This window comes from Nostoc sp. ChiQUE02, assembly GCF_034531305.2.
Classification (GTDB): Bacteria; Cyanobacteriota; Cyanobacteriia; order Cyanobacteriales; family Nostocaceae; genus Nostoc.
Genome location: NZ_JAVRBN020000045.1, coordinates 1 through 49,862, shown reverse-complemented (window position 1 = coordinate 49,862; position 49,862 = coordinate 1). Strand labels below are relative to the sequence as shown.

General features: G+C 43.6%; 38 protein-coding genes. 24 read left to right on the top strand and 14 right to left on the bottom strand.

Features of this window, described 5'->3' with window-relative positions:
• Positions 1-285: hypothetical protein (locus RM347_RS29600; RefSeq protein ID WP_428850632.1), on the bottom strand; the 285-nt coding region annotated here is incomplete at its 3' end.
• Positions 286-534: 249 nt separating this feature from the next.
• On the opposite strand from RM347_RS29600, the gene RM347_RS29595 reads away from it, so the two are divergent.
• The 7 genes from RM347_RS29595 (at position 535) to RM347_RS29565 (ending at position 10,798) form a co-directional block, all read left to right on the top strand.
• Positions 535-2,082 (top strand): FAD-binding oxidoreductase, encoded by a 1,548-nt coding sequence (locus RM347_RS29595; protein ID WP_322717002.1) that lies wholly within the window; start codon positions 535-537, stop codon positions 2,080-2,082.
• A gap of 23 nt (positions 2,083-2,105) precedes the next feature.
• On the top strand, positions 2,106-2,810 hold the full coding sequence (locus tag RM347_RS29590; protein WP_322717003.1) for an actin-binding WH2 domain-containing protein: 705 nt from the start codon (positions 2,106-2,108) through the stop codon (positions 2,808-2,810).
• A 42-nt stretch (positions 2,811-2,852) separates the two neighbouring features.
• Positions 2,853-3,560, top strand: a complete 708-nt coding sequence (locus RM347_RS29585; RefSeq protein ID WP_322717004.1) for an actin-binding WH2 domain-containing protein — start codon at positions 2,853-2,855, stop codon at positions 3,558-3,560.
• A 787-nt stretch (positions 3,561-4,347) separates the two neighbouring features.
• On the top strand, positions 4,348-4,788 hold the full coding sequence (locus RM347_RS29580) for a response regulator (protein ID WP_322717005.1): 441 nt from the start codon (positions 4,348-4,350) through the stop codon (positions 4,786-4,788).
• Between the two features lie 545 nt (positions 4,789-5,333).
• Positions 5,334-9,569 carry a chemotaxis protein CheB gene (locus RM347_RS29575; protein ID WP_322717006.1) on the top strand — a complete coding sequence of 1,412 codons (4,236 nt, stop codon included), beginning with the start codon at positions 5,334-5,336 and terminating at the stop codon, positions 9,567-9,569.
• 693 nt (positions 9,570-10,262) lie between these two features.
• Positions 10,263-10,532 carry a hypothetical protein gene (locus RM347_RS29570; RefSeq protein ID WP_322717007.1) on the top strand — a complete coding sequence of 90 codons (270 nt, stop codon included), beginning with the start codon at positions 10,263-10,265 and terminating at the stop codon, positions 10,530-10,532.
• A gap of 80 nt (positions 10,533-10,612) precedes the next feature.
• On the top strand, positions 10,613-10,798 hold the full coding sequence (locus RM347_RS29565; protein WP_322717008.1) for a hypothetical protein: 186 nt from the start codon (positions 10,613-10,615) through the stop codon (positions 10,796-10,798).
• A gap of 160 nt (positions 10,799-10,958) precedes the next feature.
• Here RM347_RS29565 and RM347_RS29560 read toward each other — a convergent pair whose 3' ends face one another.
• The 4 genes from RM347_RS29560 to RM347_RS29545 form a co-directional block, all read right to left on the bottom strand.
• Positions 10,959-11,999: a chemotaxis protein CheB gene (locus RM347_RS29560; protein WP_322717009.1), complete on the bottom strand. Its 1,041-nt coding sequence runs from the start codon at positions 11,997-11,999 to the stop codon at positions 10,959-10,961.
• 155 nt (positions 12,000-12,154) lie between these two features.
• Entirely contained in the window at positions 12,155-14,440 is a 2,286-nt protein-coding gene (locus tag RM347_RS29555) for an NACHT domain-containing protein (protein ID WP_322717010.1), read from the bottom strand.
• A 492-nt stretch (positions 14,441-14,932) separates the two neighbouring features.
• The gene (locus tag RM347_RS29550; protein WP_322717011.1) at positions 14,933-15,319 is read right to left on the bottom strand and encodes a response regulator; all 387 of its coding nucleotides are present in this window, start codon (positions 15,317-15,319) and stop codon (positions 14,933-14,935) included.
• Positions 15,291-18,380 (bottom strand): response regulator, encoded by a 3,090-nt coding sequence (locus RM347_RS29545; RefSeq protein WP_322717012.1) that lies wholly within the window; start codon positions 18,378-18,380, stop codon positions 15,291-15,293. The genes RM347_RS29550 and RM347_RS29545 overlap by 29 nt, the downstream gene beginning before the upstream one ends.
• Before the next feature lie 448 nt (positions 18,381-18,828).
• Here RM347_RS29545 and RM347_RS29540 point away from each other — a divergent pair, with 448 nt between their 5' ends.
• Positions 18,829-19,233, top strand: a complete 405-nt coding sequence (locus RM347_RS29540; RefSeq protein ID WP_322717013.1) for an NIL domain-containing protein — start codon at positions 18,829-18,831, stop codon at positions 19,231-19,233.
• A 23-nt stretch (positions 19,234-19,256) separates the two neighbouring features.
• Here RM347_RS29540 and RM347_RS29535 read toward each other — a convergent pair whose 3' ends face one another.
• A complete protein-coding gene (locus tag RM347_RS29535; RefSeq protein WP_322717014.1) occupies positions 19,257-20,324 on the bottom strand; it encodes a DUF3616 domain-containing protein in 1,068 nt (355 codons plus the stop codon).
• Positions 20,325-20,610: 286 nt separating this feature from the next.
• Here RM347_RS29535 and RM347_RS29530 point away from each other — a divergent pair, with 286 nt between their 5' ends.
• Complete coding sequence (locus tag RM347_RS29530) at positions 20,611-21,594, top strand: CHAD domain-containing protein (RefSeq protein WP_322717015.1); 984 nt, start codon at positions 20,611-20,613, stop codon at positions 21,592-21,594.
• Positions 21,595-21,623: 29 nt separating this feature from the next.
• Here the strand turns inward: RM347_RS29530 and RM347_RS29525 are convergent, their stop codons facing one another.
• Positions 21,624-22,268 (bottom strand): hypothetical protein, encoded by a 645-nt coding sequence (locus tag RM347_RS29525; RefSeq protein ID WP_322717016.1) that lies wholly within the window; start codon positions 22,266-22,268, stop codon positions 21,624-21,626.
• A 663-nt stretch (positions 22,269-22,931) separates the two neighbouring features.
• Between RM347_RS29525 and RM347_RS29520 the strand changes: the two genes are divergently transcribed.
• From RM347_RS29520 to RM347_RS29475, 10 genes are all read left to right on the top strand, one after another.
• The gene (locus RM347_RS29520) at positions 22,932-24,533 is read left to right on the top strand and encodes a B12-binding domain-containing radical SAM protein (RefSeq protein WP_322717017.1); all 1,602 of its coding nucleotides are present in this window, start codon (positions 22,932-22,934) and stop codon (positions 24,531-24,533) included.
• A 315-nt stretch (positions 24,534-24,848) separates the two neighbouring features.
• Positions 24,849-25,490, top strand: a complete 642-nt coding sequence (locus tag RM347_RS29515) for an FMN-binding negative transcriptional regulator (RefSeq protein WP_322717018.1) — start codon at positions 24,849-24,851, stop codon at positions 25,488-25,490.
• A 397-nt stretch (positions 25,491-25,887) separates the two neighbouring features.
• Positions 25,888-27,252 carry an LLM class flavin-dependent oxidoreductase gene (locus RM347_RS29510; RefSeq protein WP_322717019.1) on the top strand — a complete coding sequence of 455 codons (1,365 nt, stop codon included), beginning with the start codon at positions 25,888-25,890 and terminating at the stop codon, positions 27,250-27,252.
• Positions 27,253-27,354: 102 nt separating this feature from the next.
• Positions 27,355-28,722 (top strand): LLM class flavin-dependent oxidoreductase, encoded by a 1,368-nt coding sequence (locus tag RM347_RS29505; protein WP_322717020.1) that lies wholly within the window; start codon positions 27,355-27,357, stop codon positions 28,720-28,722.
• Positions 28,723-28,921: 199 nt separating this feature from the next.
• Positions 28,922-30,460: an amidohydrolase family protein gene (locus RM347_RS29500; protein WP_322717021.1), complete on the top strand. Its 1,539-nt coding sequence runs from the start codon at positions 28,922-28,924 to the stop codon at positions 30,458-30,460.
• 148 nt (positions 30,461-30,608) lie between these two features.
• Positions 30,609-31,277: a dienelactone hydrolase family protein gene (locus RM347_RS29495; RefSeq protein ID WP_322717022.1), complete on the top strand. Its 669-nt coding sequence runs from the start codon at positions 30,609-30,611 to the stop codon at positions 31,275-31,277.
• 179 nt (positions 31,278-31,456) lie between these two features.
• Entirely contained in the window at positions 31,457-32,077 is a 621-nt protein-coding gene (locus RM347_RS29490; RefSeq protein ID WP_322717023.1) for a GDSL-type esterase/lipase family protein, read from the top strand.
• 179 nt (positions 32,078-32,256) lie between these two features.
• Positions 32,257-33,255: an aldo/keto reductase gene (locus tag RM347_RS29485; protein WP_322717024.1), complete on the top strand. Its 999-nt coding sequence runs from the start codon at positions 32,257-32,259 to the stop codon at positions 33,253-33,255.
• An 81-nt stretch (positions 33,256-33,336) separates the two neighbouring features.
• On the top strand, positions 33,337-34,392 hold the full coding sequence (locus tag RM347_RS29480) for an aliphatic sulfonate ABC transporter substrate-binding protein (protein ID WP_416211875.1): 1,056 nt from the start codon (positions 33,337-33,339) through the stop codon (positions 34,390-34,392).
• A gap of 100 nt (positions 34,393-34,492) precedes the next feature.
• Complete coding sequence (locus RM347_RS29475) at positions 34,493-36,373, top strand: ABC transporter ATP-binding protein (RefSeq protein ID WP_322717026.1); 1,881 nt, start codon at positions 34,493-34,495, stop codon at positions 36,371-36,373.
• Between the two features lie 92 nt (positions 36,374-36,465).
• Here the strand turns inward: RM347_RS29475 and RM347_RS29470 are convergent, their stop codons facing one another.
• Positions 36,466-36,840 carry a hypothetical protein gene (locus tag RM347_RS29470; RefSeq protein WP_322717027.1) on the bottom strand — a complete coding sequence of 125 codons (375 nt, stop codon included), beginning with the start codon at positions 36,838-36,840 and terminating at the stop codon, positions 36,466-36,468.
• A 714-nt stretch (positions 36,841-37,554) separates the two neighbouring features.
• On the opposite strand from RM347_RS29470, the gene RM347_RS29465 reads away from it, so the two are divergent.
• Positions 37,555-39,039 carry a GMC family oxidoreductase gene (locus RM347_RS29465; protein ID WP_322717028.1) on the top strand — a complete coding sequence of 495 codons (1,485 nt, stop codon included), beginning with the start codon at positions 37,555-37,557 and terminating at the stop codon, positions 39,037-39,039.
• Positions 39,040-39,111: 72 nt separating this feature from the next.
• On the opposite strand, the gene RM347_RS29460 is transcribed toward RM347_RS29465, so the two are convergent.
• Together RM347_RS29460 and RM347_RS29455 are read right to left on the bottom strand one after the other, a co-directional pair.
• On the bottom strand, positions 39,112-41,412 hold the full coding sequence (locus tag RM347_RS29460) for a pentapeptide repeat-containing protein (protein ID WP_322717029.1): 2,301 nt from the start codon (positions 41,410-41,412) through the stop codon (positions 39,112-39,114).
• Between the two features lie 9 nt (positions 41,413-41,421).
• The gene (locus RM347_RS29455) at positions 41,422-42,429 is read right to left on the bottom strand and encodes a zinc-dependent alcohol dehydrogenase family protein (protein ID WP_322717030.1); all 1,008 of its coding nucleotides are present in this window, start codon (positions 42,427-42,429) and stop codon (positions 41,422-41,424) included.
• Between the two features lie 409 nt (positions 42,430-42,838).
• On the opposite strand from RM347_RS29455, the gene RM347_RS29450 reads away from it, so the two are divergent.
• Positions 42,839-43,078 carry a hypothetical protein gene (locus RM347_RS29450; protein ID WP_322717031.1) on the top strand — a complete coding sequence of 80 codons (240 nt, stop codon included), beginning with the start codon at positions 42,839-42,841 and terminating at the stop codon, positions 43,076-43,078.
• Between the two features lie 134 nt (positions 43,079-43,212).
• Entirely contained in the window at positions 43,213-43,425 is a 213-nt protein-coding gene (locus RM347_RS29445) for an NblA/ycf18 family protein (protein ID WP_322717032.1), read from the top strand.
• Positions 43,426-43,825: 400 nt separating this feature from the next.
• Here RM347_RS29445 and RM347_RS29440 read toward each other — a convergent pair whose 3' ends face one another.
• Together RM347_RS29440 and RM347_RS29435 are read right to left on the bottom strand one after the other, a co-directional pair.
• A complete protein-coding gene (locus RM347_RS29440; protein ID WP_322717033.1) occupies positions 43,826-45,874 on the bottom strand; it encodes a potassium channel family protein in 2,049 nt (682 codons plus the stop codon).
• Between the two features lie 115 nt (positions 45,875-45,989).
• Positions 45,990-46,763 carry a glucosamine-6-phosphate deaminase gene (locus RM347_RS29435; RefSeq protein WP_322717034.1) on the bottom strand — a complete coding sequence of 258 codons (774 nt, stop codon included), beginning with the start codon at positions 46,761-46,763 and terminating at the stop codon, positions 45,990-45,992.
• A gap of 215 nt (positions 46,764-46,978) precedes the next feature.
• Here RM347_RS29435 and RM347_RS29430 point away from each other — a divergent pair, with 215 nt between their 5' ends.
• Positions 46,979-47,665 (top strand): HAD family hydrolase, encoded by a 687-nt coding sequence (locus RM347_RS29430; RefSeq protein WP_322717035.1) that lies wholly within the window; start codon positions 46,979-46,981, stop codon positions 47,663-47,665.
• 119 nt (positions 47,666-47,784) lie between these two features.
• Here RM347_RS29430 and RM347_RS29425 read toward each other — a convergent pair whose 3' ends face one another.
• Together RM347_RS29425 and RM347_RS29420 are read right to left on the bottom strand one after the other, a co-directional pair.
• Entirely contained in the window at positions 47,785-48,423 is a 639-nt protein-coding gene (locus RM347_RS29425) for an AraC family transcriptional regulator (RefSeq protein ID WP_322717036.1), read from the bottom strand.
• Complete coding sequence (locus RM347_RS29420) at positions 48,416-48,691, bottom strand: AraC family transcriptional regulator (protein WP_322717037.1); 276 nt, start codon at positions 48,689-48,691, stop codon at positions 48,416-48,418. Before RM347_RS29420 ends, RM347_RS29425 begins: the two co-directional genes overlap by 8 nt.
• Before the next feature lie 379 nt (positions 48,692-49,070).
• On the opposite strand from RM347_RS29420, the gene RM347_RS29415 reads away from it, so the two are divergent.
• A complete protein-coding gene (locus tag RM347_RS29415) occupies positions 49,071-49,769 on the top strand; it encodes an SDR family oxidoreductase (RefSeq protein WP_322717038.1) in 699 nt (232 codons plus the stop codon).
• Positions 49,770-49,862 lie beyond the last annotated feature (93 nt).

Sequence of the window (49,862 nt, the reverse complement as noted above, 5' to 3'; positions counted from 1 at the left end):
GGGCAATTCTTGAATTTCTTTGAGAAGAAATCTGACAGATTCAGTTTTGCTACGTTCTGTATAGATGAGCTTGAGAATGTTTTCAATTCCAAATCCCGCTATATATTCCCCTAAAACGGCTACCAGCCCAAGTAAGCCTAAACCTCCTAAGAGACCTAAAGGCCCGCCCAGCGATGAAAGCATAGCGACAACGGCGGCGACATTACCCCCTGATGCACCCGTTGCGATCACGAAAAGTATGCCAGGAAGGACTAAACCAGAAATTTTTTTGACGAGTTCATCCATTGTACTTACCTACAATCCTTATAAAGTGAAAACATGACTAATACCAAATTTATGTGAAGCTGCATAGAATAATTTCCTTGTCCGGCATGGAGTTTCAAGTGTTTTATTCTGTGCATCTTCATAGAGAATTGGTATTAGGGGGATCTATCTTGCGTAAGTCCTGTTCCAATTGGGATTTACCTGGTCACGATCGCATCTACTTTCTTCATTCTCAGGTAGTTTTGGAATATAGAGTTTAGTTTTTCCAAAATGTCTTTAACTGAAGAAATTCTTTCCCAATTACCCGGCGATGTTTTAGGAGGGTTGCGCCAAGGCGATCGCATCCTCACATCTCTGCGAGAAAACTCCGCACCTATCCCAACGCTAGTTAAAGAAAGTCAACAGCCTTTAGGCGTCGTAGACTTCGATGTGCTTATCTGCGGTGGCACCTTGGGCATTTTAATTGGTTGCGCCTTGGTGGTGAAGGGACTGCGGGTGGCGTTGCTGGAACGGGGAATTTTGCGGGGGAGGGAACAAGAGTGGAATATTTCTCGCAAAGAATTAGATGTGTTTGTGGAATTGAACTTGCTGACTGAGGAAGAATTAGAAACTGCGATCGCTACTCAATATAACCCGGCACGAGTTAGTTTTGCTGGCGGTACAGAAGTTTGGGTAGAGGATGTTTTGAATATCGGCGTAGATCCCGTTTATCTACTGGCTACCTTGAAAACCCGATTTCTCGCTGCTGGTGGAAAGTTGTTAGAAAACACACCCTTTACTGAAGCAGTGGTTCATCCAGATGGGGTGATGGTAAATAACCAATTCAAAACTCGGTTATTAATCGACGCGATGGGACATCTTTCACCTATTACCCAACAAGCACGTCAAGGAAAAAAACCAGATGCCCTCTGCTTAGTTGTGGGAAGTTGTGCCCAAGGTTTTCCGGAAAATAACTCAGGCGACTTGTTATTATCATTTACATCTTTGCAGAATCAATGTCAGTACTTCTGGGAAGCATTTCCAGCCAGGGATGGCAGAACCACTTACTTGTTTACCTACATGGATGCACATCCCCAACGTTTGAGTTTAGAAGCTCTATTTGAAGAATATCTGCGTCTCTTACCAGAATATCAGGGAGTGGAATTGAGCAAGCTAAAATTTCAACGAGCGCTATTTGGTTTCTTTCCCACCTATCGCCAAAGTCCGCTAAAAACCCCTTGGAATCGCATTCTACCAGCCGGAGATAGCAGTGGTAGTCAATCTCCCTTGAGTTTTGGCGGTTTTGGGGCAATGGTGCGTCACCTAAAGCGTTTAACTTATGGTATTTACGAAGCGCTGGAAACAGAACAATTATCTGCAAAAGCGTTAACACTGCTGCAACCCTATCAGCCAAGTTTGACTGTTACCTGGTTGTTTCAAAGGGCGATGAGTGTTGGTGTAAATCAAAAAATTGCTCCAGATCAAATTAACCAACTACTCTCGGCAGTATTTCAAGAAATGCAACAGTTAGGTACGCCAGTATTAAAACCATTTTTACAGGATATAGTGCAGTTTTCAGCACTAACGCAAACACTGTTAAAAACTGGTTTATATCATCCGGGAATAGTTGCCAAGATAATTCCACAAGTAGGTTTGGCAAGTTTGTTGGATTGGATGTTACATTACAGTAATTTAGGTGTATATACTGCCTTGCTTTCGCTAAGTCCAATGCTAGAAACATGGATTAACAATCAACCAAAAGAACAACAATATTATTGGCATCGTTTGATTGATGCCTGGAAGTATGGTTCTGGCGGTGATTACTCAGATGAAACTTAGAATTTTACTTGTGTGAGGATAACATGATTGAACGGAAATCTTTAGGGATAAAATACTTTGCAGTGCTGATTGGATTTCTGCGCGATCGCCAAGGTTTTCTAGAGGAAGTTCGCCAAGGTACGAGATTACCAAATAAGATTATTTCGCTGCTGGTTTGCAGTTCCTTATTTATCGCCGCTTATGGCGGAATCATTGGTGCATACCATAGCTGGATGCAAGCTTTGTCTTCCGCCATTAAACTCCCAGCCCTTTATTTAATCACACTTTTAATTTGTATCCCGACGTTGTTCTTTGCTAACATTATTTTTGGTTCAAAGCGGACTTTTGCCCAGCATTTGGCATTAGTTTTAACTGCGGTTTCAGTCACGAGCGTACTTTTATTTAGCTTTGCCCCAATCACACTGTTTTTCTTGATTACCACCAATAATTACCAATTTTTAATTCTGTTAAATGTCTTTATCTTTGCCATAACTGGATTTATTGGGGTTTCGTCTTTATATCAAGCCACAAGTTTAGTTTTAGAACAAGATAATGAAGGTAGCAAGACACGCCAGAAAATTTTACAGTTTTGGCTATTTCTTTACGCCTTCGTAGGCAGTCAGTTAGGATGGACTCTCAGACCGTTTTTTGGCACACCTGGTTCTGTCTTTGAACTATTCCGCGAAAGAGAAGGTAATTTTTATCTGAGTGTGATTCAAGCTATTAGCTATCTCTTGGGAATCCGTTAATTAGTCGTTAGTAATTCAATAAAATATACAACATATAAAATTATGCTGGATAAGAAAAATCGCGGGATTCAACAATTTGGGGTCTTGGTTAATTTATTGCGCGATCGCCAGGCTTTCTTAGAAGAAATTCGTCATGGAGTCAGATTACAAAATAAAATTAGTTCTCTGTTTGTAAGTAGTTCTATTTTCTTTGCCATCTATGGTGCAATTATTGGTGCATCTCACAGTTGGGGACAAGCATTATCCGGTGCTATTAAACTTCCGGCATTTTATTTATTAACACTGATTATTTGTTTCCCGACTTTGTTCTTTTTTAATGTTTTGTTTGGTTCCCGAAGCAGTGTTCAACAGCATTTTGTGGTGTTGCTCACATCTGTATCAGTGATTAGCGTACTTTTATTCAGCTTGGCACCAGTGACGCTATTTTTTCTGATCACTACACCCGACTCTTATCAATTTTTCAAACTGTTGAATGTGTTAATTTTTGGCATTACAGGCGTATTTGGTGTTAAATTCCTGTATGAAGGAATGCAATTACTTTCTCAACAAGATGAAGTTGGCAAAAAAACCCGTACGACTATTTTAAGATCCTGGTTATTACTTTATGCCTTTGTTGGTATGCAGTTAGGATGGTTTCTCAGACCGTTTTTTGGTGCCCCTGACTCTAAATTTGAGTTATTTCGGGCTGTGAAAGGCAACTTTTATTTGGATATTGTAGCGGCTATTTCGGAAATTTTAGGTTTGCGTTAATCTAAGATTTTTGCGTGTTTTGTAGTATAGCAGGAGGCAGGAGGTAAAAGTATTACTATTCCTAGCATTCACGCTTGTCATTATGTCCTAACCTATGTGACTACGGCTATATATCCAGATATAGCGGTTATCAATTGCATGGAATACAGACCTAACCCCCAGCCCCTTCCCTTGTAGGGAAGGGGGGTAAGATTCGAAGCCTCTCTCCTAAAAGGAGAGAAGTTTGGAGAGAGGTCAAAGTGTATTGCACCCAAACGAGAAGGGCTATAATTACTCACCGTTCGCGTAATCATTATTGAAGAAGGCAGGAATGATACTGCCTTTTTTAATTTTAACTACTACTTAATGATAGAAAATTTATCCTTCTTTAGACATAATATTCATAGCAGTAGTTAATAATCATTGTAATAATTTAAATATTTTTATATAAGACAATTTATTACTAAAATTTATACATATCATACAAATGATACGCTATTAAAACATTTATTTAAACACGAACTCTAACAACAGGATGTTATAGTAAACATTACTAAGTAATATTTATATTTAGTATGTAAAAAAATAGTTTATATTTGCGATGCTGCTATGAAAGCTAGTACCTTTAGTTTACTAGTTGCTGCAATCAAAGCTGCTAAGGGAGTAGATACTTTCAAAAGTAATATCCCGTTCATTCACCGTTTTTATGCCTACTGATGAAACGTTTACTGAACTTCAACTAAAGACACATAAATGCACTTTTTAAGGGTTTTCCAAAGCTAAAAAAAATCTCAATTTTGGAACTGGAATGCATATAAATAATACATTTCCTACTAATCCTTCATGTCTACAAGGGCTACGAGTACTCCTTGTAGATAATGATGTCAATTTCTGCAATTCGTTGACACCAATGTTGCAATCCTATGGTGTGAAGGTGCAAGCGGCATTTTTAGGAGAGCAAGCTTTGGAAATATTTGTGCAATGGCAACCTGATGTCCTCTTGAGTGATATTTCCTCGCCAAATGAGGATGGCTATGCTCTGATTCATCAGGTGAGAACACTTACGGGAGAACGAGGCAAAGTAGTACCAGCGATCGCTTTGACAGGCACTGTAACTGAAGATATGTATCAACACGCTCTTTTAGCTGGGTTTAGTCTATGTTTTGCTAAACCCATAGTTATTGATGATTTTGTTGCTGTACTTGGCATTTTAGCAATTGCTAATAATCCTCATCCTCATGCTAACTAGCTTTAATTAATGTCTTAAATATAGTACTTTAAATTTTGAGAAGTAATGATATGGGTCATTTCTTGGTGGGGATAATTATTTTTCAAATGCTACTAATGAACTTGATAAACGATAGGATTAATCTCACGAGTTATCAAATGTATATTTTAACTCAATTAGTTTTGCTTTTGAGTAGCGGAATTATTGGTATTGGATTTATTCTAGCTTCTTACTTCTTGGCAGTGACTTGGATTTAGAAAACTTAAATGGTTTATAGTTTATATTTTGGGAATATAGGACTCCTGTTTGATTGTGTGAAAAAAAAATCGGTATAACTCGAAAAGGCTGATTCCCTAGACGCGATTAATCGCGTCTAGGGAATCAGCCTTTCGCGCTTGCGCTGCGCTTCTCTTCGAGAGGCTCCGCCAACGCGAACGCGCACCACCCAAAGAAGCCTTATTTTATTTCATTTATACTCAAACTATTATTAAATACAGGGCAAGTAAGTAAACTGACTAAAATATAAACCTTAGCTGCCAAACCATTGCAGTGCTAAACTTCATCCTATGACATCCGATCAACCCTCTGAGCAACCTGTATCTAAATCTACCCCTAATGAAGCGTTCGACGTAGAACAGCAAGACAATACAGATGCTTTATTTCCCATCGTTGGCATTGCCGCCTCTGCGGGTGGATTAGAGGCATTTACACAGTTACTCAGCCATTTGCTTACCGATACAGGGATGGCATTTGTACTGATTCAACACTTAGACCCTAACCACAAGAGTCTGTTGAGCGAGATTCTGGCAAGAACAACTAAAATGCCTGTCACTGAAGTGCAAGATGGCGTGACTGTGGAACCTAACAAGGTTTACATCATTCCGCCTAACACTAAGATGATCTTATCTAATGGAGTGTTGCAACTCACGCCGCGAGAGAAAATTCAGGGTAAATATATGCCTGGTGATGCGTTCTTTAGTTCATTAGCAGCAGATCGAGGGCACAAAGCGATCGCAGTAGTTCTATCTGGAGCGAATGGAGACGGTTCACTAGGACTAAAGGCAATCAAGGCAGCTGGAGGCGTGACTTTTGCTCAGTGTGAAGACACAGCAAGATTCGATAGTATGCCCAATACTGCTGTTGCCAGTGGGAATGTTGATTTTATTCTGCCGCCTCAAAAAATCGCCGAGGAACTGGCAAACCTCAGTCGCAATCCTTTTATTTCTGAATCATTGCCAGTGATCGCGGTTGAGAAGTTGCTGCCTGAACAGGGTGATGCCCTTGCGACTATTTTTGTATTGTTGCGATCGCAAAGTGGCGTTGACTTCAGCCACTACAAGTCCAATACCCTCGATCGCCGAATCCAGCGCCGAATGCTGTTGTATAAACTAGAGCAGTTGGAAGATTATGCCCAGTATTTGCAACAAAATCCGGCTGAAGTCAAGGCACTCTATGAAGAAATTCTGATCCACGTCACCTATTTTTTCCGCGAGCCTGAAGCATTTGAACTGTTGAAAGAGCAAGTCTTTCCCAGTATTATGCAAAACAAGTCGGTAGGGTTGCCGATTCGGATTTGGGTGGCGGGGTGTTCAACAGGCGAGGAGGTCTATTCAATTGCCATCTCCTTACTGGAGTTTTTGTCGGATACAGTCACCTCGCCGCCGATCCAGATTTTTGCCACAGATATCAGCGAGATCGCGATTGAGAAAGCCAGAACAGGCATTTATCCAGAGAATCAAATGGTGGAGGTTTCACCAGAGCGTCGCCGCAGATTTTTTAATGCCATTGAAGGCGGTGGCTATCAAATTAGCAAAGCTGTCCGCGAACTGTGTGTGTTTGCTCGACAAGACTTGGGCAGTGACCCCCCTTTTTCCAACTTAGATTTAGTTAGCTGTCGGAATGTACTGATTTACTTGGACGAAACGTTGCAAAAACGGATACTGCCCATCTTTCATTACAGTCTTAACCCGACTGGCTTTTTACTGCTAGGAACTTCAGAAAGCACAGGTAAATATTCAGAGTTGTTTACTCTGATTGACAGAAAGAATAAAATTTATGCTAAAAAGCTAACTGCAAATCGTCCAATTCTATCGTTCGTTACCAGCAATTATCCGGTAACAAAAGTAGAGGAACCCAAGCTGACCAATGAGAATCCATCAAATGAGTTTGATTTAGACAGAAAAATTGATCAACTGATCTTGAATCGCTATGCCCCTGTGGGTGTAGTAATCAACAACAAGATGGACGTGCTGCAACTTCGGGGAGAAATCGATCTCTACCTAAAACTTTCACCTGGAAAACCGAGTCTCAATTTATTTACAATGGTGCGCCAAGGCCTGCTCGTGGAGCTACGCGCCGCAATTTATCAGGCACAACGGCAAAAAATTCTAGTTAGAAAGCAAGGGTTACGCATTGAAGAGGGCAATCTTTCAAAAATCATCAATATTGAAGTGATTCCATTCAAGCCTGCGGCTGACGAAGAATTCTACTTTCTGGTTTTATTTGAAAAAGCCCCACCCACGGTTAACAACCTCGACACGGTAAATCCTGAGAGCCAGGAGCAGCCAGAATTAGAGCGGGAGATTATTCGGCTCAGACAGGAACTCGCAAACGCCAACCAAGAGCGGGCTGCGACTCAAGAATATCTGCAAGCGGTGATCCAAGAGCAAGAGCACATCAATCAAGACCTGAAAGTTGCTAATGAAGAAATCCTCTCCAGCAATGAAGAGTTGCAAAGCACCAATGAGGAGCTAGAAACTGCCAAAGAAGAGATTCAGGCAACCAACGAAGAACTTAACACAACTAATGAAGAACTTCGCTCTCGAAATCAGGAATTACACCAAGTTAACAACGATCTGACAAATTTGCTTGCCAGTATCAATATTCCCATTTTGATATTGACTTTGGACTTACGGGTTCGACGTTTTACGCCAATGGCGCAACGGCTTTTCAATTTAATTCCCGCCGATGCTGGACGACCTTTGAGCGATATCAGAGCGAATCTGAATATTCCTGACTTAGAATCTCTAATTTTGGAGGTACTTGACACACTCAGCATCAAAGAATTAGAAGTCCAAACTATGGGGGGACATTGGTACAACCTCCGCATCCGTCCTTATCGCACCACAGAAAACCAGATTGACGGTGTAGTGTTGGTGTTAATAGATATTGATGTTCTCAAACGCAGTGCCACAACCTTAGAACAAGCCCGGAATTACGCTGAAGCGATTGTGGAGACGGTACAAGTGCCGTTAATCGTACTTGATGCTGATTTCCGGGTGAACAAAGCCAATCGCTCGTTTTATGAAACATTTCAGGTTTCACCATCCGAGACAGCGCAATCTCTGATTTTTGAACTAGGGAATGGTCAGTGGAACCTACCTGGACTACAACAGATCCTAGAAGACATTCTTGCCAACGATACCACTATTCAAAACTTAGAGGTAGAGCATCGTTTTGAGCAGATTGGGCACAAAACCATGCTGCTCAATGGTTGGAAAATTATTCAACAGGGAGAGAGCCAAAAGATTTTGCTGGCGATTGAAGATATTAGCGATCGCAAGCAGTTTGAGTTAGAGCGATCCGAGCTACTAGCACAGGAGCAGTCAGCCCGTCAAGAGGCGGAAAATGCCAACCAAGCTAAAAATGAATTCCTGTCGAACCTCTCCCATGAACTTCGTAACCCGCTCAATACTATACTCGGCTGGGCGCAACTCGTCCGCACCCGCAATTTAGATTCTTTAGCAGTCGCTCGTGGCTGGGAAGTGGTGGAGCGGAGTGCTAATGTGCAGGCTCAGTTAATCGATGATATGCTGGATCTCTCACGAATTACGAGTGGAAAGCTTCATTTAAACACTCGTCTCATCGATCTAGTTTCAGTAGTGGATGCTGCGATTGAGTCTATCGAATTTTCCGCAGAGGCAAAAGGCATTCAAATTGTTTCACAGTTGAACTCAGCGACAGTTGTCGGAGATTTTGACCGTTTACAGCAAGTTATGTGGAATTTACTTTCTAACGCGATTAAGTTCACTCCAGCCGATGGGCGAGTGGGAGTTATACTCGAAGCTGTATATAGTCACGCCGAGATTCGAGTCAGCGACACAGGAATTGGCATCCCGGCAGAATTGCTACCGTATGTGTTTGAGCGCTTCCGCCAAGGAAATTCCAGCACCAACAAAACGAGTCAGGGGCTTGGATTGGGCTTGTCAATCGTCCGTCATATTGTAGAACTTCACGGTGGAACAGTTCAAGCGCAAAGTCCAGGCGAGAGACAAGGAACCACAATCATCATCAGGCTGCCTCTGCGCTCAATGCCGCCGGAGATTACACCGCCAACTTATTTAGAGCCGAGCCTTTTATCAGAGACTCCAGATACATTAGATGGTAAAAATCCATCCCTTACCCTTGAAGGGTTATGCATCTTGGCTGTAGACGATCAAGCGGATAGCCGCGACTTACTACAGTGGATGTTAGAAGACTTCGGGGCGGAAGTAGTGGTTGTTACATCGGCAAGGGAAGCGATCGCGGCTCTAACTGAATCTCCTGGCAAATATGATGTGCTTCTAGCAGATATTGGGATGCCAGAGGAAGATGGTTTTTCCCTGATTCGTCAGATTAGAGAGCTTGAGGCTGAATCTGGGGGACAAATTCCAGCAGCGGCAATCAGTGCCTATGTCACCGAACAAGAGCGGCAAATGGCAATTGATGCTGGTTTTCAAATGCATCTAGCTAAACCGATTGAACTGACTCAATTGATATTGATGATTGCAAATTTGAGTGGACGAATCACAGATAATTATTAATTCGTAATTCGTAATACTCGCCAAAGGCAAGAAGCAAGCTACGTAACTCGTAATTGAGGATACAAAGAAACTAATTTTAATTATGAAAAACTAAAAAATGCGCTGTGTCTAGCTCCCCGACTTCTCAAAGAAATACTACGGTGTACACACATCTCTGTACAAGATACAAAACGAAATTAAATCCCCCTTAAAAAGGGGGACTTTGAGAAGTTTTTGTCTACTGAAAAAGAGAGACTTTGAGAAGTTTTTGCCACCCTTTTTAAGGGGGGTTGGGGGGATCAAAAGTCTGTGGTGCAACTCTAGAACACTCGTGTGTACACCGTAGACTTTTTAAGGAGGATTAGGTGGGATCTAAAACTGCCTAAAGTCACAGCGAAACTCTTTTCAAATAACCTCTTATTACCATTTCACTAAAAGCTTGATACAAATTATTTTTTCTCTTCCCCTATCTCAAGAGCTTCCCCTGCAACACCAGCCTGCCTATGTGCATTAACCTTAAAGTAAAACAGTATTAGGATTGCCATCTTATATATTTGAATAAACGTTTGAATTGTGTATAAGTTGTCTAATTTGTATCTAAAACATTCAAAAGTTATAGATGATATTTGACATTTTTACTTAAAAAGATACAAAACATATTTGATTTATTCTATTAAAACAGAAAGTATCAACATGAATTGAGGAATTTTACACATGACTGCAACCTTCATGAAGCTGCCTAAGTTTCACAATAGTCAATGGGTGAGCTTTATTGGTGGAGAAGGGATTGTACGCAGCTACACACCTGAATCTGGCACATGGACGTATCTGATTGAGATGGTATTAGGCTTAGAGCCTGACTTTGGCAGAGTTGGTGCAGAAACGATGATATTCCTCACCGAGGCAGATTTACATCTTACACGCATTGCTAGTCAAGGGGACGTTACTGTTACAAGGTTCGAGGCACTTTACAACCTCAAATGACTTAGTTCTGAATTATGCCATTCAAGCACTTGATGAAGTAAAATTAGGTATTTTTTAGATCGTCAATATGGAAGTTGAAAATGTTTAAAGCTACCGATTTAATTCGGGGTAAAATCTACTCTTACCGAGGGGAACAAATCAAATTTAGCCATCAATCTCGTAATCAGAGATTCTTCTTTGTAAAGAGTAATGGTAAGCGCTTGATGTTTACATCCTATTTCATTCGGCGAGAACTTTACGAAATTAGAGTGCTAGCAGAACAGTAGGGGAAGTTTCATGCAGCAAGATAACTCTCTCTGCTCTAGTCAAACAAATCGAAGACTTTATAAACTGATAACTCCTCCTTAGATGAAGTTCTCCAAAAACCCAATTTTGACGAACAATTAGAGCAATAGCGATAGTGATTAAAGAAAGTTAAGCCTCCAGCTACTCCGGCTGATCTTCCTCTATTGCGGCAATAGTTCGTTTCGTGGCAAAGCCGTTGAGAATGATATCTCGAATTAAGGACACCTCTTTATCCAAATTCATTGCATGATCCTCATATTTTGTTACGGCACTAGTTAAATTGTAGTTTTTCATCTGTTCTGCCATTTGACGGGAGAATGTAACCTTTTCCTCCATTGTCCGCACAGCCGACCACAGCGCTTTTTCGAGATTCTGAGTTTGCTCTGCTAGGAACACACTAGCTGTAAAGGAATGCCCCGTGTGACAGCGAAACCGTAGCGGCTCTCCTTTGCCAATTTGCCAGATGCTGCCGTTGCATTCAGGGCAGGTGTAAGTCGTTCGAGTCCCGATCGCTTCTACACTCTTTAAAAACTCTTGGGTATTCATCTGCTGTTCAGCAATTCTGGATTCAATTTCGATTTCTTCGGTCACGGGGTATGCCTCCTCCTGGGCGGTGGGTTCTTTTGACAACCGCACTAGCAGGTCTGGGATTTCTGCAAGCGGCAGGCAGTAATCGACTTTCACATACCGCAAGGCGCTCTTTGCCATGCTGGGGTATTGTGCTTCCTTCGGGTCTTGAACAATCGCCACTCCACCCCGTTTTTTGATTGCCTGCAACCCCACCGTGCCATCATCAAGATAGCCGGTGAGTACCACACCTACCACCCTTGTACCATAAGCGCGGGCGGCTGAACGAAATAACGTATCGATCGCGGGGCGAAAGCGGTTTTCTTGAGGCCCGCGCACGACACGCATCAAGCCTTGATTGACCAACAGGTGATAATCGGGCGGTGCGACATAGATTCGCCCGGTTTGAATTGACTCTCCATCTGCCGGGTGAGATGCTGGGAGAGAGCCTACATCTGTAAGAATTTGGGGGAGAATGCTGGGCTTATCCGCTGCGAGGTGCTGAACAATGAAGATGACAGCATCAATCTCAGCAGGCAGAGCGCCCAAGATTGCGCCCAGTGCTTTGAGTCCGCCTGCGGAAGTGCCAATAACAATAATATCGTGTCCAAGCATAGATTCCTTTTCTTAGTAAATAAAAGCGTTTTAGTAGGCAGGGTAAATAAAAGCGTGTAGGCAGGGTAAATAAAAGCGTTTTAGTAGGCAGGGAAAGTGGGGGAAGTTGAGAAAGAGGTACTATTTGCGATCGCAATTTGGTATCATAATCTCTGCTATTCTCGCTCCTGAAGTTCTTTTATCGGCAACAACAAACTGGCTTCAATCTCCTGCCGCACAACGTCTGTGATCTCACAGTTGCCATTGAGGCAATCGATAAGCAACTGATTGGCATCGTAATATTGTTGTAATACTTGCTGTTGCTGTGGGCTGAAATACCATTGATGCTGGATGTTTTGATGCTTAGCGATAATCGCCTTTAACCGTTCCATCCAAGCAGGATAACTTATTTGCCCCCATGTCTGAAACCTTTCTCTACTTTGTTGGGGATCGGGCAGTAGGTCTTTAAGTTTTTGTAAAGCTTGATGTAAGCTAGCATCTTGAACGATCGCCAAAGCATAACTCAGAGCATCGTCGCAGGCATGGGCATCGGCAAAATTAGATTTGCATTCCATTACTAGGTTATCTAATGCCGCATCCAAAAAAATATCTTGATCGAGAATGCAGACAAGGGCAAAGTACGGGGTAAGGTGAGGAGTCCTAGCCAGGGCAAGATAAAACGCCCGAATTGCAGCAGACTCAGGAGCAGCAAGAGACTTTTGACTTGCCCAAGTTAAAAATTTTTGCAAATATGGATCTTGAGCTACTAGCGCATCAATTTCTTGCTTCATCAACAGTACCAAAAAATCTGCATTCCGTAGCATGGCAACCGTTAACAAAAAGATTTCACGCCACCTGGGTTCAGTAAGATGAGTCACCAGACGTTCTAACGGTTTTTTTAATGCTTGTAAATTATAACTGGCAACGATTTTTCGAGCAGTCAGGTATTCTTGAAACGTCAAATAAGAGAAAGAGAAAATCCCCCGCACTCTTTCTGCTAGTAATCCATGTTGCAACTCTATCGCCTGAAGTACCCCTTCACTATCTAATTCCAATTTCTCTGGTTCCGTCGAAGCATTCGGCAAATCACCGATATAATTGCTAATGTATTGCTCAACAATGCGTTGTTCAAAAAAGTAATTACCCTGCTCAAATGTCGCGCTAGCAACCTGACTCAGCAACTTCAGCTTTTGTGGTAATAAAAAACCTTCGTACACTTCATCCCGCTCAATTCCTTTAGTTTCGTCCCATTTGCCCAGGAGGAGGTCTAAACACTGCTTATAAAACACAGCTTTTTGGGTTGGGAATTTGTTCTGGTGATGAAAAACCCAGCAGGCGAGATGCAAAAACAAGGGCGTGACGGCAAGTCTCCGAAATTGTAAGTTTTCGGGTAAATCTAGTTTCTCAATAAATTCAACCGCCTGTTCCTGCCTCTGGTAGACATTCGTTTTCGTAACTGCTGTAAACCACTTCTGAGCAAAAGCAACAATTTGCTCAGAGGTAAATGAGGCAATTTCAACATCTGTAAACCGTCTGAGGTTGAAAGCTTTAGCCGCCGTGCGGCAGGTGACGACAAATATATTCTTTTGATACTTTTCAGAGAGTCTGCGAATCTCATTGACGACACCAATGCTCTGTTGATGAAGTACTTCATCTAATCCATCCAGCAACAGCAACACTCTGCCCTCCAACAACAAAGTTTCCAGCACAGATGGATCTGAAATTCCACAGGTGAGGAATTCTTTGCAAATATAGTTGAGTAAATGGAACTCTCCTGCAACTCTCGTTTCGTCGGCAAAATCTCTTAAGGTGACAAAAATGGGAACCCGATTTGCTGCAAATTTCCCTCGGTTGCATTGAATCGCCAGATGTTGTAAAAAAGTGGTTTTACCTGCTCCCGGTTTACCCAATACCCGCAGCTTTGAGTAAATTTCAACCGCCGTGATCCCCGCGATTTTTGTCTGGGATACTTCACTTAAACCAAAGCGATCAAATTCTTTTGATGTAAACTTTTGCAAGTCAGCAAACTCTAACCACTGAAAGCTGGCAATTTCCTCCAAAATATTGACATCGATGTAAATGTCGTCGATTCTAACGGGGCGACTAACATCTAATAACTGCAAAGTGCCGTACTGATCTTGAATTTTGTCAAAGCGTTGCGATCGCACTTGTTGTACTAGAGCATCAATATCTAAAAATTCAGCAGCACCAAGTTCTTTTAATTCAGGAAATTCTTCTGGAGGATTAGCCGCAATCTCCCGCCAATTCAACGACAACACAGAACAAATTTCTATAAAGACATGACGCTCTACTGGACGCCCACTAAAAAACCGCCAAATTGGTTGACGAGTCTTTAAGTTGACTTCATAAGCCAAATTGTCTTGTGTCCACCCCTTATAAGCGAACGCTTTTTTGGCTTGTTCAATCCCAGCGAGTGATGCTTGGAGCGATCGCTTGACCATAGGAGCTTACACACATCAAATAAGAATTCTTCCAGTTGACATTATTGCAACATATAGTTTCGGAACTACTTAGAAATCAAGTTAACTATTTTTAAATGCTAATGATTTATTTCCAGTATCTTCAGCTAATATTTTTAATTGCATTCTTCTCAGCCAAATCTGATTTATTTAAGTGTCATTTTTAACTTTTCCTCTTGTGTATTAGCATTTGCTATTTTCTATATTTAGTAACTTGGCCTCTGTGGAAAGTTTAAACTTTATGTACGTTTGAGTACTCACTATTATTGTACCACTTCTGTAGGCTTGTGTATAAAGTTAGCCTAATCTTCCTAGTTTCTAGCAAGAGAAACTAAACCAAAGCTGACAAGCTAATTAAGTAGAAATGAAATGATTAATTATTAATTGAACGCTGGTAAATGAGATGCATATAGATTTATCAATGAAGGCAGAAGGTAAATGGGATTGGAGGTGTGACGCCACAGATGTGCGCCCCTACTTTTCCAGACTCCAGCCCAGTGCTACGGCTATTTCAGTAGCTAATTCTAGAGGATTGAATGGTTTAGCGATCGCACTGATCATTCCCATCTGGGCATAGCGACGGCGATCGGAAGCCTGGATTTTGGCAGTTAACAAAATTACCGGAATCGCTTTGGTTAATGGATTGGCTTGTAACTTTTCAAAGGTAGTGATGCCATCCATATCTGGCATCATCACATCCAGTAAAATCGCATCTGGTTGGTAAGTCTCAGCTTTAATTATGCCCTCTTGACCAGAACTGGCTGTCTCCACTTTCCAGCCTGCCACTGTTTCCAAACAAATCTTGGCAACTTCTTGAATATACTGCTCGTTATCAACCACTAGAATTTGCTTCGTTGTCATCACTGCACTCCTCTTGTTGATTCAAGGTAATTCGCTGAAGTAATTCCATCACCCGTTGTTCAAATTCCTGGGTGGTAACACGCCCTTTGCTCAAAAATTCTGGATTTGGACTTAGTTTGCTATGTTGACTTGGCTCGTAACCACTATGAATCATGGGAACGTTGGAAGAGCCTTCTAAATCAGCATTTTGAAAAGTCCCAAATAACGGCAGAGTCACGTAAAAAGTGCTACCTTCGCCTAATGTACTTTCAGCCCAGATGCGTCCGCCGTGCTGTTGCATAATGCTCTTACAAATTGCCAAACCTAAGCCAGTACCATCATGGTTGCGTGAATCTGAGGAGTCAACTTGTTGAAAGCGCTCAAAAATACTCTCAAGTTTGTCATTTGGGATACCGCGTCCAGTATCTTTGACTGTCAACAAAACTTCATCCTTTTCTTGTTGCGCCCCCAAGCAAACCTTAGAACCAGCAGACGAAAATTTAATGGCGTTACTCAGTAGGTTAGTTAAGGTTTGGACAATGCGATCGGAATCTGCCAATACTTGACCGGATACGGCAGAAATAGATACTTTTACTCCTGCTTTATCAGCCAGAGGCTGCATGACATTTACTGCTTGAGTGATCAGGTCAACGATATTGCAAATTTCTGGTTCCATCTTCGCCTTACCCGACTCGATCCGCTCAATGTCTAGGATGTCGTTGATTAAACGTACTAGGCGTTCGCTGCTATCAGTAGCAATTTGCAGCAGGCGTTTTCCCTGCTCTGAGTCTGTTGGTAGCAAACCACTGGCTAGCATTCCTAGAGAGCCGTGAATCGAAGTTAAAGGTGTGCGGAGTTCATGACTAACAACAGAGACAAATTCATCTTTCATCCGTTCAATTTGCTTCCGCTCTGTGATATCTCGCAAGATAACCGTATAAAATATTTCCTCACCCAGGTCTATTTTGGAGATGGAAGCCTCCGCTGGAAATTCAGTACCATCCTTGCGGCGACCATAGATTTCACGCCGTTCTCCCATCCGACGGGCAACATTAGGAGATTGGCCAAAGTCAACCACATGTTGACGATGCGCTTGGAAAAAACGCTGCGGTAAGAGTAAATCAAGACCTTTTCCAATCACTTCTTGGGCAGAGTAGCCAAAAATCTTCTCTGCTCCTTGATTAAACAAGGTGATGCATTGGAACCCGTTGATGGAAATAATTGCATCATCAGCAATATCTAAAATCCGGGCAAATCGGGCTTGAGAGAACCGTAATTCTTCCTGTGTTCGCTGACGTTCATCAAGTTGTGACTGCAACTGTCGATTCAGGGTAATTAATTCAGCAGTGCGCTCTGCCACTCTCAATTCCAGTTCGTTGATGGCTCGTAAATTGGGAGACACAGAGAATGAGGAAGATGAGGTAGTATTTTCTCCCCCTGCTCCCCCTGCTCCCCCTGCCCCTCTGCTCCTCTGCCCCTCTGCCTCCCTGCCCTCCTGCGTCACGCGCTGCCGCAATTTTATTCGTTCTAAGCGATTGACGATCCGAGTTACAAGTTCCGGCCCCACAATGGGCTTGCTTATAAAGTCATCAGCACCAACGCTAAACACCTGATTTACCATCTCGGCATCGTTATGCACAGTCAGGAATAAGATGGGTAACTCACTCCAGCGAGGATCGTTGCGTACCAATTGGCAAAGTTCTATACCATTTGTATAGGGTAATTCCACATCGAGAATCAGCAGATGTGGGACAACTGCTTCCAAGCTTTCCCATAACTGACGCGGATCTTCAAGAGCGATCGCCTTGAGTCCCCAAGGACTAAGTAAGGTTTGCAACAATGCCTGAATTTGCGGATCGTCATCCACAACCAATATTTTAGTTTCTGCATGGGAGTCATGTTGCAGCGATTGCGTCACTGTTTCTAATACCTGTGGGGTTGGTGTTCCAGATATTGCCCCTGCGTCGTTTCCCTCAATTTCCCGACGCAATAACCTTACCCAACTTTCAAGGTTGCTAATCTCAGATTTACTCCAGCTTTGGCCAGAACTCAGCAGCAGTTCAATATTGCGTGCCAATTTTGAGCCAAGAGGTAAGCCAAAAGTACCTAAAGATCCTGCCAAGGTATGCGCCTCTTTGGCTGCATGGGAGAGCAATTCGGGATTTAAAGTATTTTGATTTAAAGTTGCGATCGCTTCCTCCAGTACCCTCACCTGCTCGTCCACCCGCCCTTGAAATCGTTGCCAAATTTCCGCAACTGCCATTAATGTTTGCTGCTGTGATTTGAGATTTGGAACTGTGTATTTTGCCTGCCCCTCTGCCCCCCTGCGCCTCTGCCCCTCTGCGCCTCTGCCCCTCTGCCCCTCTGCCCCCCTGCCTCTCTGCTCCTCTGCCCCTCTGCCCTCCTCTTCCAGTGGTTTCAGACGATAACCGATACCATAAACTGTTTCAACCAAATCACTGGCTGCTCCTACAGCTTTGAGTTTCTGCCGTAACCCTTTAATATGAGTGCGAACAGCTTCTTCTTGTGGAGTATCTTCATAAGACCAAAGATGTTCTAAAATCATGCCGCAGCTAAACACCCGGCGAGTATTTCGCAAGAATAGTTCTAACAGAGCAAACTCTTTTGGGGTAAGTGGCAACAGATTGCCAGCATAAATCACTTCACAACTACTAGGGTCTAGCTGCAACTTCCCATACTCCAGCACAGGTTGTGAGGTTACGCCTTTGCGACGCAACAACGCCCGAATACGAGCAATTAACTCCTCTTGATCAAAGGGTTTAACTACATAGTCATCTGCGCCTGCATCTAATCCGATCGCTTTTTCATGACTACTATCGCGCCCTGTCAATAACAATATTGGCATTTGCAGACCGCTAGACCGGATTTGACGACAAAGACTAATGCCATCCAGCTTGGGCAACACTATATCCAAAAGGATTAAATCATAATCGTAAGTTTGAATAAAATCCCAAGCAGCATCACCATCAGTTGCAACTTCAACCGCATAGTTTTGATTAGTCAAAACAGCGGTGAGTGCAGATGCATTTAACTCGTCATCCTCGACAACTAAAATTTTCATGTTAAAAGCTTTCCAAATTAAAATGGATACAACAGATAACAAGCAATAAACTTAAATTGCAAAATCAATTAGTATCAATGGTGAATTTTAAGGCATCTTCCTATAGATATATATTTTCGGTTCATACTCATTAATAAATATCAATATTGATAAATTTTTAACTGAATTTTTATAGCTGCCTGTTTAGGAGCAGATGCTATGGTGGAAAGAAATATTTTGCAGACACTAATTGCAGACACTAAATTTATACTACCTTACTTACAGGTTCTCCTAGTATAGGGAAAGGGGAAAAGGGAAAGGGAAAATTCTATCCCTTTCCCCCTACACCTTATCCCCACTTTGTGGGGCCCCACCTTCCCCTTTTCTCCACTTCTGCAAGAAGTCTAATGATCTTTGGAGTTATAAAACTCTCAATACGCTACAACAGAAAAAACCCTCTGCTAAACCTGTGAAAAAACGAGTAACACTCACCTTCCCGAAACGCGCCGTGCAAATGCCAGTCACTTACGTACTGGCCAAAGAGTTCAACGTCGCCGCCAATATAATCCGCGCCCAAGTTGCCCCCAATCAAATTGGTAACCTGGTAGTGGAACTATCGGGAGACATCGATCAATTAGATGCGGCGATCGAGTGGATGCGATCGCGCCATGTTAACGTTTCTTATACATTAGGCGAAATTGCGATCGATCCAGATGTGTGTGTCCACTGTGGTTTGTGTACTGGGGTTTGTCCTACCGAAGCTCTCACCCTCCACCCAGAGACGTACAAGTTGACATTCACGCGATCGCGCTGTATTGTTTGCGAACAGTGTATCCCTAGCTGTCCCGTACAGGCAATCTCTACTAACCTTTAACAATCTAAAATTCAAAATTGTTACTAGCCCAACTTAAACACATCCGCTATTACAGCACTATCACCCACCAGCCTAGTTTTTGCTGGAGAGTCATAAACTACCAATAGCGAAGGGATGCCAGCGACATCCTGAAACAGCGTCATTCCCTCAGCGTGTTCTTCCCGATTTCCATAGGGAATATCTTGCACATAATCTGGATTGCTGAAGACATTTTCTCGCGAATTCACACCATTTACCCAGCGATAAACTTGCACAGGTCCATCTAAATCCATCGTTGGCCCAGCTAAAATCAACAAATCTTTTCCATCTACATACAAATCCCGAATTCCCAAACCATTCAACCAGATAAAATGCTTTTTATATAACTCCTTCACTTCTCCAATTTGCTTTAGTCTCAAAAGTCCAGGGCTAGAATCTTCTAACTCTATTTCCAGCACCACAGCCCAACCCCGCAATACAGGGCCGCGCAAACCCAAAAAAATGCGGTTTTGATAAATGCCTATTCCTTCAATATCAAATCCATTATCCTTTCCGGGAATTGCTGCCTTAATGAACGAGCCTAAATGGGGATCATTTATTAAAGCTGTCATTAGCAAATTACCCTCGTTCGTCACCTCTAATTTAGCGGCATTCAATTGCACATCTGGCTTTTGTGGAAGTGGGCAAGATGAGAATAACTTACCGTCTATCATCGGAATCCGTCCTAAGAGGTAACGGTTGGGTTCTGATTCAATCTTTGCTAGCCTTTTAAAGTTTTTCGCATCTGTATTTTCGGGTTTGAATTTTTTGCGTTTGTAACTGTGAGAACCAACAAACCATAAGTAATAATCACTGTAAGCAAGTCCTTCTATATCAATTTCTTCGTCTTCTGGTGCAGGTAAATTGATAAATTCTGCTACTCGAAATTGTTCATGGTCTGAAAATTTATCAGTATCAACCAAAGAGAGACGTTCAATAGTTGAAGTTTCATCTGACCCCAACCATAAATACTTCTGATGTGTAAGCAATACTGCTGATAAGTCTTCTCTATGTTCTTTGAAATTATCTATAAAAGTCAAGGAAACTTGATTTATTAATTGTAAGTTTGGCATCTTAAATCATCTTTATAGTTAAAAAAACTTAACCATGTTATTATAATATAAAATTTAATTGCCTTAAAATTTTTATCTATAAACTATAGCTCAGATCAAATCGCCAGGTGGATCTGGTATTTAGACCTTTGATAGATATTCCATATTTATAAAAGAGTATGCAACTATCAATAGTCATAAGAAAAGTTTACAATTCTCATTGCCTAAAAAAAGATCACAAGTAGATGCAAATATTTAACTAATGTTATTATGCAATAACCTCATGAGGTAGTCATTAAGAGCAGTTATGAAATTAGCCACACAACCTACGGTAAAAACTCTAGGGGACTACGCCTACCAAGCGATTGAAAAACACTTTAAAAAGACCTTGAAGTGGGAAAAATCAGTGAAGAAAGATGAAGATCCAGAAGCACTGCACCAAATGCGAGTGGGAATGCGCCGCTTAAGGACAGCTGTAACTCGGTTTGGGCTAGCGGTGGATGTGTCGAAACCAATCAGCGATAAAAATATTGGTAAAATAGCCCGTCGTCTTGGTAGTCTCCGAGATTTAGACGTACTCAAAGAAAGTTTGGAAAACAATTACAAACCAAACTTACCCCGCAAAGAGCAAGAATCTTTGCAAACAGCTTTCACAGCTTTGGCTAAACAACGTGAAGATGTCCTATCGAGTGTACAGAAAACGTTAAAGGATGAATCTTATAAGTCTCTAAAAGATGCATTGGATAAGTGGTTAGAGAAACCCAGTTATCAACCTTTGGCATCTGTTACCATTCAGCAAGTACTACCAGACTTACTTTTACCAGAAGTGAGTAATTTCTTACTGCATCCGGGTTGGCTAATTGGCACGCAATTTGTGGACTCAGAACTGAAAATAGAGAAAAACTGGAAACCAGAAAAGATAGAAAAACAATTGACAACAGAAGGTGAAATTCTTCATAGTTTACGAAAAGAAGCTAAACGTATACGCTACCAGATGGAGTTATTTACTGACTTATATGGTGAGTCCTACGGAGCTTATATTACAGAAGTGAAAAATGTCCAAGAAATTTTGGGTACGATGCAAGATAGTGCAGTCTTAACTGACTGGCTTGCAGATGTATTCAAGTCAGAAATTCAGACTCAATTGCCCACCCTTGCTAACTTATTAACCGAAAATCGTTACCAATCGTGGCAGCAGTGGCAACCTTTGCAAGAACGGTATTTAAAAGCTGAAACTAGACATAGCTTTCATTTAACAATATTGCACCCACTTTCAGGAGTAATAAATTAAAAGCTACTCTTTGTAAGGCAGAGATTGGATTAACGAGCAGACAATTGGATAGGAGCCTCTAGCGACAAAACATAAACACTGCTTTGGGGAATTTGTACAATACGGATATTTTCGGCAGAACGTAAACCTGAAATTAGTCCAACAGCGCTTCCTAGCATGGCTCCCCGGTCAAACTGTTCGGGATCGCCTTGGCTAAAAAAGCCCAAGGTGCTTCCACCAATCCTGCCCCAAACAGAGCCATTCTCAACGGCCTTGTCATTAGCTCGCATCTGGGTAATGGTAGTGCCGGGAATCATCTGACTTGATGCTTTAATTGAAACAATTCGACCGTTGACCACCAATGACTGTGCCACAATTTTAGCGCCCCCATCAGTGGGTTTGAGGGTAATAGTTACAGGAGTATTTTCCGGCGCTACAATATTACCTTGATTATCTTTAATCGCGCTAGCTAAAGGAAGTGTCAGGGGGTAATCCTTTTTTTGCCCAACATCTACGGTAACAGACGCTGGAAATGAGACAATAATTGCTGTATCTTGAGGAATGTTAATCTCTTGATTGACTGCTTGAGTCGGCTGAGGTGCTTGAATCATTACTGGTTGGGCGTTAGCTGGCAGAATGATAGAACTCAATACAGACATAGAACAGGCGAGGCTCAACAATATTTGCGTTTTCATGACCGCGTTTCCCTTTGATTAGAGTAGTGTTTTTTTAGGATTGAATCCCCTTCACTCAATCAATAGGTTTGCAGTGGTTGATTTATGCAGCCTTCTATCAGAAAAATATTTAATTTATTGGCTCATTTGTCTGTACCTCTTTGCCAGTCAACTACAGAGAGGGCTGCCGCCTCCCAAATTCGTGGTAGAGACGCAATAGAGCATTTCCTTCTTAGACCTGGAAACGAGAAATAAAGGGGACTGGCGATAAATAAAGACGGGTTGCAGCCCGTCTAAATAGCTTGAAAGTGCAAATACACCTTGTATAGTATTGAAAATAACACAATTAATTTTCTCAAAGTTGCCAATTTGCCAACCCATAAAAAGAACAAATGTTAGAACCATCCTACAAGTCCTGCTATTTCCGACTAAATCATTTACCCATGCATGTTTGAGGATTGCCGGAAATTGCGATCGCACTCCTCACACTCATTGAGATATTTTGAGCTACTCTCTGGTCTGAAAACAGTAATAATTGCCCTGACAAGATATTGCTTTGTCTAAATCAGTCATAGTAGAGGTTACAGCTACTGGTTACAGAAGCTCTTTTAATCTGTTGTCAGACTGGTTTAGTTTTACATGAACTCAACCAGCAGCAAACATCAAGGGTTATAAGCATCGAATATGAACGTTTTACTTGTATATCCCCGTTTTCCAAAAAGTTTTTGGTCTTTTGAAAAAACACTGGCTTTATTAGACCGTAAAGCGATGCTACCACCTTTAGGCTTAGTGACTGTAGCGGCGATTTTACCCCAAGAATGGAATTTCAAGTTAGTAGATCGAAATGTTCGCGTCTGTACAGAGGCAGAATGGGCTTGGGCCGATTTGGTTATTATGTCGGCGATGATTGTCCAAAAAGAGGATTTGCTCTCTCAGATATTGGAAGCAAAGCAAAGAGGTAAACTGGTCGCGGTGGGTGGACCCTTCCCGACAGCGCTCCCGAATGAAATGACATCCGCCGGAGCAGACTACTTGATATTGGACGAAGGGGAAATTACTCTACCCTTATTTGTAGCAGCGATCGCACGGGGCGATCGCACAGGTATTTTTCGCTCTGGTGGTGAAAAACCAGATGTCACCAACACACCAACTCCTCGCTTTGACTTGCTAGAGTTTGAAGCCTATGCGGAGATGTCAGTACAATTTTCCCGTGGATGTCCCTTTCAATGTGAATTCTGTGACATTATTGTGCTATACGGTCGTAAACCCCGCACCAAAAACCCAGAACAACTATTAGCAGAACTTGATTACCTCTACAAACTGGGTTGGCGGCGCAGTATTTTTATGGTGGATGACAACTTCATCGGCAATAAGCGGAATGTCAAATTATTTTTGAAATCTCTTTTGCCCTGGATGGTAGAACATAACTATCCCTTTTCTTTTGCCACAGAGGCTTCAGTTGATTTAGCCCAAGATCAAGAACTGATGGACTTGATGGTAGCGTGTAATTTTGGAGCTGTTTTTCTGGGCATTGAAACCCCCGATGAAGAAAGTCTTACTTTCACTCAGAAATACCAGAATACGCGAGACTCACTCAGTGAGGCGGTGAATAGGATTACCCGCTCAGGGCTGCGAGTCATGGCAGGCTTTATCATTGGGTTTGATGGCGAGAAAGTAGGAGCCGGCGCACGAATTGTCAAGTTTGTCGAGCAAACAGCAATTCCTACAGCCTTATTTAGTATGCTGCAAGCGCTTCCAGATACAGCCCTTTGGCATAGATTAGAAAAGGAAGGACGACTCCGCAATAAATCTGCCAACATCAACCAAACCACGTTGATGAATTTTGTCCCAACTCGACCGTTAGAAGACATCGCTCGTGAATATGTGCAGGCCTTCTGTGATTTGTATGAGCCAGAGCGGTTTTTGGAGCGTACATACAAGCACTTCCGTCTTTTGGGCGAAGCAACCTATCCCAAAAAGGGCAAAGCTGCCAAGAAACCATTGAACTGGAAAGTACTCCGAGCGTTTCTGATTATTTGTTGGCGTCAGGGTATACGTCGTCAGACGCGCTGGCAATTCTGGCGCAACTTGTGGAATATGTATCAGCATAATCCGGGTGGGGTGAGTAGCTACTTAGCTGTTTGCGCCCAAATTGAGCATTTCTTGGAATATCGCCAAATTGTCCGCGATGAAATTGAGGCTCAAGTGGCTGAATTTCTAGAAGGAGAAGCTAGGGTAAAACCGGAAGCAGAAGTGATGGAAGTGTTAGGAAGCGTCAAAAAATAACTCGGATCGCAATGGGCTTGGGTTAGGTGATTGTATTTTATCAACAGATGCGATCGCCTTCTTAATCACACTTAGAGACAATGATTGGGGACTTCCAGAAAATAAATTATCCAAATTTACTCAGATAAGATTTTTTCTTTCTCCCCCTGCTCCCTGCTCCCTGCCCCCTGCCTCCACAGCGATAGGATATTTTTTTAGTTGGAAGTCCCTTGTCTCTAAGTATGATTGAATGAGCAAAAGTTATACCTGTACCTCAAAAAACTACGACACCTCTCGTTATCATGTCCAGAGGAATGAGAGTGAGGTTAAAGGATCATGTACATCCCCAATGCTTTTCGAGAAGATGACATTGAGAAACTTGTCGCCTTCATGCGTGCGAATAGTTTTGCCACATTGGTGTCTATTCTGAATGATGTCCCTGTTGCCTCACATATTCCGCTGGTTGTCACAATGCAAAATAATGTGGTTAAACTATCGGGTCATCTTGCCAAACCAAATCCTCAATGGCAGGTATTTGGGGTAGGCGAGGCACTTGCTGTATTTACTGGCCCCCATGCTTATATCTCGCCATCTTTATATGAGAAGCAAGAGAGTGTACCGACGTGGAACTACATTGCTGTACACGCCTATGGTGTGCCCCAAGTTATTACCCTTGGTGATTCACCAGAATTGATGGATCAGATGATTGAAGACATGATTGACACCTATGGCTCTGAGTATAAATCTCAATGGCATAGCTTATCCGATAACTTTCGCGAAGGAATGATGAACGGCATTATTGGTTTTGAGATGACCATCACACGCTTGGAAGGGAAATACAAACTTAGCCAAAATCGCAGTCATTCTGACCAGAATAATGTTGCACATACCTTGCTACAAAGTACAGAGCCAACTGTTCATGCCATAGGTGCTGCAATGAAACAGAATCTTGAAACCAGTGAACAATTGCCAGAGTGAAAACCCTCAGTTTCTAGTTGTGGGCAGAGGTCAAGCGAACATAGAGTATTGTCTAACAACCTTTGGGCATCATACATAACTATATACTTAGTGAATAATTAGTTCGTAATACTTAATGTTTGTAAAACTAATTATTAGTTTTTCATAATATTGTGATTTCCAGCACATCTTTTTTTCTATTGATCGTGTAGGCTCATATCTGCTGGGTAAAATTACTAGATAAATTTATGGTAATTCGAGTACCAAGCAGCAGCATCCCTAATTCTGCTGTGCTATTAAACTTGCTTACAATTCGGTTCGTAGCAGCAGTCAAATCATAACTGACATAGCTATATACAAATCAGCCATACCAACCGTAGAGCTACTGCTAACGCAATATTTAAGAAAAGAAAAAAGCATGAGTACAATACGCAAGTTTCGTTTAGGTGCATTCATTCAAGCCACCGGTCATCATGTCTCCTCTTGGCGACACCCCGATGCACAAGCAGATGCTGGATTGAATTTCGAGCATTACAAGGAAATTACCCAGACTGCCGAACGCGGCTTATTCGATGCAGTTTTTCTGGCGGACAGTCCTGGAGTTTGGGGCGGCGCTCCAGAAACTCAGTATCGCAACGGTAAAATCGCCCATTTCGAGCCGGTCACTCTCTTCTCGGCCTTGTCCTCCGTTACCAAAAATATCGGCTTCATTTCCACCGCCTCGACTACTTATGAAGAACCCTATACCTTGGCCCGGAAGTTTGCCTCGCTGGACTACTTGAGTAAGGGCCGGGCGGGGTGGAATGTAGTCACCACGGGGAATGAGAATGCTGCGCGTAATTTCGGACTTGAGCATCACCCGGAACACAGCCAGCGTTATGAGCGAGCTGAAGAGTTTGTGGAAGTGGTGAAAGGACTATGGGATAGCTGGGAAGATGATGCTTTCATCCGTGACAAAGAATCTGGTGTCTATTTCGACCCAGATAAACTACATACACTTAATCACAAAGGCAAATATTTTTCTGTAAAAGGCCCTTTAAACGTCGGTCGTCCGCCCCAAGGCTACCCGGTAATTGTTCAAGCTGGAGCCTCCGAATCGGGAAGGGACTTGGCTGCACGCACTGCTGAGGTGATTTTTACTGCCAATCAAACTCTAGCTGATGCCCAAGAATTTTATGCTGACATCAAAGGCAGGCTAGCACAATATGGGCGATCGCCAGACGATCTAAAAATTATGCCTGGCGCTTTCCCAATCATTGGCCGTACCGAAGAAGAAGCTCAAGAAAAGTACGAATTCCTGCAATCGTTAATCCATCCCGATGTAGCCTGGGGAATTTTAAAGAACTATTACAAAGGTGTGGATTTGTCGAAATATTCTTTAGATGATGTAGCTCCCGAACTACCCAGCGACACCAACACTAACAAAAGTCGTCTCAAACTCGTCAGAGATTTGGCTACTCGTGGCACTCTTACACTGCGCCAGTTGTACCTCTCTCTTGCTACCGCGCGAGGTCATCGCACCATACTTGGTACTCCCGAAACTATTGCCGACCAGTTAGAAGAATGGTTCAACAACGGTGCGGCAGATGGCTTTAATATCATGCCGCCAATCCTCCCCACAGGATTGGATGACTTCGTTAACCTAGTCGTTCCCGTCCTCCAGAAACGCGGACTGTTCCGTACCGAATACGAAGGCAGTACCTTGCGTGAAAACCTTGACCTACGTCGTCCGGGCAATCGTTTTGCCGCCAAAAAAGTGGATGAAAGATTAGTGTTGGCGTAAATGACTTTTTATATCTGCACTGTGCTTAAGCAGACATAAAAAGCGATTAGCTGTATGCAAATCAGCGAGACCAACCGCTAACGCACTATAGAAAAAAAGTATATGAGTACAACACGCAAGTTTCGTTTAGGTGCATTCATTCAAGCCACCGGTCACCATATCGCTGCTTGGCGACACCCCGATTCACAAGCAGATGCTGGGCTAAATTTCGAGCATTACAAGGAAATTACCCAAACAGCTGAACGCGGCTTGTTCGATGCAGTTTTCCTTGCTGATAGCCCCAGCCTACAAGATAACGGTGAACTGGAGGTGCTGAAGCGTAACGGCAAATTAGCTAAGTTCGAGCCAGTGACACTATTTTCTGCACTGGCCCCACTGACTAAACACATTGGGTTTGTTGCTACTGCTTCGACCACTTATGAAGAACCCTATACCCTTGCACGTAAGTTTGCCTCGCTAGACTACCTGAGCAACGGTCGAGCAGCCTGGAATGTAGTCACCACAGGGAATGAGAATGCCGCTGCTAATTTCGGTCGTGACCAGCACCTAGAGCATAGCCAACGCTATGAACGCGCCGAAGAGTTTGTGGAAGTGGTGAAAGGCCTGTGGGATAGCTGGGAAGATGATGCCTTCATCCGGGACAAAGAATCTGGTGTCTATTTCGACCCAGATAAACTGCATACACTCAACTACAAAGGCAAACATTTTTCTGTAAAAGGCCCTTTGAACGTCGGTCGTCCGCCTCAAGGTTATCCAGTGATTGTGCAGGCTGGTGCTTCGGAAGTCGGTCGTGAACTTGCGGCACAAACTGCTGAAGTTATTTTTACTGCCAACCAAACGCTGGAAGACGCGCAGGAATTTTATGCCGATGTGAAAGGTCGGTTGGCTAAATATGGCCGCCAACTGGACGATCTGAAAATCATGCCGGGTGTTTTCCCAGTGATTGGCCGCACTGAAGAAGAAGCTCAGGAAAAATACGAATTCCTGCAATCGCTAATTCACCCATCGGTGGCATGGAACTTACTCAAAACGCGTTATAAAGACATCGATTTATCCGGCTATTCACTCGACGATCTCGCACCTCCGTTGCCCAGTGATACCAATGGTGGTAAAAGCCGCCTCAAGTTGCTGACGGATCTCGTAAATCGCGGTAACCTAACCCTGCGCCAGTTGTATCTCTCTGTCGCTACCGCGCGGGGTCACCGCACCATAGTTGGTAGTCCCGAAAGTATTGCTGACCAGTTGGAAGAATGGTTCAACAACGGTGCAGCAGATGGCTTCAATATCATGCCGCCAATCCTCCCCACAGGGTTGGACGACTTCGTTAACTTGGTCATCCCCATCTTGCAGAAACGTGGACTGTTCCGTACCGAATATGAGGGCAGTACTTTGCGTGAAAATCTCGGATTGCGTCGACCGAGCAATGGTCTTACCAGCAAACAAGTGGACAAGAACTTGGTGGTGGCGTAAATGAATTTTTCACAGATGTTTAAGCCATACCTTTTAAACTGCACCTTCTGTAGATCGCCGCCCTACATCAAATCGTAGGGAAACGCGATTGTGGAGAGACGCGATAAATCGCCGTCTCTACAGGAAATTTATTTGTCAATAGCAGCATTGGATGCTGAAAAAAACCTGTAATTTTTGTGCCGTAGGCAAGGAAAAAAACATGACTGAATATAGCCGATTGAAGACCTCACGCTCTGCTGCAATCAGAGCAACCCTTGATTATCCAGTAATCGACACCGACGTTCATACCAATGATTTCACGCCAGCTTTTGAGGATTACATCGCTAAGTACGGTGGTGTGAAACTTGTAGATGAGTTACGCAAGACTGAAGCTTCCCGTCTTAACTCCAAGAGCAATGGTAAAGACTGGTATCAACAAACTCCTGAAGAACGTCAATATAACCGCACAATCCGATCGCCTTGGTGGGCTAGAGTTACTAAAAACACATTGGATCTTGCTACTTATACCCTCCCCGGACTCCTCTATGAGCGTCAGGCAGAGCAAGGGTCAGACTATTCGGTGCTGTTTCCCAACAATGTTTTGGCACCTGCTGGAGCGAGTCCAGAGAACCGTCAGGCACTGCAACGTGCAGTCAATCACTATCATGCTGATATCTACCGGAAATATAGCGATCGCCTGACACCGGTCGCTGGCATCCCATTAACTACTCCCCAAGAAGGCATTGAGGAGCTAGAGTTTGCTGTGAAAACACTGGGCTTAAAGGTGATTAATATCACTGGCGGTGTGAAACGGCCGATTAAAGCGATCGCTGATAAGTATCCAGCCGATAAATTCCCCGAAATTGCCAAGTACGCTTCTTATATCGACTTCTACGGATTAGATAGTGAATACGACTACGATCCTTTTTGGGCAAAAGTTGTGGAACTGGGCGTACCCGTAACCACCCATTACGGCAGTCAGGGTTGGACTGGCCGCTCCTCTATCAGTAACTACATGAATAACCACATCGGCCACTTCGCCGATGGTTCGGAAGCATTTGCGAAGGCGTTGTTCTTCGGTGGTGTTACCAAGCGTTTTCCGCAGTTGCGCGTAGCGATGCTGGAAGGTGGGGCAGATTGGGGTGCTCGCGTCTACATCCATTTGGTAGATCGGTTTTCCAAGCGCAATGTTAAGGCACTGCAAAACTACAATCCAGCATTGACAAATGCCGATGAGTTGTTTGAGATATTTGAGCGCTACGGTGCAGAAATTACTCAAGGACATTCCCTCGATAAGGATGAATTGACCAAGACTGTACTGGGAGCTTCATTCAGCCGTCATAGCCGCGCGCCGATTGGTAGCGAATTGGATGATTTTGCAGCAGCAGGCATTGAAACAATTGAAGACATCCGCGATCGCTGGGTGAATAGTTTCTTCTTTGGTTCTGAGTCCGATGATCGCACCATCGCTACGGCATTCAACGATAAAGCCAATCCCTTGGGAGTCAAAATCAACGCCATCTATTCCTCCGATGTTGGTCACTGGGATGTGCCAGACTTGACTTCCCCCTTGGCTGAAAGCTGGGATCTCGTACAAGAAGGCGTTATTTCCGAAGCCGACTTTAAGTCCTATGTATTCGCTAATCCCTACAAGTTTTACACCCAAGCTAACCCAGATTTCTTTAAGGGTACAGCGATCGAATCTAAGGTAGGTAACACCGAATTTAAACAAGTGGACAAGAGCCTAGTGGGAGTGTAAAAGGCGAGATGAATAAGCAAGGGAGCAGAAGGGGAAAGAGGTAAATTAATTACTCATTCTCCCCCCTGCACCCTGGTCACTGAGCGCAGCCGAAGTGTGCCCCTCTGCCTCTTTGCCCAATCCCCAAATCAAATTAGGAGTCACAACAATGCCCGTTGAACAACGCTCTCACGACACTAGCAATGGTTCCTTGCCTTATCTTTTCTCGCCTGTTTCTGACAATGCCAACAAACCTGCACCATTAGTACTTTTTCTGCATGGAGGACGCGATCGCGGGACGGATCTGAATGTGCTACTGAAATGGGGTTTACCTCGTTTCGTGGATTTATCCGACTCGTTACCTTATGTCTTCGCTGCACCCCAAATTCTGGCCGAACAGACTTGGGCAGATCGAGCAGATGATGTGCTTGCTTTGCTTGATGAACTGATCGCTTCCCAGCCTGTCGATCCAGCGCGGGTGATATTGGCTGGGTTCAGCTTAGGCTCGGCGGGTATCTGGCATATCGCTGCTTTACATCCCGATCGCTTCGCAGGTTTAGTACCTGTGTCTGGACGTGTACCGAAAACATTAGCAGAAAGCGAACTAGCTGCACTCAAAAACATTCCCGTTCAGATATTCCAAGGTGGACAGGATAAAAATCTGCCGATTGAGGATACAGAGAATTTTGTTGAGCGCTTACGCAAGGTAGGGGGGAAAGTTGATTTGACAGTGCTACCGGAAGGCGATCATTTTATTGCAGATGAAGTATACGGCGATCCGAAGTTACAACAGTGGCTAATTTCCCAGAACCGTCGTGAAATTCCTGTAGTCGCTTGAGGTGAAATGTTCAAAAACTAACTTGCAATATTCTCTGAGGTAGGCAGCGTTCGACTGAGCGCTCACGCCGAAGTCTTGCCTGCCTAACATAACAATATATTAATATCTTCTAGAATCATGAACATAATGCTTCTTCTCAAGCCAAAACCGAACTCTTTCGGCCAAAATGCAGTTGAATTATGTCAGATTCTCGCAAAGAAATCAGAATTTGTTTTATTGGTGAATCCTTTGTCAATGGCACAGGCGATCCAGAGTTTCTGGGTTGGACAGGTAGAGTGTGCCGCAATGCTGAGTCAAGAGGATACGCTATCACCCATTACAACTTGGGGGTGCGGGCAGAGACAAGTCGGTATCTCAAACAACGTTGGTACTCGGAAGTCTCCTATCGTCTTCCAAAAGAATTCGATGGTCGAGTAGTGTTTTCCTTTGGGGCAAACGATTCAGGATGGGCGGGTAAACAGCAAGGAATCGAACTTTCAGAGTCGATCGCAAATGCTCGCAGTATCTTAAGCCAAGCAAAGCAACTCTATCCGATCTTGATGGTTAGTCCGCCACCCTGCGGTGATGTCGATCAAGAAAAAAGAAATCAAATTCTTGCAAATTTGTCACAGGAATTCGCGTTGGTTTGCGATCAACTAGATGTTCCGTATCTCGATGTGTTTTCCAGTTTGATAAACTCACCGATCTGGTTAGTAGAAGCAAAAGCCAATGACGGCGCTCACCCAAAAGCAGATGGTTATGCAGAATTTGCGGCGATCGTACAAAACTGGGAAGGTTGGTTAAATTGGTTCACACCTTAAAAAATGCCGACATCGGGCTAATCATGGCTTAGTCGATGTCTTGCATAGGCTTTTAGTTTTGCGTTAGCGTACCCCTCCGGGGAAGCAAGCTACGCGTAGCGTCTCGTAGAGAAGCGGGGCGGAACGCACGTCGCATTCTATTTAAAAATTTCAAAACTTTCTCTATCAACAATATCTCTATGACGTTACCAACTACCAATCTCGGTAAAACTGGATTGACTGTTTCGCGCCTTTGTCTCGGCACCATGACCTTTGGATTGCAGACCGACGAAGAAACTTCTAGGCACATCCTCGACACGGCTGCCGATGGTGGAATCAACTTTTTGGATACAGCCGATGTTTATCCCCTCGGCGGTGGGCTTGCTACTGCTGGGCGCACCGAAGAAATCGTTGGGCGCTGGTTGAAAGGCAAACGCGAACATTTTATCTTGGCTACCAAGTGCGTCGGCCGGGTTGGCCCTGCACCTTGGGATCAGGGGGCTTCGCGTAAACATATTCTGGATGCGATCAATGCTTCTCTGCGGCGGTTGGGAACCGATTATATCGACCTGTATCAATTGCACTCCGACGATGCTTCAACCCCCCTCGATGAGACTTTGGAAGCGCTGGATGCAGTGGTTCGTGCTGGTAAAGTACGCTACATTGGGGTTTCCAACTTTTTAGCCTACCGACTCGCCCGTGCCTTGGGTCGCGCCGAGACGCGCAATCTAACCAAGTTCGTCTCAATTCAGCCCCGTTACAACCTGTTATTCCGCGAAATTGAACGAGAACTATTGCCCCTGGCGAAAGAAGAAGGGCTAGGTGTAATTTCCTACAATCCTTTGGCGGGTGGTCTACTTACGGGTAAACACAATTTTACTCAAGGCCCCACGTCAGGTACGCGTTTTACGTTAGGTGCTGCCGCAGAACGTTATCAAGAACGCTACTGGCGCGATCGCGAATTTAATACTGTCGAAGCTTTACGCACAGTAGCGGATCTCGCCGGATTTTCCCTCACCACCCTAGCGGTAGCTTGGGTTTTATCTAATCCCATTATCACTGCTCCCATCATCGGTGCTAGCCGCCCACAACAACTTATTGACAACCTCAAAGCAGTAGAACTAAAACTTGACGACAATTTGAAACAAAAGTTAGACGACCTAACAGCCGAATACCGAAGGGGAGATTCTCTTCGTTAGAGATTAGGGATGCAGCGAATAACAAATGACGAATGACAAATGACAAATGACAACCAGAAATATCTCATGGATAAAATAGCTATGATTAAACGCCGCCGTTTTCTCCATTTTGCTACTTCAGGGCTATGTGGCTTTTCTATGGCATATTTGTTAGGAAGTTGTAGCGAACAAAGCCAACAGTCTTCTTTAATAAATAGTAGTAATGCGAGTGAAAGTTCCCTGGGGATAAAGGCTAAAGTTTTACGCATGGGATATCAGAGCGCAGGGGATCTCTTCAGAAATCGGAAAGTTTTAGAGAAACGCTTAGAGCCTTTGGGGATTAAGGTAGAATGGGCGCAATTTGTCCAAGGGCCCCAACTGATGGAAGGGATGGCTGCGGGAAAAGTTGATGTGGGATCGGTGGGAGAAACGCCACCAATTTTTGCACAAGTTGCTGGGTCAGAACTAGTTTATGTAGTTGGTACACAAAGAGATCAAAGGACGGGGACAAGTAGTGTTATTGCTGTTCCGCCAGAGTCTCCGCTTCAGAAATTTGAGGATATCAAGGGTCAAGAAGTTTACTTTCAAAAAGGCTCGGCATCACACTACTTTATTATCAGAGCGTTGCAATCAATCGGGTTAACACTCAAAGATATTAAAATCAGAAGTCTGCCTACTATCGAGGCACGGGCTGCTTTTCTCGAAGGTAAAATTCCAGTTTGGATGACAGGAGATCCACACTATGCGATCGCTCAAAAGATGGGTCGAATTCGAGTTCTTAAAGATTCTGTTGGGCTAGATTCTCCTGGTGCTTATTATATTGCTGACAGAAAGTTTGCCGAAGAAAATCTTGGCTTGCTAAAAATTATCATTGAGGAGCTTAATAACCTCGACAAGTGGGCAGAAGCAAATCGAGGCGAAGTTGCCAAATTGATGATAACTGAACAAAAGCTCGATGCAGATGTGGTAGAAAAGGTGATGTCTCGTCGCACTTTCGTAGGACGCAGAGGACTTAGCCCGGCATTAATTAAAGAACAACAGCGTGTAGCAGATTTGTTCTTTGAAGAGGGTGTAATACCAAAGAAAATCAACATTCAGGAAGCCTTACTTCCGCCTGATGTTTATGCTGCAATCACACCACAAGAAATTATGGTCTAGTGGAGTACTTCTAAAAGTCTCTAATGCCATCGGACGGCTTATCCAGTCGTCCATTTTTATCTGGTAGAAAAGTTAAAATGATGCTAAGAGATCGACTTTCATGACGAAAAAAGCTAGACAATCCAAATCTTTTCAACGTGCTCCTGATGCACCAGATTTGCCATCAACTCCATTCAGGTTCATTTGCTATTTCGTTAACCAGTTCCGCTGGTGGTATGTGTTAATGGTGATCCTGGAGGTAATACACGCAACGTGCGGCATTCTGTTGCCTTATGCCATTGGCGAGATCATCCGGGGCGTAACGCGATCGACGGGCGACAGCAAGCCCATTTTTGATGCCATGAGGCAACCCTTGATGTTGTTCATCGCCTTGAGTGTGGGTGAAGTGATATTCGGGCGATCGGCTGGACTCTTGCAAACCATCCTGCATCCGATCCACCGACAGCACATTGTGCGATCGCTATATGCCTACTTACAACACCATTCACATCGCTACCTGAGCAGCAGTTTTTCCGGGGCATTGGCACATCGAATTAGCGAAACTTCTCTGGGTGTTACCCAGACGATGCAAATGATGATTACTGAATTTATGCCAGTAATTGTCGTGTATACTGTCGCCACGACGGTACTGTATCGCGCTTATCCTCCACTGGCCGCACTTGTGGGGATATGGGCAGTCCTCTTCATCAGTATTTCGTTCTGGCTGGCAACTCGCTGCCGATTTTACTCCCGAAAAGCCGCAGCCGCCAGAAGTGAGACAACTGGCATCATCGTAGATACAGTCACAAATCTCATCAGTAGCCGACTGTTTGCTCGCTTCGGTTTTGAACGACGCTATTTGAATGAGCAATTAAGGCACGAACTCAAACACGTGAGAGAGTCCAACTGGTACTCAGAGCGAATTCGCTGGTTTCAGTTCATCTCAGCAGCCATTCTGAAAATCAGCACACTGTATTACTCGCTTTCTCTTTGGAGTCAAGGAGCGATCGCTACTGCTGACTTTGTTGTAGCAACCAGCTTATCACTGTTGATCATCAGTGAAGCGCGTAATTTGAGCCGCCGCTTTCTGGAATTTTTTGAACATATTGGTAATGTCGCCAATGGTGTCTTTACCATCGTTCAACCCCACGAGTTGGTCGATCGCGATCGCGCGATCGCCCACTCAATCACTCAAGGTAAGATTGAGTTTCGGCGGGTAAATTTCAACTACACAGATGAGAAGAAAGTTTTCACCAACCTTTCTGTCACCATCCAACCAGGACAGCGTGTCGGACTGGTGGGCTTGTCCGGCTCTGGAAAATCCACCTTTGTCAATCTGATTCTGCGTTTATTCGACCCACAATCTGGACAGATTATCATTGATGGGGTCGATATTCGAGATATGACTCAGGATGCCTTACACGCTCAGATTAGCTTAATTCCCCAAGATCCATCTCTGTTCCATCGCACTTTGCTGGAAAATATTCGTTATGGACGCTTGGATGCAACTGATGAGGAAGTAATCGAGGCTTCACGAAAGGCTTATGCTCACGATTTCATCGTTCAAAGCAAAGATGGTTACAATTCTCTGGTGGGTGAACGTGGTGTCAAGTTGTCTGGAGGGCAGAGACAGCGCATTGTAATCGCACGGGTAATCCTCAAAGATGCGCCGATTCTGATCTTAGATGAAGCCACTTCTAGCCTTGATTCAATCACCGAAAAAGCGATCCAGGATACCCTCGACTTAGCAATGAATGGGAAAACGGTCATTGTGGTAGCTCATCGATTATCTACCATCGTCCATCTAGATAGGATTTTGGTGTTTGATAAAGGTCGCATTATCGAAGATGGTTCCCACGCCAAACTGCTGGCACTCGGCGGCGCTTACTACAGATTATGGAAAATGCAGGCAGGTGGATTTCTACCGGAAAATCTCGACGAGGAACGTATACGCGAGGTTCGCACTGGCACAGATAACGTTGAAGAGGGAATGATCGCTTGACAGTTTGTAGTAAGCACTTTAGTACTTAGAAAATAAAGACTAAAGTCCTTACTACGAACTTGCTTACCGATCAATTTAAACTTAATAGATTATTAACTTGCAACTGCAACCGATTTTTTGCGGCTGGGACGCTTGCGGTTTGATTTTTTCTTCAATCCAACCGCTTGGGCTTGATCGCTATCTGAGCCATATTGTCCGCGCACAACTTCTTTCATGGCTAATACAGCATTGTGAAATTCCCATTCTGCCAATCGAGCAGCATCGACAGCAGCACGGTATAAAGCTAGTTTCTCGGTTTCAGCTTGTTGCTGCGCCAACATTGCCTGATAAGCTTGCTGGATGTTTGTAACAGAGGCATTAGAACGGGTTGTATCGTAGGTGCTGACGGTTTGCAAACCGTGGAAAGAGGTAACATCTTGACTAATGGTTTGAAGACGTAAACGACGTGTCGTATCTTGATTAGGCATATATGCATAAGTGCTAAACTCTATATTTAATGTGCCCAATACAACGCACAAAATAACAGTAAGATGAAGTTTTTAGATAAACTGTAAAGCTCTTAATTTTCCCCTTTGAATAGATACGGGGATGGGGAAAGGATTTGAAGCTTTTCCCCAAATTAAAAAAAATGCAAATTGTAAACACGACAGTTTAAAACAAAGTTAGAGAAAAAGTAGGTTAGCTTACAATACAGTTCAGATAAGCCCAAAACCCTGATGTAGAGACGCGATTCATCGCGTCTTCAAAGACCAATTATCTACACCAATTATCTTAACCCAAGCGTATTGGGTTAGCTTATGCAAGCCGATGCATTGTTAAGGCGGCCGTCGCCTTAACAATGCAAGCCGACGCATTAACAAGGCGGCCGCCGCATTAACAATGCAAGCCGACGCATTAACAAGGCCGCCGCTGCATTAACAATGTAAGTCGATGCATTAACAAGGCGGCTGCCGCATTAAAAATGCAAGCCGACGCATTAACTTAACTTTGTAGTGCGATCGCAAACCAATACTTTTCGGGTTTTGGGGAAAAGGGGAAAGGGAAACGGTTTGAATTTACCTTTACCCCTTACCCATAACCTTTCCCTAGACCAAAAAGAGAGATTGTTGGGTTTATCTGAAAAGGATTGTGTCGGCTCGAAGGTTAACATAAGCTTCATACTTTACAAGGAGTTGAGCAAAATGAAAGAAACATTTTATGACTATATTGTTATTGGTGCTGGCTCTGCTGGGAGCATAGTTGCCTCAAGACTTGCTGCTCATAGCTCAAATATAAGTATTCTCCTTATCGAAGCTGGAGGCAGTCCAAATAACTCACAAATGTGGACACCAAGTGACTGGTATGAAGTTTTGAGTAACTATCCTGAAATTGATTGGGGTTATAAGTCAGTAAGTCAACCAAACTTAAACAATCGTTTTATTAGCCTACCGCAAGCAAAAGTTTTAGGAGGGTGTGCGCTACATAATGCTATGGTCTACGTGCGAGGTAGCATCTCTGATTTTGATGCGTGGGGACAGGTAGCGCCGGGTTGGTCATGGAATGATGTTAGACCACATTTTGAGGCGGTAGAAAAGACCATGAAAGTGATAAAAGGAGAAAGAGATGAGTTCATTGAAAACTTGTTTGCTGCCGCCAATCAAAGTGGTTTGACTTATAATTTTGACTACAATACCAATTCGAGTCAATATGGATACGCTGAATTTCAATTTAACGTGATTAAGACACCCAGTTGGACTCGAGAAACCACGTATAGCACTTTCCAACCAAAGGGATATCAAAATGTAACCGTGCTAAGTCAGGCTTTTGTAACCCAAATCTTATTTGATAATTCAATAGCAGTTGGTATTAAATATATTAAAGATAATCGAGAACAGTTTGCTAAGGTAAACAAAGAAGTTATTTTGAGTGCAGGTGCGATCGCAAGCCCAAAAATCTTGATGCTCTCAGGTATCGGCGACGAAAACGAATTAAAAAAACTTGGTATTCCTGTAGTTGCAAATGTTCCGCAAGTTGGTAAGAATTTTCACGATGACCTTTTTGTGAGTGTCGGATTTTCTATACCAAGTAGTCAAGATTTACCTTTTTATTTATACGGTCTAGCACCAGCAGTTATCTTTGACTCTACAGAAAACAGTAGTTCAGTTATCGACATAGAAACCAGTGTAGGTGTTGGAACCTTGAAAGGTATGCCACCTGAATCTAAATATTCTTTTTGGTTGTGGCCAAACTTAATGCACTTGAAAAGTAAGGGAACTGTTACTTTGTCCTCAAAGAATCCTGAAGATGCTCCCCTGATTGACCCAGGGTATCTTACTGAACCTGAAGATTTAGAGAAGTGTAAAAAAGCGCTTGAGTTAAGCATACGCATTTGCACACAAACAGGTTTAGACTCATGGCGTGAAGCCCAAATCGCTCCACAACCTGGTGAAGATTTGGAGGACTATATTAGACAAACCGCTAATACAACACAACATTATTGCGGAACTTGTAAGATGGGATCTGACGAGAATTCTGTGGTGGACACAGAACTCAAGGTGCGTAACACGTCTAAGCTACGCGTAATTGACTCTTCTGTGTTTCCACTTCCAATAACTGCAAATACGGCGGCAGCAACGATGATGATTGCTCATAAGGGAACTGACATGATAATTAGGTCGTTGCAATAAAGCCTGACTTTTCCGTTAAATCTTAAAAAGCTTGCTCAGAAAGCATTGTGGAAAAAACAAGGTACAAGAAAATTACTTCAAATATATCAGCAAATTCAATCCCGGAATTGTGCGGGAAAGTGTCCACAAAACGAGGGTGATGTAAATTAAACCCAAACTCCATTGATACCAAGCAAGTGCAGAGATGATACCTGGTAGGTGTTCGTCTCGCAGGCGAATATCATTAAATCCTAATTTAACTAGGTTGTTGAGACTAAAATCATAGTAGTTGAGCCAGTTCCAACGGCGATCGCACAACAAAGGCATATATCGTTCCCGAAATGTCTGATTCCTTGGTATGACTGGCAAACGTCCAATCAATAATCGTAACTGCCGAAATGTGCCGTCTTCTGTGAAGTAAGAAACGTTGATTAAATCGTGATAACGACCTTGTTGGTAAAGTCGGATCAATAAAGCGACTGGGACGGGGACAATAATAATTAAAAGACACCCCAATGTCAGCCAAGGTTGTTGAGCATTGCGAAAGATCGCTAGTAAACTGAAGAATTCTAAAACGCTAAAACTGACTAATATCGAAATGGTTTCGTAGGATGTGGGAATAATTGGTACAGGATGCAGCCGACGACAGCGATCCACTAGCCAAAACAGTAAGCCGAAATAAGCGATCGCTAATCCTCCCACGCCAAACACTAACCAAAAATTTGTCCCATAGCCACTCAACAACAGCAGAACACTCAACGCCAACCAACTCCAAGCTTGCAGTAACCACTCGCCTATGGAAAGAGGTTCGCCAACAATTAGGCGATGTCTAGCGACAAGCTGTTGCACGTCTGTGCTTAGTTGGGTATATTTTTCTAAATCGATGTCTGCTAAAGTGAGTAACTCATTGCTGCTGCGAAAAGATTTTACCAGACGACGCTGGGCGATCGCTTGAGCTTGAGTTGCAGAAAAACCCAATTTAATCAAACTTGCAACAGTTGCACTATTAATATTTGTAGCCGTAAGACGATGGCCTAACTCTATTAATCGCAGTCGTTGTTTTGTATATTCCAGTTCATTAGCATCGGCAACTTGCTGTTGCTGACGGAAATTTTGCCCCAAATTCCGCAAGATGTTTTGATTACCTTGCAATGTAGGGATACAGAACATCTTACCAATCTGACCGGGATTACCTAGAATTTTTGCTTGGTTGGAGTTAAAAGTTAAACCAGATACGCTTAAACAAGCATCTGTAGCAAACCTCGCATCACTAAAATCTGCTTGGTTAAGAATGTTTGCACCTTGCAGATTTACCAATTGGTTAAATTCCACTTCCCGAAAGCTTACAGCTTGCTCAAAAGTTGCTTCTGTTAAAAGGAGGAACTGATTAAAATCCGCTTTAGTAAACTGGGCTTGATTGGCAAAATCCACATCAGAAAAATCAGCATTTCCTTGCCACTGCACACTATTAAATTTAGCCAACTGTTTAAAAGTTGCTTGGTTGAAATTGGCAGTTTTTTCAAAGATACTGCCTTGAAAATCAGCGAGTTCCTGAAATTTGATTTTTTTGAAATTAGCTTTTTCAAAAAAAATACTGCCCTGAAAATTGCTTGGTTGCTGGAAGTTAGCACTGGTAAAACTAACAGGACGAGCGAATCTGGTTTCAGTCCAGTTAGTGGGTTGGAGAAAAGTTGCACCTTGGGCATCCACAGACTGAAGAAAAAATGTATTGGAGAACTTCACTTCGCCATTGAAGCGAGTTTGCACCAGTGTCAAGACACCACGAAAGACGGTGATTTCACTGGATGGGGTTGACTCTGTTCCTAAAAGCGATCGACAATCTTTAGAGTTGGGTAAAGCGTAGGCGTAGCCCGTCGTAGACATCGCGAGTGACTCTAGACAAACGAAGCGCAAACGTTCTAGTTCTTCTTGTTCGGTAGCTGTAAAAATCGGAGCGTAAACGCCTCGTAGCTTATCGCCAGACATCGCTTTTGCATACAAGGGTGTTCTTAAACCCAAATCGCTGCCAACAAAATCCCCCAAAATCAGGGCATAGCTGAGGTCTAAACCTAGAGGTTTTGTACCTAGTTCTTTTCGCAGCAGTTGATAGAAAGCATCGCGAAAGCTGGCGTTTTCCGGGCGCAAATCAATCACCACTTTCTGCAAATCTACAGTCAAATTTCCTTCGCGGAGCATCGGTGTGCGTAGTCGTTCTTGCAATAATTCCAGAGTTAAGGGTGTGCGTTCTGGCTGCGTTTGTGCTGCCCAAGCAGGTAGGGGGAGGAAGAGGAGAAGTAAAACGCAAAGTAACACAAAGGTATGCAGAAAAACCCCTCTGCGTACCTTTGCGTTTAACCTCTGTGTGCCTCTGCGTTTAAAAAATAAATTATGCAAATTGTTCGATCATTCGTCGCTAATCAGCAGAACAATTTTACCCGCCACAGACCCGCTTTCAATCAATTGGTGCGCCTTAGCCGCTTCTTTCAAAGGAAACTTGTGACTAACATGGATTTTTAACTTGCCTTCATCGATCCAAGTGGCAGATTGTTCGAGAATTTCTGCATGGTGCTGGAGACTTTCCTCCAATCCTAGCAACGCTGGAGTCAGCATTAATTCTAAACCAATGCGGAGATTGCGTAGTCTAGCAGTTTTCCAAACAGTATTGGCATCTGGTTCGAGAATCGTCACAATATCGCCATACACTCGCACTGCGGGGAAGGTTTTGTGAAAGGTTTCGCCGCCTACGGTATCAAAAGCCAAGTCTACGCCTTTGCCGCCAGTCCAATCTAATACCGCTTGCACAAAGTCTGTTTGTTTGTAAAAAATTACATAATCAGCACCGAGTTCTTTGACGAAATTAGCTTTTTCATCAGAACCAACTGTGGTAGAAACAGTAGCACCTTTAAGTTTCGCCAATTGAATTGCTACATGGCCCACACCACCAGCACCCGCATGAATCAAAACCCGTTCCCCAGGTTCCAATCGTCCCCGTTCGTATAAAGCTTCCCAGGCAGTGATTAATACCAAAGGCGCTGCGGCTGCTTCTGCAAAGGAGATGGAAGCGGGTTTACGTGCCACAAACCGCTCATCCACAACGGTATATTCAGCATAATTGCCTTGCTGTGCGCCCAAGCCACCATAGCAAAAATATACCTCATCGCCTGGGCGAAAACGCTGAACCCCAGCACCTACCGCTTCGACAATACCTGCACCATCACATCCTAAAATTGCCGGCAAGCGATCGGGGTAGAAAGTGCCTCGACTACGGAGTTTAGTGTCAATGGGGTTAATGCCAGCTGCCACCAAACGCACTAAAAGTTCAGTATTACCTACAGGAACAGCAGGGTTTGGGACATCCTGTACTTGTAGAACTTCGGGACTGCCAGCTGCTGTCATCAAGACTGCTTTCACAACTCTTTCCTCCTAGCTCTAGATGCACGCTCATTTGCAACTTTAGCGCAAGAGGGTAGACACAGAGATATTTCTGAGGCAAAACTGCAATGTCTGGTGACAAGGGGCGAGACGCCTACGCATCTCAAAGTTAGATATGCAAAAAATTGACTTAATATTTTTTTGTAATTTGAAATAAAACTAAATATTTCGAAATATAGCTATAATAAAAACATACAGCGACAACGCTACTCGTTGCGAGGCAACCAATATGGATGCCAATGAAGTTTTAGACCGATATGCTCAGGCAGATTTGAAAAGAATCAGCCTAATGACTAATCTAAGAGGGGCAAAAATGCCTGATGCAGAATTTAGTTAACAGATAACAAGAATCACCTTGTCAAATCAATAAATCAATAGAGAGAACATCATGAAAACCGATTTTGATTATCCCAACAAAAATTTGCTTGGAGCAGTAGTTTTTAGACCTAGTTTTAACAAATTTGAGAAGATTAATGCCAATCAAGCCTGGTCATTATTTTTCACTGGTGGTCAAGAGGATAAGGTACTAGGACAACAACCTGAATTAGGCAGATTTTTTACATATCTGTTAATAGCTCTTGGAGTAACTGGAACTCTTTGGGTAACCTACTTCAATAACTCTGTGTAAACAGGTTAGCTACTAACTAAAAGCTGGACACGGTGATTTAGAGAGGCTTAATCTGGATTCTGGGAATTTAAACATATCCAACACGCTAGTTTTAAGCTTCTAGTTTTTGCCCCCAATTAATGCAGGAGCCAATAATGAATCAGCCCATCGAATTATCATTAGAGCAAGAATTTAGCATCCGTTGCTTTGCTGACAAAGTGCAACAGATGTCCCATGAACAAGCTCAAGAGTTTTTGCTTGTGCTGTATGAGCAGATGTTGATTCGGGAAAAAACTTTCCAGCAATTGCTCAAACAGGAGTGGAGACTAGATTTGGGCACAGTCTCTGGGGAAGCAGGGAATAAATAACAGTATGTGTAGTAGATTCGTAGTTAGCAGAGCAGTGTTTAAATTCAACTGTTTTCTGCATATCTACGCCCTTAAATCATTTCTGTAAAGGAAAAAACCGTGAAACAAACACTATGTTTCACGGTTTTCCGTGTGGTGTAAGGAGCTTAACTGTATATCATGATAAAGTAACTGCCCAAGCACAATGCACTCGTAACAATTTTGGTAACAGAATTTTTTTGCGATGACACTCTCAGGTCTGAGATGCGATCAAATTACGACTTGCTAAACTAAACGATATTGATCAATAAAAATGCACGGCGCATCGATATTTCAGAGCAAGCGCATACCGCAACGGGCAAGCTATATGCATGGGGTAATAATTATGAATTATTTATTTTGAATTATGCTCATCTGAGATTCAAGGTTGCCCAATGAAGATTACATTTGCCAAAACCTGTACTTTTATTAACTCGCGCACGAGACGTTGAGCTTGATGTTTATAAAGTGGAATTGGCAACACTATAGGCAAATTATTCATCCATTGTCTAGCGGTAGTGGAACTACATCCCGTAATCAAAACTATCTCTTCAGCACCATACATAATGGCATTTCTCGTTAGAGCTTTTTCAATCTGCACCTGCCAAAGGCGAGGCAGCATTTCACCCCATTCAATTCGCTGCAAACTACTACTTGTGGCTAAAACAATCAAGCGATCGCCAGCATAAAGCTTAACATCATACCAAGGCATCAAGGAGTAATTGTCTCGCTGATATTTCTGGTAAAGAATCGGCACAACACTGTAGCCATAGGCTATTTCAGATAGAAGCAACCCGTTAAGAGTATCGCCATCTTCAATCTTGTATTCCGTCACCATGACTATTTGTTCGCTCAAGTGAAATAAGCTCAGAACGTTTTCTCCAAAGGCAGCACAAGCAAAGACCTCCGCCGACAAAGCCGCACCACACAGAACTTCGGCATAGGGAAATAGAGGGGCTACATTATCACTAAATTGGCGGTCTTGAGAGCGGATAATCAAGCTAGTGGCGGGGTTTATTGCATGAGCCATCAAACCAATTTCTAGATTTTCCATGTTATCGTCCCCAACTAAAACAATGCTTTTGGCATGGGAGATATTCACCTTAGTAAGCGCTTCGGTAGCATTGCCAACGATAAGGGGCATATCGGGTAAAGTGTTTTGGTCGAGAGTGGTAGAATGAATTCCTACTAACGGCTGGTTGAGTTCTTGCAAAAGGGCAGCCACTCTCTGTCCCAAGCGATTTAAGCCAATAATCACTACATGGTTGCGTTGTGGTATGGGAGGACGAGAATTGAAAAACTGGAATCTTGAAGTGACAAGAGCATCAGTCAGCAGTGCATATAATACTCCCACAAAAGCTTGACCTGTCAAGGTGAGTCCCAGGCTAAACAACCGTAACCACCAAGGCATATGGTCTGAGGGTTCTGATTGCGATGTAAACTCAACACCGCCAAATAAATCTCCATATCCTCCCAGCAGCAAAACTGCTGTTGCATAGAAAGCTTCTTGGAGAGTGATGTGAGGATAATATAAGCGGTAAAGAACTATTCCAACGAACCATAGAATAAGTACAGTAATTGCATAGATTGTCGCAATTCGCCGGATTTGATTTTGGCTTTGGTAGTAAGATTGCCAAAATTGCACTATTTTCTGCTTAAGATTCTTCGCTGTGATGCCTTGGATAAACTGTTGCCATTGCCACCTTTGACTATGAGATTTTCGGTGTTGCTCAGATAAAGTCAAATCGTATGCAACATCAATGTAAACTAGGGTGTCTCCTACCTGCACTTCTGCTTCTGGGTTCCACCCAAACAATTCTTTGAGTGGGTCAGATGAAACAGTTGTGTGGCTCAAGATGCGGCGAGTTGTGAGATTGAGTCTATGTACTGGCTTGCCATTACACCAGCTATCCTTCGCTTGTACCTGGTGCTTGATTACTTGCAATAGTTGCCCTTCTAAAGTGAAATATCCAATAGCTTCAGAGCCGAGGGCTGTTAGAGCAAAGGCATGAGCCGAGAGATGAGTCGGCTCAAAGGCAACAAAATTGCCGAGATTTTCCCACAAGAGTTTGTTAAAATTTTGTTTATCAGAACGTACAATCAGGCGAACATGCGGATTAAGACGCCGTGCTGCAAAGGCAGCTTCTATATTTATCCGCTCATTTCTTGTCACTAAAAGTATTGAACGACACTGCTTTATACCTGCCTGCTCAAGAATACTTGGCTGGCGGCAGTCTCCGATGATTAACTTTTCTAGTAAGCTTGGGACTTCTGGGACTTCCCAATGTTCAGGCTGCACATCATCAATGGCGCTGACTTTAACATCATACTCCTTTAGGACTGCAACACAATGTTGCCCTAAACTTTGGAGTCCGCATACTAAGAAAAGGTCTTGGGGGTTTTTTGGATTGCTGGTAGGAGGGAGATGCACTTTCTGTTGATGGCAGCATTTGATACTGCTAACAGTATGTGTTTGCTAGGATTATAACTTACCGTTCGCGTAATCGCTGGAATTGGGATTGGGGAACTCGGGGTTCCCTCCCTTTTCACGACAGCAAACTAGCAGAATTAACATCCAAAAATAACGTTGCTTGGGATTGTTGACGGAGAATAGAAGCCGGACAGTCTGTACTTATAGACCCCTGCAACATCTCTTTTACGACATTAGCTTTACGTTTTTCTGGAGCAAGACAGATAATTTTTTTAGCTGAACAAATCGTTGAGATGGTGACAGTAAAAGCATATTGCGGAACAGTTTCTAGATTCGGAAAGTGACCTGTGCTTACTTGTTGCTGACGGTTAACCCTATCCAGTTTCACTAGTTTCACACTGTAAGGATCTTGGAAATTTGCTACTGCTGGATCGTTAAAAGCCAAATGTCCATTTTCGCCAACACCCAGACAGCATAAGTCAATTGGTTGTGCTTGCAGTAGTTTAGTATAGCGATCGCACTCTGTTACTGGTTGCAATGTATCACCTTCTATATAGTGAAATTTCTGAGGAATAACCCGCTTCTCTACACGTTCTCGCATATAACGCCGGAAACTAGCAGAATGGTCAGCAGTAATTCCCAAATATTCATCTAGATGGAACATAATAATCCGTGACCAATCCACACCACCCAATGCAATCAAAGCATCGAGAAACTTAAGTTGGGAGTTACCTGTTGCTAACAATACAGCAGCTGTATCTTGTTGCTTGAGAACTTGCTGTAAATGCTTTTGCGCGATTTCGGCAACATCCTGGGCCATTTCGACTTCAGAGTTGTAAATCTGCACTAGTAGATCATCAACGCGAAAAAAGTTTGTAGCGGCTAGCATTTGCTTACATAGAAGGTTATCAATTATATGGCAGCTTGTTGAGAATCTCTACCTGGTCTGCCCTTACATGCCCTATCCAGTATAGGTTTTAGGATTTAGCAGCTTAATTTGTGACTTTTTGCCCTGTATTGACCAAGGAACAATCATTAAGGACAAAAAAACAATGTAAACTATTTAAATTAAGTTAACAATTATTTACATTTTACCTAAAAATCATGCTGGCTGCAATTCTCTTTGACCTAGATGGCACTATTGTCAACACTGACCCCATACACTACCGAGCTTGGCAGGAAATGCTGTTAAATTACAGCATAGAAATTGACGAAACATTTTATAAATCGCGAATTAGTGGGCGGCTAAATCCAGAAATTGTTAAGGACATTCTGCCACAATTATCAGCAGCAGAAGGGCAAAAATTTGCAGACGAAAAAGAGGCGCTTTTCCGCAAACTCGCCCCGCATCTCAAACCATTGAATGGATTTTCTGAACTACTAGCATGGACAGATACACATCAGTTAAAACGCGCATTAGTAACTAATGCCCCTAGATTAAATGCAGAATTTATGCTAGAGGTTTTGGGAATCAAAGAAGCTTTTCATGCAGTTGTTTTAGCGGATGATTGTATAGCAGGTAAACCCGACCCTGCGCCCTACCAAGTTGCCCTGAATAAGTTGGGGATTCAAGCAGAGGAAGTGATCGCCTTAGAAGACTCTCCCTCTGGTATTCGTTCAGCGGTGAGCGCAGATATCCGCACTATTGGCATCGCCTCCACCCACAACCCGCAAGTATTGCAGGAAGTCGGCGCATTTATGGCAATTCCAGATTTTACTGATTTGCAGTTGTGGACATTGCTGAACTCACTCATCGAGCCAGATTTAAGTGCGATCGCTTCTAACTTTTGAGTGCAAAACTGAGGTCATTGGCCATTGAAAAGAGGCAGAGGAGCGGAATTTCCCCCTGCCCCCTGCCCCCTGCCCCCTGCCCCCTGCACCCTGCTCCCCTGCTTCTTCCCCAGTCTTTTTTACATTTCTTGACCACTTTTTAGCCGAGCTATATCACGCAAGGGTGGTGCGCCAAACAACCGACTGTATTCACGGCTGAACTGTGAGGGGCTTTCATAACCCACGTAATAACTGGCTGTCGCCGCATCCATGCCCTGCCCCAGCATCAAGCGACGAGCTTGTTGAAGTCTAAGTTGTTTTTGATATTGCAAAGGACTCATGGTGGTGACCGACTTGAAGTGATGATGAAGAGACGAGGGACTCATGCACGCTTCGCGAGCGATCGTATCGATCTGAAATGGTTGTGAGTAGTTCCATTTGAGCCAGTTAATCGCCCTGCCGATCGCCTGGAGCTGTTTATCGGCTAGAGCAATCTGTCGCAATCGCCTACTGTGTTCACCAGATAGCAAACGGTAGAGAATTTCTCGTACAATCAAAGGCGCGAGGATGGCAATATCTTGGGGGGTTTCCAACAACTGTACAAGTCGTATGGCTGCATCCAGCATTTGAGGGTTAACAGGACTAAGAGACAAGCCCGGTTCCAGTGGTTGGTTAGCAGCAGCGTCTAGTTTCGCCTCCATCATCAGTGTGCTGAGTTCTGCCGGATCTAAATCGAGCCGAAGACATAGATACGGAACGGTTGGCGTGGCTTCAATCACTTGGCCGACGACAGGCAGATCGATCGACACCACCAAACATTGGTCTTGACCTATAAACATAGAGATTGTCCGCCAACATCACCTGCTTCTTGCCCTGAGCGACGATGCATAGAGCAGGCTCATGCAAGGCATGGAGAGGTGCAGTTGGTTGTGAAGAGCGGATCAGGAACAACCGCTCGATCGCCGTGGCATGGACGCCATCAGCACTACTATTCTGTGCAATTAGAGTAGCTAGCTCTGACTGCTGCTTTCTAACTGTCTGTTCCATAAATGTCGTTTGAAAGCCCTTATGATACTAACACTCAGAGCAGCCGCAATATATTCAGCTGCTTAGGTCAGCCGATCTTTTGATTATAGGCAATAAAGAAAAATGCAGGATTAGGCAAGATTTCCGCAGGTTCAGATTACCGCAGCAGGCTTTGACTCTCTTAGATTAATAGTGTGCTGAACATCCAATCAATCCAAGACCGCGCAGTAGCTGACTCCTCGACTATTAGAGAAAAGCCATCAACAGAAGGTAACAGTCTGGTCATACGCCCTCGCCGCGTTCTTGCCCATTGCCGCCATTGGGGAGATAAAACGAGGGAGTACCAGTATACAAAGTAACCCATACACATAAACTTACAACAACTTGGAGATACCGTCTTATGACTACCAACGAAAACAGCGCCAAAGAACAGAAAGTTGTACTGATTACAGGCGCAAGCAGTGGTATTGGTGAGGCGACAGCACGTCTACTCGCTCGCAAGGGCATCCACGTCGTGCTGGGCGCACGGCGCACGGAGCGCCTGGAAACCCTCGTGGCTGCCATCCGCTCTGAGGGCGGGTCGGCGGAGTACCAGACCCTCGATGTTACCCGTCGCGATGACTTCAAAGCCTTTGTGGAATTTGCTCACAGCAAATTCGGTCGCGTTGATGTCATCGTGAACAATGCCGGCGTCATGCCACTCTCGAAGCTAGAAGCGCTCAAAGTCGATGAATGGGACTGGATGATCGATGTGAATATCCGTGGCGTACTCAACGGCATCGCCGCCGGGTTACCACTGATGAAAGGCCAGGGATACGGCCAGTTCATCAACCTGTCCTCGATCGGCGGACACGCCGTCTGGCCAACCTGCGCGGTTTACTCAGCTACCAAGTTCGCCGTGCTGGCAATTTCGGAGGGGCTGCGTCAGGAAAATACCGACATTCGCGTTACCGTCATCTCGCCAGGTGTAACGGAGTCTGAACTAGCGGATAGCATTACTGACGCCGAAGCTGGTAAAGGTATGCAGGAATTCCGCAAGATCGCGCTTCCGGCTGAAGCGATCGCCAGAGCGATCGCAATTCTAGGAAAGCAAGTGTAGATTGGCGCTTTAAAATTACGGATGCACGCAGTAAAATGGGACGGTTGTATCCGGATGTCTCACCTAGCAAAGTTGGCTTGCCAGACTACTAGT

Excerpts from the sequence above, each read along its gene's own strand:
- RM347_RS29495 (WP_322717022.1), top strand. The coding sequence starts at position 30,609 with ATGCCCGTTGAACAACGCTCTCACGACACTAGCAATGGTTCCTTGCCT.
- RM347_RS29475 (WP_322717026.1), top strand. The coding sequence starts at position 34,493 with ATGACGAAAAAAGCTAGACAATCCAAATCTTTTCAACGTGCTCCTGAT.
- RM347_RS29555 (WP_322717010.1), bottom strand. The coding sequence starts at position 14,440 with ATGGTCAAGCGATCGCTCCAAGCATCACTCGCTGGGATTGAACAAGCC.
- RM347_RS29435 (WP_322717034.1), bottom strand. The coding sequence starts at position 46,763 with ATGCTAGCCGCTACAAACTTTTTTCGCGTTGATGATCTACTAGTGCAG.
- RM347_RS29505 (WP_322717020.1), top strand. The coding sequence starts at position 27,355 with ATGAGTACAACACGCAAGTTTCGTTTAGGTGCATTCATTCAAGCCACC.
- RM347_RS29560 (WP_322717009.1), bottom strand. The coding sequence starts at position 11,999 with ATGCTTGGACACGATATTATTGTTATTGGCACTTCCGCAGGCGGACTC.
- RM347_RS29565 (WP_322717008.1), top strand. The coding sequence starts at position 10,613 with ATGTTTAAAGCTACCGATTTAATTCGGGGTAAAATCTACTCTTACCGA.
- RM347_RS29510 (WP_322717019.1), top strand. The coding sequence starts at position 25,888 with ATGAGTACAATACGCAAGTTTCGTTTAGGTGCATTCATTCAAGCCACC.
- RM347_RS29445 (WP_322717032.1), top strand. The coding sequence starts at position 43,213 with ATGAATCAGCCCATCGAATTATCATTAGAGCAAGAATTTAGCATCCGT.
- RM347_RS29500 (WP_322717021.1), top strand. The coding sequence starts at position 28,922 with ATGACTGAATATAGCCGATTGAAGACCTCACGCTCTGCTGCAATCAGA.
- RM347_RS29480 (WP_416211875.1), top strand. The coding sequence starts at position 33,337 with ATGATTAAACGCCGCCGTTTTCTCCATTTTGCTACTTCAGGGCTATGT.
- RM347_RS29520 (WP_322717017.1), top strand. The coding sequence starts at position 22,932 with ATGAACGTTTTACTTGTATATCCCCGTTTTCCAAAAAGTTTTTGGTCT.
- RM347_RS29430 (WP_322717035.1), top strand. The coding sequence starts at position 46,979 with ATGCTGGCTGCAATTCTCTTTGACCTAGATGGCACTATTGTCAACACT.
- RM347_RS29530 (WP_322717015.1), top strand. The coding sequence starts at position 20,611 with ATGAAATTAGCCACACAACCTACGGTAAAAACTCTAGGGGACTACGCC.
- RM347_RS29465 (WP_322717028.1), top strand. The coding sequence starts at position 37,555 with ATGAAAGAAACATTTTATGACTATATTGTTATTGGTGCTGGCTCTGCT.
- RM347_RS29515 (WP_322717018.1), top strand. The coding sequence starts at position 24,849 with ATGTACATCCCCAATGCTTTTCGAGAAGATGACATTGAGAAACTTGTC.
- RM347_RS29450 (WP_322717031.1), top strand. The coding sequence starts at position 42,839 with ATGAAAACCGATTTTGATTATCCCAACAAAAATTTGCTTGGAGCAGTA.
- RM347_RS29550 (WP_322717011.1), bottom strand. The coding sequence starts at position 15,319 with ATGACAACGAAGCAAATTCTAGTGGTTGATAACGAGCAGTATATTCAA.
- RM347_RS29580 (WP_322717005.1), top strand. The coding sequence starts at position 4,348 with ATGCATATAAATAATACATTTCCTACTAATCCTTCATGTCTACAAGGG.
- RM347_RS29570 (WP_322717007.1), top strand. The coding sequence starts at position 10,263 with ATGACTGCAACCTTCATGAAGCTGCCTAAGTTTCACAATAGTCAATGG.
- RM347_RS29420 (WP_322717037.1), bottom strand. The coding sequence starts at position 48,691 with ATGGAACAGACAGTTAGAAAGCAGCAGTCAGAGCTAGCTACTCTAATT.
- RM347_RS29485 (WP_322717024.1), top strand. The coding sequence starts at position 32,257 with ATGACGTTACCAACTACCAATCTCGGTAAAACTGGATTGACTGTTTCG.
- RM347_RS29490 (WP_322717023.1), top strand. The coding sequence starts at position 31,457 with ATGTCAGATTCTCGCAAAGAAATCAGAATTTGTTTTATTGGTGAATCC.
- RM347_RS29415 (WP_322717038.1), top strand. The coding sequence starts at position 49,071 with ATGACTACCAACGAAAACAGCGCCAAAGAACAGAAAGTTGTACTGATT.
- RM347_RS29470 (WP_322717027.1), bottom strand. The coding sequence starts at position 36,840 with ATGCCTAATCAAGATACGACACGTCGTTTACGTCTTCAAACCATTAGT.
- RM347_RS29525 (WP_322717016.1), bottom strand. The coding sequence starts at position 22,268 with ATGAAAACGCAAATATTGTTGAGCCTCGCCTGTTCTATGTCTGTATTG.
- RM347_RS29585 (WP_322717004.1), top strand. The coding sequence starts at position 2,853 with ATGCTGGATAAGAAAAATCGCGGGATTCAACAATTTGGGGTCTTGGTT.
- RM347_RS29595 (WP_322717002.1), top strand. The coding sequence starts at position 535 with ATGTCTTTAACTGAAGAAATTCTTTCCCAATTACCCGGCGATGTTTTA.
- RM347_RS29535 (WP_322717014.1), bottom strand. The coding sequence starts at position 20,324 with ATGCCAAACTTACAATTAATAAATCAAGTTTCCTTGACTTTTATAGAT.
- RM347_RS29575 (WP_322717006.1), top strand. The coding sequence starts at position 5,334 with ATGACATCCGATCAACCCTCTGAGCAACCTGTATCTAAATCTACCCCT.
- RM347_RS29545 (WP_322717012.1), bottom strand. The coding sequence starts at position 18,380 with ATGAAAATTTTAGTTGTCGAGGATGACGAGTTAAATGCATCTGCACTC.
- RM347_RS29590 (WP_322717003.1), top strand. The coding sequence starts at position 2,106 with ATGATTGAACGGAAATCTTTAGGGATAAAATACTTTGCAGTGCTGATT.